This window comes from Chryseobacterium potabilaquae, assembly GCF_902728265.1.
Lineage (GTDB): Bacteria > Bacteroidota > Bacteroidia > Flavobacteriales > Weeksellaceae > Chryseobacterium > Chryseobacterium potabilaquae.
In genome coordinates this window covers 57,672-106,115 of sequence record NZ_CACVBR010000009.1, presented here as the reverse complement: position 1 = coordinate 106,115, position 48,444 = coordinate 57,672, and the positions used below count along the sequence as shown (strand labels likewise).

The following is a 48,444-nucleotide window of genomic DNA, read 5'->3' as shown; positions in this document are numbered from 1 at the left end:
CGGCTTTTAGTATATCAAAGTGTTCTACCAAAAATTCTGGAAGTAATAATTTAAGAAGTTCCTGATCATTTATCATAAAGCAAAGATAATAGTATTAAAAGTTCCCCCCAACTTTTGCGCCTGAGCCTATAAATAATATTTACTGAGATTAATTTTAATGTTTGAACAATATCAGTTAACCAAACATTATTAAATGACCATGTAGCTGTTGCTAAACTTTCGACAGGACCTATTCCTTTTCTACTCATATTAATGCCCACTCTATCCTTAACAGCATTTTTTCCATAAAAATAGAAGGTGATGTATTTTATTGTTTTTTTACTGAAGTTTAATATTTTAAACTCTGCTCCAGTAAATGAATAATCTTCGGTTGGATATGCAGAGATTATAGCAATTCCATTTTTCTTTTTACTGAAAACCTTATCAGAAATTTCGTTTTCAAGGTTACGCATATAAACCTCGGATAATTCCTTTGACCAAGAATCAATACTATCTTTTTCTTCCAAAGTAAGATTCTTAAATTTAATTTTTAAATCAGCTAATTGCTTTTGTTCACCTTTTATAAAAAAACATTTTTATCTTCAGAATCATCTGTTATATAATATTTTTTCCCATCAAAATAAAAACCTATAATATCTTTTGTACTTGAATAACTCCTACATTCTGAAATATCTGTTACAAAAAGCATATCTTGAGATTGGTATTTCATACTATTATCTCCACTTCCATAGCAGGATGCGCTAACGGTAGGATAAATATGTGAATTCTTACTGTATAAAACTACTGTCGAATCGATCTTAAGCTGACAAGAAAAAAAATGCAAAGATAGAATTGCACCTAACAGTAATAAATTTTTCATGATCATAAGTTTTTACAAAAGTAATGAAAGTAATGAAAACAATACATCAAGTATAATTATTTTGACAATGACAAGAAATCTAAAATTGCACCCCTAACCTAAAACTTTCAAAACTTCGCCAAAAAGAGCATTAGTTTCCCAATATAAAGAAAGTATAAAGTTTATAAAAAAGATGCAATGATATAGAAACTACTTTCACTCAAATTCAAGTCCAAATAGTGGAAGCGCTGAAGAAACTTTTAACAACAGTATACAATATAACTTTACAATAAAGCACAACATCAACACAAAGTTTTGAGTTCAGGAAAATTTCAGAAACTCAGATACCATTGAAAGACAACAGTAACGGAATATAGTTTAACTTGGTAAAAATGTAATAAAAAAACAGAGCCTTGACCTTATGAGTCAGGGTTTATAGTTCATCTCTGTAAGCACAGATGAAAAGAGAAATTATAGATAAATCTACACCATAGTATCAATATATACTACAAATTTATTTCATAATTAATCACTCTCCCAACAATCCAGACACTTTAATCGGGATTTTTTTTTAGTGAGTCGCAACTTTACTACAATTTCAAAGATTTATAGAAAATATCGAATTTGGCATGGTGTTTTTATCTAAATTTGGTGATATAAAAACACAGATATACAATGAAAAAAAACACTTCAAATTCTGAGAAAATTTCCCAGAACCATATTACAGGTATTAACCGTGTGGTTAAGCTTGATATTGTGGTTAACGGAAAGTCTATCAGGCATTTTAAATACTTTCGTTTACAGCAAAGTGCCAGAACACATCATTATTTTGAACTGACTTTAACTCAGGATTCTTTGGGTGAAGTACAGAATCATAATTTAGAGCAGGCACATCAGTTCTTAGGGAAACGAATTACAGCAACATTCAAATATAAAGACTATGAAAACGAAAGCCCTGAACGGACATTTGTCGGTGTAATTACAAAAGTAGGATTTAGCCAGGAACAAATGAATTTTGGAAATATTGTTCTGAAAGGATATAGTCCAAGTATTTTGATGGATTCAGCTCCTCATACTCAAAGTTTCGGAGGAAATCAATCTGTAAACACATCTATTATTGCAGATAGTATTATTAAAGAGGCATTCGGAACAACTCAATTTGATTTCAGAGTAGAAACTCAAAACAAAAGTTACATCAATTACAGTTCACAGTATTGTGAAACACATTATAATTATCTTGTACGCTTAGCAGAAGCTTACGGTGAACAATTCTATTATGATGGGCATATTCTACATTTTGGAAAATTACCCCCATCTGAGAAACCCATACAACTCATTTATGGAAGCAATGTTACAGATATACAGATAGAATTAAAAGCAGTTCATACAAAACCAGAATACTTTGGTTATAATAGTAGCAGTCATGTAAAAATGCTAGGCTCCAATGATGGGGCCAAACACCTAGGGAATTTATCCACAAAAGCATATGAGTTGAATGATGATATTTTCAAAACAAGGTCACTGACCCCTGCCCCTATTAATGCTAATATGTTTTTGGATGTGGACGACTCCCAAAAGAGTGCAAGAGGGAGTAAAGCCGTAGAGGTTTTTACTGTTTCTGGAAATACAACTGTTCCTTTTCTATATGTGGGTTGTGTAGCAGATATAGATATGAGAAATCAGGATAGTAACCAAACGTCCCATTTTACTACATTAATGATGACAGAAGTAAACCACGAGGTTGATGCAAGAGGATATTATACTGGAAGTTTTGAAGCTATAGCAGAGGGAACAGGTTTTATGCCTAAACCTGATTTCGTAATACCAAAAGCAGAGCCACAGGTAGCAACAGTCATTTCCAATGTTGACCCTTTGAATCAAGGTAGAATACAGGTGCAATTTGATTGGCAATTAAATGATACAACTCATTTTATCAGAATGATGAGTCCTGATGCAGGAGGAACAGGAGCAATCACACAAAACCGAGGGTTTGTAGCTGTTCCAGAAATCGGAGACCAAGTAATGGTTGGTTTTGAATATCACAATCCTGATTTTCCTTTTGCAATGGGTGGAATGTTTCATGGGAAAGCGGGTTTAGGTGGCGGAATAGACAATCGTGTGAAATCAATACAAACACGCAGTGGACATCGTTTAGTTTTTACAGAAGATGAAAGTATTATATTAACCGATAAAAGCGGAAACGAATTAAGATTTGATACAGAAGGAAGTAATATTAATATTACAGCCCCCGAAACTATTACCATTAAATCTAAAAACCTAAAATTTGATATTGAAGAAAATATTGAAACCAAAGCAGGGAAAAATATGGATACCCAAATTGGAGAAAATATTAAGATTATTGCAAAGCATGAGATAAGCCAAGATAGTGGAAAAAAAACCATAATTTCAGCAGGAACAAATATTGAAATCACGGCAAAGGCTCATTTGGATTTGTATGGAAAAGAAAAATTCATAGGTTATACAGACGGTCAAACAGAATTTGGAGCAAAAGACAGAATGCATGTGTACGGAGCTAACTCATTATTAACTGCTAAAGATAAGATTGAGTATAAGGCTCCACAAATGAACAAAGTCCCTCAAAATGGAGAGTTTGATTACACAAAAGAGAAGCAAATAGCATCAATATACTGGGCTTATGAAGAGGAAAACACCTCATTGATGGAGGATTCTAAGTTCTTTGTAGATATGAATCTTATCGTTCAAACAAGAAACTATGAAGAAGGAGAAGGTGTTGATGTTACTATTAGATCTGATGATGGAGAACCTTTAGCAGAAGGACTTGATGAGTTGACTTTATCAGGAACAGTTGACAGAGAGGGAATAGTAATCTTTAAAGAACCTTTAAAACCCTATACTCTTGAACTTATGAAGAAAGAGGAAAGAGAAGCAGAAAATATATAGACACACTATCATGAATATTAATAACTTTATACCAATACTATTAGAACAACGAAGGAGCATCGTTGCTACAAGTGGAAATCAGCAAACAAGACCTGTACAAGTTTTAAGACCAAGTTGGAGAGATATGATTAAAAATTATCCTAATACATCCGTTGATGTCTCAACTTTATACACTGAAATTGGAAATGGTTTGTTAGATATGTTGAAACAAAATAGCGCTTGGGAAAATACATGTGCATTTAGAATGAGTAAAGGATTGAATTATAGTGGATTTAAGCTTCCTTTTGATAATTCTAAATATAAAGCAAAAGGAGCAGGTGGAGGAGTACATAAAGGTGATGATAAATTGAATTATTGGTACAGAGTACGAGAATTAGCTCCGTATTTATCTGAACACTTAGGAAAACCTGAAATTGATATAAAATTGGATAAAATTGAAATGCCAGTTAACCTGAGAAAGAAAAATAATCTTACGCAAGCAGAATGGACACAATTGTGGAATAGCAAAAAGAAGATTTCACAAGTCGAATGGTCAAAAATAAACATTACGAAAGGAATAATTACATTTGATGTTTCAGGCTGGTCTGACGCTTCAGGGCATTTTACTTTATGGGATGGAAATCACTTAATTTATCCTGGTGGAGCAGAACATGATGACCCTCAAAGCTCAAAGTATTATTTTCATATGCTTTATCCAACGAAGAAAAAGAATGGTGATTTAGATTTTGTACAAACAAATAGAATAAGAATATGGGAATTAAAGTAAAACAATTAGTAATTTTTAGTTTGATTTTTTTGGGTCATCTAATTTGTGGTCAGACAGTTGATAGTAAAATTAAGTATATGAAAAAATATGCTTATTGTAATTGTGTATATATTAACAATAATAAATTAGATGTTACTTATTTAAACGACAAGTTTCAATTAAGTGATAAATCTGAAAATCTATTTATTGATTTAGGCAAAATTTCTGATAAAGAAAGTATTAAAATTAGGGAATTTACCGAAAAGCAAACTAAGGATTTCACAGTTATTGAATCATCTTATTATTCTGAAACTGGTAAAACTAATACAATAACTGCGGATTGTATGAATTTTTATGAATCTAAGGAGCTAGATAGTTATATCAAAAAACTCGTTGGAGTAGCATCCAAAAAGAAAACAAAAAAATAACAGTATGCCCCAACACATCACAGATACGACCCAGCTAAAATGTGATAAAGGAACAACTCCAACCACTATCACAGTAACCAGTCAATCCTTTATGAGGATTGATGGAAAACTACAAGCTACAGAGCAAGATAAGCAACCCAATATCAATATACAACCTTTTGGTATATGTATTATTTTAAGGTCATCCTGTATACCATCACCTCTTAAATGGGAAAACACCTCTAATTTTGAAATTGAGGGTAAAAAAGAGCTGTTAAATACCTCAACTTGTAAGTGTTCTATCGGTGGGAAAATACTTATTGCCAAATCAACACAGAATTTCGTGGAAGAATAATATTGCAAAAAAATTGGAAAACACGAGACTGTCTCAAAAGTGAAATAATCTAGTTATGTATTGCCAAACTCTTTCAACCTTGTAATTTTTTAGATCAATACCAATCTTTTCAAGAAGTTGTGCTCTGAAATTTTTTAAACGAAAAAGGCAAGATTCAGATCATTTATTGATAAGTAAGCCATGAAAGTGATAAAATCGCGTATGAAAATTTATGCCTATGCGCCTGCTTAGAAAGAAATCGCATTCGTTGACTCAATTATTACACATCAGGAAGCAGTGAAAATAAAAAAACACAATCTTTCAAAAGAAACTCCTAAGTATTCCGTTTAATTCTTAAATTTGACTAATGCAAAAGTATCTTTATCTCATCATTATATCGTTTTTTCTTATCAGTTGCTATACTTACCAAGTAAAAAAACAAGTGGATACAACAACCGACAATAAGCAGGAATCAAAAAAGACTGCTGTATCTGCTAATGATAATTCTACGCAAACGAAAAGTGCAATAGCTGAACCTGCTATGCCGATTAATATTCAGGAGAAACTTGCACCTAACAAAAATTTTAAAATTAATGTTGACGGCAAAGCGTATAAAATAATAGTTGATAGATGGGAAAGCGACAGTTTGGTTGCACACTCTGTCCATAATCCTAAAAAAATTCTGAAATTCCATAAGAACCAAATCAATAGTGAGAAAATTGCAGAAAAACGCTTTTCACAACCCATAGCTGATATTATTACTGTTACCGCTTATGCCGGAATTGGCGTTTTAATCTGGTCTCTTCTCCGTTAATCATATAGGGAACAAAACAAACTCTTTTATTATTTGATTATTTTTAATAAGCAATTGAATTTCATGTTAGACTTATTGTTTAGAAAAATGTCGCCTGAGTATTTCTTGAGCTTCCATTGAAGTTGGTTTATTTAGTTTTTGAATTTGAAAGATAATAATGCCAAAGCATCATCGAAGCTACGGAACGAAAAGGTTTCCATTGCTCACTGATTTCAAGAAGTTCTTCTTTGGTGGTTTTTGGCGGAAGTTGTTTTAACCGTTTCAAAGCATTTACCGCAGCCAAATCTCCGATCGGGAAAATATCTGTTCGCTGCAGGGTAAACATAAGATATACATCCACCGTCCAGTTTCCGATTCCTTTTAATCTGACTAAGGTTTTTCTCGCTTCATCATTTGACATTTTCGAAAGTTCTGCTAGATTAATTTCGTCATTCATAATAGCATTTGCCAAACCTTTGATATAATTATTTTTCTGACGACTTACATAACATTCTCGCATTTCTTCATCATGCAATGTCAGAATATTTTCGGGGGTGACCTCCTTGAGTTTTTCTTTTAATTTGTTTAGGGTCGCCAACGCCGAAGCTAGAGAAACCTGCTGTTCTAAAATAATATGAACCAGTGTTTCAAAAGTATTTTCACGTGTCCACATCGGAGGATAGCCATGATTTTCTAGAATTAATTTTAAATCTGAATCCTGATTTGCCAAATGATAACACAATTCCTGAAAATTTTCAAGACTGAAAGTTTCAATTTCTTCGAGAATAATATTATTTATACTCTTTTTCATTCATCTAAATTTTAATTAAAATAAACTTGGCATCGTAAAGCCCTGTTCCAAATCAAGAAGAATCCATTTATTCTCCAAACCACCTGCAAAGCCCACCAACTTTCCCGATGCACCAACCACCCTGTGACAAGGAACGATAATGGAAATTGGATTTTTATTTAAGGCCCCTCCCACAGCTCGAACGGCTTTTATATCGCCAAGAATTTTTGCCAACTCGCCGTAAGTTTTTGTGACACCGTAAGGAATTTTCAACAAAGCTTTCCACACTTTGACCTGAAATTCAGTTCCTTTAAAATCCAGTGGAACATCGAAAGTTGTTCTTCTATGTTCAAAATATTCGTTCAACTGTTGTTCGGCCTGTAAAAGTATTGGATGTTCATTATCTCTCGCAGGTTCAGAAAGTTGGGTTCTTTTGTAATTTTCACCTTCCCAAATTATCGCCACAAGGCCTTGATCAGAAGTAATCACCCTAATTAATCCAACTGGCGACGCAACATCTTTATATATCAACTGTTTCCGGTTTTCCATTTTGTTCTGAGATTTCTTTTGTGACTTCGGTTACAGCTTTTGTACCTGGAAGCAATTGCAACATCAATCCTACCATGACAACGCAAATTAATAAACACATAATTCCAAAATGATAAGCCATTTGCCAACCCTCTTTTGAGAAGTAGAAAAATACTCCGCCAATGATACTCACACCCAACGCAGAAGCCGTTTGCTGAAAGGTTGAGTAAATCCCCGCTGCTGCACCTGCATATTGAGAAGGAACGTTTTTCAAGGCTATATTTAATAATGAAGGAAGTACCAACCCGTTTCCAAATCCCCAAGTTCCCATCAATCCTATGATGAGCCAAGTGTTGATTCCCGGTTTCCAAAGTGTCATTTGAAGGTAAAATGCAATTAATAAAATCACAACTCCCACCTGTAATACTCTTTTTCCCAATTTTACAATTAGTCGGGAAGCCATCACAGAAGACACAATAAATAAAATCCCCGGAATGATAAAATATAATCCTGAATCCAACGCCGAAACCCCTAATCCGTTTTGCAGATAAACTGCACTCAGCAACAGATAAGCTGTATGTAACATAAAATGAAATAATACGGCAACCAAACCAATATTAAAATCTTTTATTTTAAATAATCTGACATTAATTAATGGATTTCCATTATTGGAAAGTTTAATTTTTTGATTATAAATAAAAAATACAAAAAGTAAAACAGACAAAATAAGCAATCCAAAACTCCACAACGGCCAACCCGCTTCACGTCCCTGAATTAGAGGATAAATTAACGAAAATAAAGCCAATGTTAAAATTAAAATTCCCGTGTAATCGAATTTTGTGTTTTGATGTTTTGCCGTTTCTGTAACGTATTTATGGGTTGCCCAAAGTGTTATGATTCCAATGGGTAAATTAATGAAGAAAACCAATCTCCAACCTTCTATAAACCAATGCATATCTGACAAATAACCACCCAAAACTTGTCCAATTACAGCGGCAGTTCCAAGAGTAATACCGTACAATCCGAATGCTTTTGCACGTTCTTTAGTATCCGTAAATAAAACCTGAATAAACGCAATCGTCTGCGGAACCATAAATGAGGCACTTAATCCTTGAAAAAATCTCGTAACATTAAGTTGTAAAGCCGTTTGTGATAATCCACATAAACAAGAAGCCACCGTAAAAGCAAACATTCCCCAAAAGAAAACTTTTTTTCTGCCGAAATGATCTCCTGCTCTACCTCCCGTTATCAGAAACGCGGCATATCCCAATAAATATCCTGCAATGACAAGCTGTATTTCGCCATCGGTTGCATGAACTCCTTTTTTAATGGTTGGAATCGCAACATTAATGATGAAAACATCAATAACAGACAATAATGGCGCCGATAATACAATGATGAGTTCGAGCCATTTATTTTTAATCTCTTTCATTTCAAATAAGTTTTTCAATAATTTTTTTTGCAGATTGAATTTCGTCCGCTCTTTTGAAAACGGAAGCCGTCACAATCGAACCTTCCAACATTACATAAATAGTTTCCACCAATTCTTCATCAGACAATATCTTTTTATGTCCTGATTTTTCAACCAATGTTTTGATGAATTCTTTACTATGAATTTTCGTGGCTTGAATTTCAGCCAAAAAACGTGGGTCATCTGTTCCAGCTTCATCATTAGCTTTGATAAAAGGGCAACCTCCAAATTGCCGGATTTCCTGTCGCTGAATATGATGGTCAAAAATTGCCAGCACTTTTTCTTTAGGATCAGAAACCTTATTTACAGCTGTTTCCAATCTCGTAAACCAAAGCTGATGTGTCCGCTGAACATATGCGACCAGCAAATCGGCTTTTGTTTCGAAGTGTTTATATAAAGATGCTTTTGCAATATCAGCTTCATCAATAATCTGATTAATCCCCGTATTGCTGTAGCCTTGCGAATAAAATAACCGGTCGGCCGTGTCTAGTATTTTATCGATTACAACTTGTCCTCTCTGTTTCATAAAACAAAGGTAAAGAAATAAATAGACAGAACTGTCTATTTATTTCTTTTTTTCTATATAGGTTTAAAAACATCCCTCATTATATTATAATTATCCATTCCTATCGAACCATTAAAATTTCAACTACGACCACATTTGGTTGGAACAATTGGCCTCACGCGGGACCTCGCACTGCCCCATCTTATAGAAAAGCTAAATTGGGAAGCCAGAAAAATAATAGCTCCACAATGTAATGACCAAGTTATAAAAACAGCAATATAGCCTATAGAAAATCATCGCAAAAAACACTGAAAAAAATAATAATGAAAAAAGAGCAGTCTCTTGATCCTAAACAATGTTTAACTATCTGAGCTTTAAAAAAGAGCTCAAAAAAGAGGTTTCAGTTTAGCTCATCGATCTTATCTTACTCATTGATATAAACATCACATAATATTACCCTACCTATTCAACTTAACACATCTATATATCCTTTCATTGAAGGAAAACAAAACCAAAATACAATATGATTAAAATATAATAAAATTGATACGTTTCTATATTAATCACATTTTCACTCAAATTATAAAAAGTCTATATTAATATTTAACATCAATAAAAAACTGTTTAAATATTTTTGTTATATTTGTAACAATAATTTAAAATAGCACACTGATGAGAAAGAATTTAATTTACACATTACCGTATCTACTACAAAAACCCGCAAAACGACAATCTTTTATTTTAAGATCTTTAATGCAAATTATATGATTTTGATATTTGAAATTAAATAATAAATAGTCATTCCCAAGTATAGCGTTTAATTTTTTTAATACGTTATTTAGCTTTTTTTAAGATTTCGAGTCAGGTTGGTATTCGTCATTTTGGCTCTCATAAGAACTTCACGAACTAGCACGGAATGCATAACAACGATTTTCTTCTATTTATAAATATAAAAAAAAAATGTTACTTTTGCTTATGGATATTGGAAATTTATTTAATGATTTTAATTCCCTTTTAATAAATTACACCAAATTTATATAACATCAAAATTCATTCAAATGAGAAAAATAATTCTACTAGTTACTTGTATGTTCGGTATTTCAGTTTTCTCACAAATAAAAGTGTTGAAAAATGAAACATTAGTGGAAATAGGTAAAGATAACTCTGTTGGTTTATATAAAAAAGAGGATAGATTTACTATCTATTATCAAGATCTTAATACTGCTAATTTAAATACTTTCAGATCTTTTTCTTTTCAAAATATGGAAGGAGATGTATCTGGTTTATATCAATTGATTACAGGAGGTTTTACTACTATGCCAGAAGAAAATGTTATTTTGGAACTCCCCAATGATATTATCGAACTTCATTATGAAAAAAATTACGGTCAAACGACTGTTCAATTTATTCAATACATTAATAAGAACAAAAAATACATTGGGAAATCGCAATTTCTGACAAGAAAACAAGTTGATAGAATCTTTGGAAAAACCAATGGCAAAGCAACTCTGTATGAAAGATCAGGAATGATAAATAAAACAAGTAATCAAGATACAACTTCTACAGCTACTCCTTCTTCCCTCTAATGATAAGGTCAAAAGCTAGAAAATAAATATATTTAAACTCATTCTACTTGGATGAGTTTTTTATTTCTATTTTTGTAAAAAAGATCATTATATACAGTATGTCTCTTCAAATAATTAATTTAACCAAAACCTTTGGTGAACAAATAGCTCTTAATAAGGTCAATATCTCGATTGAGAAGAATGAGATCATCGGTTTACTAGGACCTAACGGAGCCGGGAAATCAACTTTAATGAAATCAATTGTAGGGGCTCTAAAAATAGATGAGGGTGAAATCATTTTTAATAAAAAAAACATTTCAGAATATCCCATCGAAAGCAAAAAAAACATGGGCTTTTTACCAGAAAATAATCCTTTATATTTAGAAATGTATGTAAAGGAATATCTTCAGTTTGTAGCTAATATTCACAAAATTTCATCATTTAAAATAGATGAAGTTATTGAACTTGTAGGTATTACTCCCGAAAAATCTAAGAAAATCGGGCAACTTTCAAAAGGATATAAGCAAAGAGTCGGACTTGCTCAGGCCATTATCCACCAACCTGATTTATTAATATTAGATGAGCCGACAAATGGATTGGATCCCAATCAAATTATTGAGATACGAAATGTAATAAAAGAAATTGGCCAACAAAAAACCGTTCTCCTCTCTACTCATATTATGCAAGAAGTAGAAGCATTATGTTCACGAGTGATTCTTATTCACAAAGGAAATATACTTCAAGATTGTCCAATTGATGAATTTAAAGGGAAGTTTGACACTCTCGAACAAGCATTTGCCCATTATACTCAAGCTGAAATTCTTTATTAAACCAATTTTCAAGACTTACAATACCATTTTATATTTAATTTTTTAGCATCAATTTCTTATATTGCTGTTACTGATCCAATACACAAAAATAAACATGACATTTACAATACAATCCAACTTAATTGATATTGTTTCTAGAGAAACTTATCCTGCTGAAATTATAGTAGATAATGGTAAAATTAGTTCGATTAAAAGAATTAATGAAGTACTTGACACCTATATTTTACCTGGTTTTATTGATTCTCATGTTCATATAGAAAGTAGTATGCTTGTTCCTTCTGAGTTTGCTCGAATTGCAGTACAACATGGAAGTGTGGGAACTATTTCGGATCCTCACGAAATTGCCAATGTATTGGGCGTTTCAGGAGTTGAGTATATGATTGAAAATGCTAAAAAAGTCCCTTTTCATTTTTATTTTGGAGCTCCATCTTGTGTTCCGGCTACCGATTTTGAAACCGCAGGCGCTGTCATCGACGCTCATGATATAGAAAAGCTTCTGAATCGTGAAGAAATTGTTTACCTCGCCGAAATGATGAATTTTCCCGGAGTTATTTATCAAGATACAAATGTTCTCAAAAAACTCTCACTCGCCAAACAATATAAAAAACCTATTGATGGGCACGCTCCCGGTCTTATGGGGGAAGATATGCAGCGTTATTTTTCAGCCGGCATCACCACAGATCATGAATGTTTTGGTTATACTGAAGCCTTAGAAAAATTGAAATATGGTGTTAACATCATGATCAGGGAAGGAAGTGCTGCTAAAAATTTCGAAACCCTTATTCCATTATTAAAAGAGTTTCCTGATCAAATAATGTTTTGCTGTGATGATAAACATCCAGACGATTTAATTGAATCCCATATCAATTATCATGTAAAACGAGCACTTGAATATGGTCATGATCTGTATGATGTATTAAGAGCCTCTTCTTATAATGTCATAAAGCATTACCATCTTCCGATAGGTTTATTACAACCTGGTGACAATGCCGACTTTATTATAATTGATAATTTGGAAAATTTCACAATTTTAAAAACCTATATAAACGGTATTCTTGTGGCAGAAAATGGCCATTCATATATTCAATCTGTAGAAGCAGCTGTAGTCAATAAATTTCATTGTAATCCAAAGCAACCTTACGATTTTAAGATTAAAACTAAAAGTGAGAAAATTCGGGTAATCGAAGTCTTAGACAGACAACTTATTACTCATGAGCTTCACATGAATACATTAGATATAGAAGGCTATGCTGAATCTAATATTGAAGAAGATATTTTAAAAATTGCTGTTGTTAATCGCTATCATGATGCTCCGGTTTCCGTTGCATTTATAAAAAATGTTGGCCTCAAAACAGGAGCAATCGCATCTTGTGTAGCTCATGATTCTCACAACATCGTAGTGGTTGGAACTAATGATGAAGATATGTGTAAAGCAGTCAATGCTATCATTAGAGCTAAAGGAGGTATCTCACTAGCTACCGAAACTGAAGAATTGGTTTTAGAATTGCCTATCGCTGGTATTATGACCAACTGTTCCGCTGAAAAAGTAGCTGCGGACTACATTACATTAGATTTGCATGCAAAGAAATTAGGTAGTACCTTAAAAGCTCCTTATATGAGCCTATCTTTCATGGCATTATTAGTCATTCCAGAATTAAAACTTAGTGATAAAGGTCTTTTTAATGGAAAAGAATTTCAATTTGCTGATGTTTTTATAACGTAGTCTTTAGAAAATTTACTTTCTGCAAAACTATCTGCAGCGGCATTATATCCTATATTAAAAATTTGATTTAATCGATCTTTCTTTCGTTCAAAGGTTCCAAAAGTGGACAACTCTTGTGAAGAAATAAACCAATCGCAATAATCAAACTTTACTTTCTCTATTCGATAAGAAAGAAGATCGTAAGAGCGGGCTACAATTGCTTTTATCGATTTTAAATCGTGTATATTAATATCGTGAGGTGGTGATACAAAAACCCCAATGAGTTTATTACATTCTTCTCGGATAATATCCGCAGGAAAGTTATTCAGTACTCCTCCATCACAATACATTTCATCATCAATGATATAAGGTGTTGTAATCCCCGGAATAGAACATGAAGCAATGATTGCATCTACTACCTTAAAGTTATTATCAAATATTTTCTGCGTTCCCCCCACAAGCTCAGTAGCCACAATTTTCACTTCTTTCTTCAAATCTCCTAATTTCATATCATGAAAAATAGGGTTTAAATAATTTCTAAAAATTACGGATGATACAAATCCCGGCTGATTGAAGGTAAAGTGTTTCCAATTAAAAAAATACACAGAATTAAAAAACTCTACAATCTCTTCTGGTGTTTTACCTACTGCATAAAGGCACCCTACAATAGAGCCGGCACTACAACATGATATAATATCTATATCTATATTTTTCTCTTTCAGGAATTTTAAAACCCCTGCATGTGCAATCCCTTTTGTGCCGCCTCCTGACAAAACAAGTCCTACTTTCTCCATGTTCATAAAATAAAGTTATGAAAACAACATGATAAAATCAGATTATTTTTTTGAAATATATCAATTTTAAGGTTATTTTAAATAAAAAAATTATATTAAGAAAATATTCAAAGGAATTTCAAGATATTTTATCACTTCTTTCGATCGTAAAGCCTAAGTATTTTCAATAAATCAGTATCTACTACCATCGAATCCACCATTGAGGTTAAATCCGGATATATCGAAAATATTTCTTTCAGTTGATCCCTCACTCCCGGTGACATAAAACCTATTTCTGTAACAGTCTTATTCTTATGATTTAATAAAAAATCTCTTTTAGATATTTTCGCTGTATAGATTGGCCCTTTGTAATAATTATTTCTATACCATGAAATTTTACCTTTGTACATGATTTCAAGTAATCCTATGTCTTTAGAAAGAATAGAAGCTGAGGATATAAATCTCCTTTTTACATTTTTAAGATCGGTAATTTGCATATATTGTATGGTGTCTTCAGCAATCTTTATTTTGTCTCCTGAAGAATTTAAAACATACATATTATGAATATAGGTAATAGGAGAAAATTCCTTATTTGATTCTATACCTACATTTTGCACCTTTGTTTTTACAGTATCTTTTGACTTTTTTAAAATGTATTTTATAGGAAAATAGTTTTCTGTATACTTATTAGACTTCTCTTGGGAAAAAAGAAAGGTAAAACAGAAAAATAGGAATAAAAAAGTATTTTTTTTCATATTGTGATTGAGGTTAAAAAAGCCCAGAGGTTATCTGAGCTTTTTATATTTAGTTTTTACTTTGTATGAATTAGATATGGATTACTTCCCCGTACGCTGCCGCTGCCGCTTCCATAATAGCCTCAGAAACAGTTGGGTGAGGATGTATTGATTTAATAATTTCATGACCAGTGGTCTCCAGCTTTCTTGCTACTACTGCTTCCGCCACCATATCAGTTACTCCTTCTCCAATCATATGACAACCTAGCCATTCTCCATATTTAGCATCAAAAATCACTTTAATAAATCCATCTGTATTTCCATTGGCTGTTGCTTTTCCACTTGCTGAAAGAGGGAATTTTCCAACTTTAATTTCATATCCCTTCTCTTTAGCTTGCTTTTCAGTAAGACCAACAGATGCTACTTCCGGATGACAGTAAGTACATCCCGGGATATTGCCGTAATCAATTTTCTCTACATGCATTCCTTTGATTTTCTCTACACAAGTAATTCCTTCTGCGGAAGCAACGTGTGCTAACGCCTGAGTTGGAATAATATCTCCGATCGCATAGTAACCTGGCACTGAAGTTTCATACCATTCATTGACTAAAACTCTTCCTTTATCTGTCTGTATACCTACTTCCTCCAGACCAATATTTTCAATATTAGCAGCAATACCTACAGCTGACAATAAAATATCGGCTTCAAGGGTTATATTTCCTTTTGCCGTTTTAACGTTTGCTTTTACTCCTTCTCCGCTGGTATCAACACTTTCTACAGACGCATTTGTCATAATTTCAATTCCTGATTTTTTCAGAGACTTTTCTAAATGTTTAGAAATTTCCTCATCCTCTACCGGAACAATGTTTGGCATAAATTCTACAACAGTTACTTTAGTTCCCATTGTATTATAAAAATCGGCAAACTCTACTCCAATAGCTCCAGAACCTACAACAATCATAGATTTAGGTTGCTCAGGAAGAGATAATGCCTGTCTATATCCTATTACTTTTTTACCATCTTGTGGTAAATTAGGTAGTTCTCTTGAACGAGCACCTGTCGCTATGATGATATGGTTGGCTGAATATTCAGTAACTTTACCATCGTTATCCGTAACAGAAACTTTTTTACCTTTTTGAACTTTTGCAGTCCCAAGAATGACATCAATCTTATTCTTCTTCATCAAAAATTCAATCCCTTTGCTCATTTTATTAGCCACTCCACGACTTCTTTGAATAACATTCGGAAACTCAAAGCTTCCTTCCATTTTATTCAAACCATAGTCCTCTGCATGATTGATATAATGAAATACTTGAGCCGATTTCAATAAAGCTTTAGTCGGAATACATCCCCAGTTAAGGCAAATTCCTCCTAAATTTTCTTTCTCGATAATTGCAGTTTTGAAACCCAATTGAGCAGCTCTAATTGCTGTAACATATCCACCAGGACCACTTCCGATGACAATAATATCGTAGTTCATTAGTATAAAAATTTTTATGCGAATTTAAGGAAAAATATTGGATGTATCATATTTTCCACCATCCATTCTACGTCGTAGAATTAATGATATTTCAGAATTAAAAAAACAAAAAACAAGACATAAAATTCTCTATTTCCCATTAAATTATCTATAAAATTTAAAAATCAACAAAATTAAAATTATAGAATTCATCTATTCAAATTTCAATATTTTCTTTTAAAAAGGATTTTTTTGAAGAATTTCGAACTCTAAGATCCTTGATTCCCACTAAAAGACAAGTTTCTCATACGCTTTTAGTTTTACTATTTTAAATCATAATTGATCACTTCTAAAATTTTAATTTTTTAATAAGTTTAGGAAAGTGCACTCAATATCCGAAAAAGAAAATAAGAATCCATTTTTCATCAATTTCTCAGGGTACACATTTCTACTTTTTAATAATAATTCCGTTTCTGTTTGTAAAAAAACGGAGGCAATTTCCAGCTGCCACACCTTTGCATTTAATCCCAACGGAACTTTCATGGCATTCCTTAGTTTTAGCATGAAATCATTATTAGATAAAGGATTGGGTGCAGTTATATTAATGACTCCTGAAATATTTTTATTATAAATGATATATTCAACCGCTCTACAAAAATCGTCAATATGAATCCAGCTTACTTTTTGATCCCCTCGACCTTGCTTTCCTCCTAACAATAACTGGGTGATTAATTTTAATTTGGGAAAAGCTCCTCCTTTATTTCCCAAAACAATTGAAGTTCTCAAGGCAACTTTACGAAGATTTTCATCTTTTAATCTGAAAAACTCATTTTCCCAACTTTTACAAATATTCATAGAAAAGTCATCTCCAATAATTCCATTTTCTTCTGTATTCAAATGTTTTTCAGAATGAGTATAAATAGTTGCTGAACTGGCATTTAACCAAACTTTCGGTTTATTTATACTCTTGTCTACAGCTTGTTGGAGTATGCCTGTACTTTCCATTCGGGAAGCGTAAATTTCTCTTTTGTTTTTCTCTGTATATCTGCAATCTACGGACTTTCCCGTGAGATTAATTAAAACATCTGCATTTTCAAGTATATTTTTCCATTCACCTAAGGTTTGAGCATCCCATCGAATCTCATTTTCACGTTGGGGATTTCGGGTTAAAATATATACCTGATTTCCTTTTTCTGTAAAATATTTCTCTAGATTTTCACCCAAAAATCCGGTTCCGCCTGCTATGATGATTTTCATTTGTCTTGGCTTCATAATAAACTCTTTCATCCTAGATATTTTTTTGTTTTCACTTCAATTTCAGATCCCTCGGCTAGCATTATAGATATGGGTTGTTGATTATTTAATCCTATAAAATCATTACCGTAGATTTTTTGAAAGTCAATATCTAATTGATAATCTTTTACTGAATAATGATCCCATTTTGGATGACACACTTCATATTCTGAAGTTTTATCTTCTTTTTTCGTGAAGCCAAAATAATGCTCGGTAATAAATTCAAATTCAGAATCGGGTTCCATGGGTAATGGAGTATTTTCTGCTGTGATTTCCATAAAATGCCAACTTTTGTCTTGCCAAGAATATTTGATCAAAAGTTCCCCTTCTTTTTCCTGCATTATACTTCTCATAGGCATCGTTACATAATTTTCTTTATATATTGAATTGGCTACAAAACTTAAGGCAGGTTTAGGAACAATTTCTTTGATAAAAACAACACCTCTTTTCCATTCATTACCTTCTTTTTTCTTGACATAAAACCTGAGATTCACTTCTTCAAAATTTCGATGAAAGGGAACGGGAAGACCTAATAATCTAGTATTCAAAAACATGAAACCAACTAAACTAACGTAACATTTACCTCTATAAAAATCTAATTCCGTTCCTTTAGGTACGTATTTTAATATAATATTGGGATCAATTTCATAATTGATAATAATTAATTTACGCCATTCTGCTTTTAAAAAATTCATTGTGTTTTTTATTTTAGGGGATTATAATTATTTACTGTAACAGCCTTAAAACTAACTATTTTTCAGCTGTAGACTTTATTAATTTATTTCGTTCCAATAAGAAGTTTTTAAGATAATTTTTCAAAAAAATACGATTGAATACCTTTCCAATCATCCCAAACGGAGATTCAAATTCAAAAATATCTATCATTAAAGTCTTTCCTTCAGATGGTTTAAAAATATGCTGATGTCTCATTGATTTGAAAGCGCCTTCCAACATCATATCAGTAAATTGAAAAGGCTTTTGCATATGGATAATTTTTGAGGTTAGAGTTTGATATACTCCCAAATGTTTTGCTTTCCAAGTCACCGTTTCTCCTTCTTCAATTAATCCGGTTATCCTTCCAGAAATTGCCTTTTCATTAGTCTTTTGAGTAGATTTTTGATGTAAATCAATATCCCTTGCCAAATCAAAAACTTTATGGATATCTGCCTTAATGATCGTTTCTAAATAAATTCTAGACATAATAATATATTAGTATCAATAAAACCAACACTCTATACGCTATCCACGTTATGGTAGGTAAGAAATTCAATCGTAAAATAGTACATCTTCTTATATGTTCCAAAACCATTATTAAAACAACAATCCCGAAATAGATAATAGTGAAAATAGGACTTATACTAAGGTATAAAGCCGGAATTAAGAGTAAAGTCCCAATTAATGAAACTGTCATCATATTTCCTATATAATTCCATGTTTTATCCTTTAGATATGACTTTAATAAAAGTACCTGCCAAACAATTTGTCCTATACAAATGCTAAATTCTCTCCAAAAGTTTTGAGATAAGCCCAAACCCATTTTTACGGAAAGCTGACTTAAAATATAGCCTGAAAAAATAACAACAAAACTTATGTATGCTACTCTGTATTTCAAATTAAAGTCGGGAATACAGGCTTGCTCGGTATCATTCTTGGAGGGAATAATTTGTTTTCTATTATAAGAAACAAATGAATATAACTTCTTAAAAAACCAATAAAAAGGAGATATCCTCGCCACTTTTTCTAATAAGGGAAATGAATTTCCAATAATCAAGAGTAAACTATCTAATCCATACATTACTTTGTGTGTATTTTGGTCAATTAAAGCAATCTCATTTTTTGCTCGAGTGTAATCCACAAGATTTTTGTGCTCCAATGAAATTTCCGTAAAAGCTTCTCTTCCATTTTCATCCAGCATTCCTGAATGGATGAATCCTTTTGAATAGATTGCACACATAGGGCATTCATTATCATAAATAAGAACATGATTTTTAAGTGTTTTCATCTTTGTATATTTTATAGGTTTAGAAAATCGGCTTTTGTTCTTTTTGAACTTTTAAAAAGAAAGTACATTACTATTTTAAATACTATATTTTTCATTTTAAAATTTTAATAATTATTATCAATATTGTATTTTCAGAAATTTTTGAAAGTTAAATCGAAATAAAAAAGGATGTTGAAGTCCTTCTTATTTTAATAAGTTGGTAATCTTACCCACCAGCCAATGGTCATCACTTTTTATGGCAAGATCCATTATATTATTAATTTTCCCCGTTACTGAACTAAAGTCATCCATAAGCTGTATAAACTCTTTCGCTTCTGAAGAGTCTTTATCTTCAATATTTTTAAGCTCTTCTAAAAATGAAATAACAGGTTCAATTTCTCTTTTCCTACGTTCTTTTGTAATTTGTTTGAATAAATACCAAACATCTTTTTCTGCCACAAAATATTCTTTCCTATCACCTTTTACAAACTCTTTTCTCACAATTCCCCAATCCATTAGTGCTCTCAAATTCATATTGGCATTGCCTCTCGAAATTTCAAGTTGTTCCATCACTTCATCGGTAGAAAGAGGTTTCTCACTTGCCAAAAGTAAAGCATGTACTTGTGCCATTGTACGATTGATTCCCCAGTTGGTAGCAAATGTTCCCCAAGTCTGAATGTACTTTTCTTTCGCTTCTGCCAGTTTCATTGGATTGTAATTTTAATTTCTAATACAAATATAATTATAATTTTCGAACTTTCAATAATTTTTGAAAATTAATTTTATTAGTATCTTACTTCCTGTTCACTTACTAATGTAGTATTATTTCTAAAAAAACGGCTATTTTGAAAATATAAGAACATAAATCATGCTTTTTTATATCTGCAAACACATTTAAATTAATAATTTTGCGCTTAACTTTATAATAGTTTTTAAATTGTACATATATTATTGTAACAAATTTATAATATGTACGACTAGTAAAATAAATAATCTTTGTATAGTAATGAAAAATAACAAAATTGCCTCATTACTTTTTGTTTTGTCTGCAGGAAGTATGATGTTCGCTCAAGATGACTTAATCAATAAGTTAAAAAACAATCAATCACAAAATGCTAATTTTCAGTTTACTACTTTAAAGGATGTCGGTGCGACTTCTGTTAAAAATCAAGGATCATCGGGAACCTGTTGGAGCTATTCAGGGAACTCTTTCCTTGAATCTGAAATGCAAAGAATGGGCAAAAAACCTGTAGATTTAGCAGAAATTTTTACGGCTAGAAATTCTTATCATGATAAAGCTAAACTATATGTATTGAATAGTGGTGCGATCAGTTGGGGTGATGGAGGTGAATTACATGACGTAATTAATATGTATAAAAAATATGGGGCTGTACCTCAGGACGTCTATACAGGCTTAAAATCCGGGCAAACACTTAACAACTTTAAGGAAATGCAAGGAAAATTGAAACCTGTTTTAGACAGTTTAGTTCAAACCGCCTCTAAAGGAAAACTTACCGATAACTGGATGAATTCAGTAGATAATATTTTAGATGAATATCTTGGAAAAGTTCCGACCAACTTTACCTATCAAGGAAAAAACTATACTCCAAAAACCTTTGCTAAAGAAGTAGTTGGAATAATTCCTGAAGATTATGTAGAAATCTCTTCTTATAAAGATTATCCTTATTACCAAAAATTTGTAGTTCCAATTCCTGATAACTGGAGCCATGATTCTGATTGGAATGTTCCTATGAAAGATTTCACGGCTATTATTGACAATGCCATCAACAAAGGATATTCTGTAGGTTGGGCTACTGATGTGTCCGAGCCTTACTTTTCATATAAAAATGGAGTGGCGTATGTTCCGGATATGGACCTAGATCAAATCACCGCAGAAAATAAACAAACTTTATTTTCCGAACCTAAGAAAGATAAAGTAATCACTGAAGATATGCGTCAGAAAGCTCTTAATAATCTTTCTACAACGGATGATCATGGAATGCATATCGTAGGATTAGCAAAAGATCAAACCGGGAAAGAGTATTATATGGTGAAAAATTCTTGGGGTGTAACGAATGATTTTGAAGGCTATCTTTATGCAACAAGACCTTATATTGAGTATAAGTCAACAGCTATTCTTGTTCACAAAAATGCAATTCCAAAAAATATTCTAAAACAATTAAAACCTACTAAAAATATTGGTTTATAATAAAGCGATTGCTTGTATGGATATGTTAGATATTTAAAGTTAAACCGCTTTCGGAAATCCGAAAGCGGTTTAACTTTAAATAAATAGGTGAAATTGAATATAAAATTGAATAATTAATCAAAAAGTATAAAGGGAGTATTTTATTACCGATAGCCATACATTCAAAACTATCTTAATATAAAATTCCCATGCTTTCTGCAGAAAAATTCGAAAGCTCTTCGGTTTTACCTTCTTTTATTTTTTCTACCCATTGAGGATCTTGCAATAATGCTCGTCCTACTGCAACAAGGTCAAAATCCCCTCTATCTAATCTTCTCGTCAATTCAGAAAAATCTGTTTTTTTTATCCGTTCCTTCGCCTGCAAAAGCCTTCATAAAATCTCCTTCAAGGCCCACAGAACCTACTGTAATTGTTGGTTGCCCAGTGATTTTTTTAGCCCATCCTGCAAAATTAAGATCTGAACCTTCAAATTCGGCTTCCCAGAAACGACGTTGTGAACAATGAAAAATATCAACACCCGCTTCTTTTAATGGCAATAACCACTCCTCCATTTCTTCAGGTGTTTTTACTAGCTTAGCAGAATAATCTTGTTGTTTCCATTGAGAAAGGCGGATAATAATGGTAAAATCTTTTCCTACAGCCTCTCTTATAGCTTTAACGACATCCACTGCGAATTTGCTTCTTTCTTTCAAAGTTTTACCTCCATATTCATCCGTTCTGGTATTGGTAACTTCCCAGAAAAATTGATCGATTAAATATCCATGCGCTCCATGAATTTCCAACACATCAAAGCCGAGATCTTTAGCCGATTTTGCAGAAGCTGCAAATTGAGTAATCGTATCCTGAATATCTTCCAATGTCATGGTAGAAGCCTTTTCCATCTCAACTAATGGATAATCTTGTAACATTCTTGTATCTCCAACATGCCAAATTTGAGGTCCCATTTTTCCTCCACTTTCATGAACACTATCAATTACGTTTTTCCAACCATTTAATGCTTCAGCTCCGTAAAAGTCAGGAATATTTTGCATATTTTTTGATCCTGGCCTGTTGATTACGGTCCCTTCAGAAAGGATCAATCCTACTTCTGAAGCCGCTCTTCTTGCATAATAATCTGCAATTTGCTGAGTCGGAACTCCATTATTAGATTGTGCCCTTGTCATTGGAGCCATTACTATTCTATTTTTAAGTTCTAAATTCTTGTATATAAAAGGTTTAAATAATGATTCTGTACTCATTTTTACTAATTTTAAAATTACTTTTTTATAATTGTTACACAAAGTAACTAATAATAGTTCATATTTGTATCTTTTGAAAGAAAAAAAGTGGTAACTTTGTAGTAACTTACATTAGTAACGTAAAAGTAACGTATGAAAAAGAACGAATTAATGGAATACAACTGCCCTCTTGGTAAAGCAATGTCTGCCTTGGGAAGCAAATGGAAACCGATTATAGTATTGGTTATCAAAGACCGAAAATTACGTTTTGGAGAACTCGCTGTACGCATTAATGTGATTTCCAGAAAAGTTTTGACCGACCAATTAAGGGAAATGGAAGCCGATGGATTGGTGATTCGTGAAGAGTTTAAAGAAATTCCTCCAAGAGTTGAATACTCACTGACAGAAAAGGGATTGGCTTTGTTGCCTATTTTATATTTATTGGAAGAATGGGAAGCTAAATATCAGATTAAAGGACCAAAATCTAAAAACGATTGCACTCTATTAGATCATAAAATAGGTTAAAATATAAAACCGCTTCCCAAAAGAAAGCGGTTTTGTTTATCTAAAATACCAATTAAAATATCGCAGGATATTTTTGAGGATTTATTTCATTAAATAAAGCATAAATCTTTTCTACCATGTCATCCGCAGATGGCTTACTGAAATAATCCCCATCGCTTGCATATGCCGGTCTGTGATCATTTGCCACAATCGTCAATGGATCTGAATCTAAATACCTGAATGCTTTTTGCTTTTCTAAAATCTGCTGTAAAATAAACGCAGAGGTTCCTCCTTCCACATCTTCATCGATAACAGCCAATCTATTAGTTTTCTTAACACTTTCAGCTATTTCATGAGATAAATCAAAAGGAATTAAGGATTGAGCATCAATAACTTCAGCAGAAATTCCCAATTTTTCTAATTCATTGGCCGCTTCCATAACAATTCTCCAAGTCGATCCGTAGGTAACCAAAGTAATATCTTTTCCTTCTTTTGTTATTTCAATTTTTCCTACAGGAACGGTAAACTCTCCTAAATTATCCGGTTGTTTTTCTTTTAATCTATATCCATTCAAACATTCCACAATTACAGCAGGTTCATCCGCCTGAAGCATCGTATTATAAAATCCGGCAGCTTTTGTTAAGTTTCTTGGAACTAATACTAAAATACCTTTTGAAAGATTAATAATCCCAGCCATAGGCGAACCGGAATGCCAAATTCCTTCCAATCTATGACCTCTAGTTCTGATAATTACAGGTGCTTTTTGACCTCCTTTTGTTCTATAATGGACAGTTGCTAAATCATCACTCATTCCCTGCAAACAATACAGGATATAATCCAAATACTGGATTTCTGCAATTGGCCTTAATCCTCTCATTGCTAATCCAATACCTTGACCAAGGATCGTAGCTTCACGGATTCCTGTATCAGCAATACGAACTTCACCATACTTTTCCTGCATTCCTTCCAATCCTTGATTCACATCTCCAATATTTCCGGCATCTTCACCAAAAACTAATGTTTCAGGGTATTTCTCGAAAATTTTATCAAAGTTATTTCTTACAACTACTCTTCCATCAACCTCTTCTGAATTTTCTGAAAAAATAGGTTTTATTTCTTTTACATGAGTAGCTTTCCACTCAGATTCAGAATAAAGATGAGAAGAATAGTGGTCTTTTTCTATTTCAAATACTTCGTTATATTTTTGTAACAATTGATTTCTTTCGTTTGAATGAATCCCTCTCGTAACCAATAAAGTCTTTCTTATCAAATGAAAAATATCTTTTTTAGCCTTAGAAACTAACTTATTGAATTGGCTGATATAAGTTTCAATTTCTGTATTTTGCCCTTTCATATTTTCAATCAAAGGCATAATGGACTTCGTTAAATCAGTAATTGTTTTTTGATAGTCTTCCCAAGCCTCCTTTTGTCCAGCTTTTACCACTTTTTTAGCTTCTTCTTCTATACTATCCAACTCTTCAACTGTTGCAATAATCTCTTCTTTACCTTCAATTTCGATAGCATAATCCAAAATCCATTCTCTGAATTTTATTAATCCGTCAAATTCTGCTTCCCAAGTAAGACGTTCTTCATTTTTATATCTTTCATGAGATCCGGAAGTAGAATGTCCTTGTGGCTGAGTTACTTCAACAACGTGAACAACTACCGGAATACTTTCAGTTCTAGCAAAATGTTCTGCTTTTGCATAAGCATCTAGTAATGAAGGATAGTCCCATGCTTTTACTTGAATGATTTCACAACCTTGATTTTCCTCTTCCTTTCTTTGAAAACCACTTAACATCTCAGCAATATCTGATTTTGCTCTCTGATTTTTCGTTGGTACTGAAATTCCATATCCATCATCCCAAATAGAAACAATCATGGGTACTTGAATGGCACATGCCGCATTCAATGTTTCCCAAAAATGACCTTCAGCTGTAGAAGCATCCCCAATGGTTCCAAACGCTATTTCATTACCTTTATTTGAGAATTTTTCAGAACCTTCGAACTGTACTGATTTATATATTTTTGAAGCTTGAGCCAATCCTAATAATCTAGGCATTTGCCCTGCGGTAGGAGAAATATCTGAAGATATATTCTTTTGAGCCATCAAATTCTTCCAACTTCCATCTTCATTCAAACTTCTTGTGGCAAAGTGCCCGTTCATTTGTCTTCCGGCGGAAGCCGGCTCCCTTTCAACACTGGTATCTGCATACAATTGAGCAAAGAAACTTTTAATTGTCAGAGCATTAACCGCTAATGCAAAAGTTTGATCTCTATAATACCCTGAACGAAAATCACCATTTCTAAAAACTTTAGCCATTGCCAATTGTGGCAATTCTTTTCCGTCCCCAAAAATTCCAAATTTAGCTTTTCCTGTCAGTACTTCCCTTCTTCCCAAATAAGACATTTCACGTGAGATTCTCCCCAGTTTATAATCTTCAAGTATTTGATTTTTAAAGTCTTGAAAAGAAATCTGCTGGGTTTCAATGTAGGTTGTTTGCATAGCCAAAATATAATTTTTTTAATTCTCGAAGTATTTTGCTAATATACACTTTTTAAATTAATTTTAATTTTCAATAATCTTTTTTAAAAATTTGATAATAGAAAATAGTGTAATTTATTTTGAGTAAATTTGTATATGATGGAAAAAAAATCATCTCATATTCTGAATGCCTCTAGCAATCTTTTAGGATTTTCATTAGTAATCATCACTTCTTTGAAAATCTCTAAAATTAGTCATAGTACTCATTTAGATGAATTTGCAGGAATTGCGTGTATCTTTTTTGCTTTTAGTTGCTTTTTTTCTTTTTTATCTATCAGAGCAAAAAGTGAAGAACGCAGAAATAGATTTGAGGATATTGCAGATTATTCATTTTTAATTGCATTATTTTGCATTGTACTGGCAGTAATCATCGTAACAATGAATATAATTTAGTTTAAAATTTTCTTTCTATTACATAATCCAACATAATATGTAACGATTTTTTAGCGTCTGAGTCAGGAAATTCATCCAGAATGTCTTTTGCTTTTTGTTGAAAATCTTTCATTACACTAATAGCATAATCAAGACCTCCGGAATTTTTCACAAAAGTAATGAGTTCTTTTACTCTACTTTTATCATTGTTATACCTTTTAATTGTATTAAAATAGTATTTCCTATCCGATTCACTAGCGGTTTTTAATGTATAAATCAAAGGCAATGTCATTTTTTGTTCTTTGATATCAATCCCCACAGGTTTTCCAATAACGTTTGAACTCAAATAATCAAATAAATCATCTTTAATCTGAAAAGCCATCCCTGTATAGGTTCCAAAATTCTGCATTTTTTTAGCGAGGTTTTCATCAGCCCCATTCGATAACACCCCAATCTCACAACAAGCAGCAATTAAAGTAGCCGTTTTTTGTCGAATAATTTCATAATAAACATCTTCAGTAATATCTAATTTTCTTGCTTTTTCCAATTGGAGAAGCTCTCCTTCGGACATTTCCCTAATAGTTCTTGAAATTACTCCCAGTAAATCATAATCTTTATAATCAGTAGACAATAACACTGACTTTGATAAAAGGTAATCACCTACCAAAACAGCAATTTTATTTTTCCATAAAGCATTTATCGAAAAAAAGTTACGTCTTTTAAAACTTTCATCTACCACATCATCATGTACCAAAGTTGCCGTATGAATCAGCTCGATCATTGAGGCTCCTCGATAGGTCTTTTCATTTACATTTTCAACAAGTTTTGCACAGAGAAATACAAACATAGGACGCATCTGCTTACCTTTAGTAGTAACGATGAAACGAGTTACTTTATCTAATAAAGGAACTTTACTCTGCATAGATTCATAAAACTTTTGTTCAAAAAGTTTCATTTCCTCATTGATGGGTCGTTTTATTTCTTCTACAGTATTCGCCACAATCTTCGAATGATAGATAATTTATTAATTTCCACAAAGATAATTTTTTTCAATCAATTTTAAGATAAATTAATCTTTGAGTTTTTCTTTAGGTACAAAATAAAAACTGGGTTTCGTTCCTCCCAAAGGTGAATTAAACTTTTCGCCGGAAATATAAATCCCTACATTGCCAACAGCAATGCCCTCTATTTGGCCAATAGACAAAGCACTTCCTAAATAATAATGCCGGGGAGCTTTTGTAAAAAACATTCCCGGTTCCGTCTCATCAAAAATATCCAAAAACACTTCTGTTTTTTTTGTATATCCAATTAAATAAAGTTTTTTATCAAAATAAGCAGCATCTGTTACTACAAAATTGGTTTTAAAAGACTCTACTTTTTCGGCTTTTTGCTTTTCTTTTATTTCGGGATTTACGATATAGTGAGAAGTCGATTTTGATGCCCACTCTTTTGTAAAAATGTGCAATTTTTTATTCAAATAGATCATTGCTTCTGCATCAAAATCGTTTTTGTAATATCGAGGAATAAACTCTGTTTGTTCCGGATAATAAAACGAAATAAGAGTGATAGAATCGTTTTCTAATTTATCTTCTTTAAAAGGAATTTTATAAATCTCTAAATCTTTTCTTGCACCTCCATTATTTCCAAAGTCTCCTATATAAAAATGCTCACCATCATTCGTTAAAGCCTCCCAATCCTTATTTTTAGCATTAATTTCTAATGTATTAATAATCTTTCCTGTTGTTTTATCAAGTTCAAAAAGTTGAGGCTTATTTCCACTATCATTAAAAGTAAATAGTTTTCCATTAAAAATACTGAGACCAGAAGTTTCTTGAATGCTATCACTTAAATAGCTGACCCTATATTTTTTAATTTTGAGAAAATCAGTCTGCTGGGAAAATACTAAATGAGACATCCCCAAACAGAAAATAAGAAATAATTTTTTCATGAAATAAAAATAACTAAAATTCTTTACCCACAATCAATTGTTCTATATGCTATCTTTTGAACAATCTCATTCTAGGTTCCTTCTACTTACAAAAAAAGACAGGCATTCACCTGTCCAACTATTTTATAGATTTTTATTGAAATCATAATTTCATGTGCTTATTTTGAATTTAAGCCGTTTTTCTTTTGTTTTGTTCTTTTTTCATTAATTTTTTAGACCAGTATTCTTTTTGATATTGTCTTACTGTTTTTCCAGTTCCATCATGCCTCCATCCTGGTGAATTAAAAATATAATTGATCCGATCTGAAAACTTTAATCCTGGTTGTTTAATATCTTTCCAAATTTTCCTCCATTCATATAAAAGAACCGTATCCGGTTTATTATCAGGCATTTTAGGATAAATCCCATATTTAACAGGAACGTTTGGATCTTCTTTTTCAAAAGTTCCAAATATTTTGTCCCAAATAATAAGACACATTCCCATATTTCTATCTAAATATTTGATATTACAAGCATGATGAACACGGTGATGAGAAGGTGTCACTAAAATATATTCTAAAAAGCCCATACTTTTCACCGTTTGTGTATGAACCCACGTTCCATATACCTGTCCAATTGCATACACCACCATAATATGCCAAGGATTAAAGCCTAAAAAAGCTAATGGCGAAAAATATAAATATCTATATAATGGTTGCAAAACAGGGCTTCTAAAACCTGTTGTTAAATTAAAATATTCAGAATTATGATGGGTAATATGAACGGCCCAAAATGCTCTAGAATGATGATCTACATAATGTAGTACATAATAAGCAAAATCAGTTATAATAAAGCAAATTAGCCAATACCAAATCGTGAAATCCCATGTAAATAACCGGTGAGAGTAAAAGAAAAACATAACTCCCATCGCGAATGCTTTCATCACAATATCCAATCCGAAGTTCATCAAAGCAAGATAAACACTCGTTGCAACATCTTTTCTATCGTACAGTTTAGCTTCAGAAACATGACTATAAATCATCTCTGCTAAAATAACAGTGGCGTGAATAGGAATAGACCATGAATAGACATTTTCTAATCCATCTTCGCCCAAAAAGTAATCCATCATTTGTTTACTTATTTAATGCAAATTTAAGATTTTAAGAAAACGTTAAGAATAATTTTTATGTTTTTTAATAAAATTTTAATCAGTTGCTTTATTAGCCAGCTGACCGCATGCAGCATCAATATCTCCTCCTCTACTCTTTCGGATCATCACAGTTACCCCTGAAGCCTCAAGCTGACGAACATAATTATCTTCTGCTTGTTTGTTACATTGATCGTACTTACCTTCTCCAATAGGGTTGTACTGTATTAAATTAACTTTGGAAGGAACTTGTTTGCAATATTTTATTAAAGCTTTAATATCTTCATCCTTATCATTAATATTTTTCCAGACACAGTATTCAAAAGTAATTACAGAACCTGTTTTTTTATACCAATACTGAAGAGCTTCCATAATGTCTGTTAAAGGAAACTTATCCGAGAAAGGCATAATTTCATTACGCTTTGACTCAATGGCAGAATGAAGGGATAATGCGAGTTTTACCCTTAAATCATCATCCGCAAGCATTTTGATCATTTTAGGAATTCCAGATGTAGATACTGTAATTCTTCGTGGAGACATGCCCAAGCCTTCCGGCTGCGTAATTTTTCTGATTGCTTCCACCACATTTTTATAATTCATCATGGGTTCTCCCATGCCCATAAATACAATATTGGAAAGGGGTCTCTCAAAATACATTCTACTCTGACTATCAATCAAAGCTACCTGATCCACAATTTCAGCCACTTCAAGATTTCTCATTCTTTTCAGTCGAGCTGTTGCACAAAATTCGCAGTTTAATGAGCATCCTACTTGTGAAGAAACACATGCTGTAGTTCTGGTCTCGGTTGGAATTAATACAGATTCCACCATTAAACCATCATGAAGTTTTACTCCATTTTTAATTGTTCCATCTGTACTTTTTTGAAGTTGATCAACAGAAACAGGATTGATTGTATACTCTTCAGCGATTCTTTCACGAAGAGGTTTTGAAAGATTTGTCATTTCATCAATCGAATGGAGATTTTTGCTCCATAACCAGTCATAAACCTGCTTCGCACGGAACGGTTTTTCTCCCAAAGAAACAAAATAATCTTTGAGCTGATCCAGTGATAAAGTTCTAATATCTTTCATTATGAATTATAGATTTCAGGCGGTAAGCTGCAAAAGCTATTGCTTTGCAGCTCTTTGCCTTAATATCTTTTATAAAATTAACATTGCATCTCCGTAAGAGTAGAATTTATACTTCTCTTTTACAGCCTCTTCATAAGCATGCATTATAAAATCCCTCCCTGCAAATGCTGCAATCATCATAATTAATGTAGATTTTGGAGTATGGAAATTCGTAATCATTGAATTGGCAACACCAAAGTCATGAGGTGGATAGATAAATTTATTAGTCCACCCATGAAAAGCAGAAATTTTCTTATTGGAAGATACTGAAGTTTCCAGTGCTCTCATCGTAGTTGTACCTACTGCACAAACTCTTCTATGAGCATCTACTGCATTATTAATAATCTCAGCATTTCTCTCATCGATCGTGATTTCTTCAGATTCCATTTTATGCTTAGAAAGGTCTTCAACTTCTATAGGATTAAAAGTACCTAATCCTACGTGAAGTGTAATTTCCGCGAAATCAATTCCTTTAATTTCTAATCTCTTCATTAAATGTTTAGAGAAGTGAAGTCCTGCTGTCGGAGCTGCTACAGCTCCTTCTACTTTTGCATAGATCGTTTGATATCTTTCAGCATCTTCAGGCTCAACTGCTCTTTTAATATATTTTGGAAGTGGAGTTTCTCCTAGTTCTTTCAATTTAGTTCGGAATTCATCATAAGAACCATCAAATAAGAATCTCAAAGTTCTCCCTCTTGAAGTCGTGTTATCGATAACCTCAGCCACCAAAGATTCATCTTCAGTAAAGAATAATTTATTACCAATTCTAATCTTTCTAGCCGGATCTACTAATACATCCCACACACGTGTTTCTTTATCAAGTTCTCTTAAAAGAAAAACTTCAATCTTTGCTCCTGTTTTTTCTTTATTTCCATAAAGACGTGCAGGAAATACTTTCGTATTATTAAAAATAAATAGATCTTTTTCGTCGAAATAATCTACCACATCTTTAAACAACTTGTGCTCAATGGTTTCTGTTTTTCTGTTTAAAACCATTAATCTCGCTTCGTCTCTGTGCTCTGATGGGTGTTCTGCTAATAATTCCGCAGGAAGATCAAAATTAAAATCGGATGTTTTCATTTTTTAAATTACGGTTTAAAAATTTAGTACAACTGTAAGCTGTAATTTTTTGAGGTGCAAATATACGACATTCATACCCCCTTTGTCAAGTATTATTTAAAATCATATAAAAACACTCGTATTTTCCATAAGTTTTGCTATATATTTTTTTATTTTAGCATTGAAAATATACACCTATGAGCAAATATTCATTAGAAGCATTCGTCAATGAGACCAAAGAAAATCCCCAAGAACGAGATTATTTTGAGCTGGAAAAACCTCAACTTTTAGAAATTAACCTCAACAATCAATTTGTTTGGACCAAAGCCGGAAGCATGATTGGCTATACAGGAAATATTAACTTCGAAAGGCAAGGAATGTTTTCCGCGGGACTTGGAAACCTCTTAAAAAAAGTAGTGAGTGGTGAAGGCTCTAAGCTTATGAAGGCTGAAGGTACAGGGAAGTTATATGTAGCAGATTCAGGTAAGAAAGTGCGTATTCTCTATCTGAATAACGAATCTATTTGTGTGAATGGAAATGATGTACTGGCTCATGATCAAAGTATAAAAAGTGATATTACCATGCTAAAAAGTATTGCCGGAATGATGTCCGGAGGATTGTTTCAGGTAAAACTATCAGGTACGGGGCATATTGCTATCACTACCCATGGAGATCCTTTAACGTTAATGGTTACTCCCAACAATCCTGTATATACGGACCCTAACGCTACTGTTGCATGGTCCGGAAACTTAAGTCCAGAACTAAAAACAAGTATTTCTTTTAAAAGTATTATGGGTAGAGGAAGTGGCGAGGAGTTTCAGATGAAGTTTTCAGGCCATGGATGGGTATTGATCCAACCTTATGAAGAAGTGTATACTATAGAATAATAATTTCGCCCAAGATAAATATCAAAAAATGACGACACGTAGAAATTTTATCAAAACGGCTGCAATGGCTAGTTTTGGAGCTTTGGTTTTACCTAATTCTTTATTTGCTTATTCCGAAAATTTTAAAATTGATAAAAAAATCAGGGTGGGTTTTATTGGAGTGGGACTTCGGGGACAAGAGCATATCAAGCTTTTGGCAAAGCGTAACGATGTAGATATTATAGCTTTTGCAGATCTTAATAAAGCAATGCTTTCGGCTTCTCAAAAAATTCTAAACACCCATAATAAACCTTCAGCTCAAGAGTTTTCTAATGGAGAATATGACTACAGAAATCTTTTAAGGCTAAAAAACATTGATGCCGTTGTCATCGCAACCCCTTGGGAATGGCATTTGACACAAGGAGTGGAAGCCATGCGGGCAAAAAAAATTGTAGGAATGGAAGTTTCAGGAGCTATAAAGCTTCAAGATTGTTGGGAATTTGTAAAAGCATATGAAGAAACAAAAGTTCCTATTTTTATGATGGAAAATGTTTGCTATAGGAGAGATGTTATGGCTATTTTACATATGGTCCGCAAAGGAATGTTTGGAGAGTTAGTTCATGGAAGAGGCGGTTATCAGCATGATCTCCGTGGTGTACTATTTAATGATGGTATTACTCCTTATAATTCAGGAACGGAATTTGGAGAAAAAGGATTCAGTGAAGCCAAATGGAGAACCGAACATTATATCAAACGAAATGGAGAGTTATACCCTACTCATGGATTAGGTCCCATTGCTATGACGATGAATATCAATCGTGGAAATAGACTCACAAGGCTTTCTTCTTTTTCATCAAAATCTGTTGGGTTGCATAAATATATTGTAGAACACGAAAAAGGAGGAGACAAACATCCTAACTCACAAATAAAATTCAACCAAGGAGATGTCGTTACCACACAAATTGCCTGTGAAAATGGTGAAACCATTCTGCTAACTCATGATACTAGTTTACAAAGACCTTATGATCTGGGATTCCGAGTACAAGGCACGGAAGGTCTGTGGCAGGATTTCGGATGGGGCGAATTTAACCAAGGGCATATTTATTTTGAGAAAAATATGAATCACACCCACAAATGGGAAAACACGGAAAAATGGTTAACTGAAAATGATCATCCTATGTGGAAGAGGTTTGAAAAAGATGCCAATGGAGCCGGCCACGGAGGAATGGACTTCTTTGTAATGAATACATTTATAGAATGTATTAAAAGAAATATAGAATTCCCAATGGATGTATATGATTTAGCAACTTGGTACTCCATCACTCCACTGAGCGAAGAATCTATTGCAAAGGGAAGTCAAATTGTAGAGATTCCTGATTTCACCAATGGACAATGGAAAAGTCGTAAACCTGTTTTTGGAATGACCGATGAATTCTAAAAAAACACTCCTCATATTAGCCGGAGGTCTTGGAACCCGATATAAAGGCCTAAAACAAATTGATGGAATGCTAGAAAATGGCTCTCCTATCCTGGAATATTCCCTGTATGATGCTTTGGAAGCTGGTTTTAATAAAGTTATTATAGTCATTAATCGAATGATTCCGGGAAGTTATATTGAAAGATTAGAACATATTTCAAAAATAAAAAAATTCGAGTTGAAATGGATTTTTCAGGATATGGAAAAGTTTGTAGCTTCTGATCGTATTATTTCAAGTCGGGAAAAACCCTGGGGAACAGGTCATGCTGTTCTTTGTGCAAAAGAGGTAATCGAGGAACCTTTTATTGTTATCAATGCGGATGACTTTTATGGAAAGGAAGCTTATCAACTTGCGGCAAAAGAAATACATTCGAAACATATTTCTTCTTCACAATTTGAACTGATTGCTTATCCCGTGGAATCAACTCTTAGCGAAAATGGAAGTGTTTCCAGAGGAATTTGCACATTGGATTCAAAGGGGTATTTATTAAATATTGAAGAACAAACTTCTATCAGGAAAGAAAAAGGGTCTATTATCTATACTGAAAATGAAAAAGATATAGAAATCAATTCACAGACATTGGTTTCAATGAATTTTTTTGTTTTTCATCCCAAAATCTTCCCTTATCTTGAGATTTATTTTAATGAGTTTATAGCTTCAAATCCATTACCTACGCAAGAGTTTTATATTCCTTCGGCTGTCCAAAAAATGATTCATGAAGAAAAAGTAAAAGTACGGGTAAAAGCTTCTCCCTCTCAATGGATAGGAATAACGTATGCAGATGATAAAATCTTACTTAAAAATTATCTTGAAAAACAAATTGAACAACATAGATATCCAAAAGATGTATGGAATTAGATACTATTGTCCGAAAATTTATTAATACAACCAATTATACGGTTAATCCTATTACAGATGGGCTCATTAATTCTACCTATATTTTAGAAAATAATGATACCAATAAAAAATATATTCTTCAAAATATTAATCAGCAAATTTTTAAAAATCCGACCATTATTATCACCAATCATTTGCTCATCAATTGTTTGTTGCAATCTCATCGTTATGAGCTTATCATTATTGATCCTATTGCGTCCTCCACTCAGGAGTTCTTAGTTCACGATGAAAATGAGCAATCCTGGCGATTACAAAACTACATTGAAGATAGCAAAACATTTCTCAAAGTCCCTTCTTCTGAAATAGCCTATAGGGCAGCAAAAGCATTTAGCCATTTTTTGGATACAGTTAATACTCCTGATTTGATAGAAATACAGGAAACATTACCTGGATTTATCAACTTTGAGAAGAGAATCAATGATTATAAAAAATCTTTAGAACATGCAAGTCCTATTTTACTTGAAAATGCCCAATCTGAAGTGAAATTAGCCAATGAACTTCTTTCCCTTCCTAATCAATGGATAGAAATGGTTAAGAAGAATCATCTTCCTAAAAGAATTATTCATGCCGATCCTAAAATAAGTAATATTCTTTTCAATAAGAATAATGAGCCTATTGCTGTAATAGACTTGGACACTGTAATTGTTTCGACCATCTTATATGATTTTGGGGATATGATTCGTTCTTATTGTAATATCACTAATGAAGATGATGGTAGTAATCCTATTAATAATTTTAATCCTAGTATTTTTAAAGCTGTAAAGGAAGGTTTTTTATTTCATTTGGAAGAAAAACTGACTTCTGAAGAATATAATAATCTAGAATATGCAGCACAAGTTGTAATTTATATTCAAGCGATCCGTTTTTTAACGGATTATTTGAATGAAAATATTTATTATTCAATTCAATATCCGGAACATAATTTGGATCGAGTAAGAAATCAATTTCGCCTTTTAGAAGGCTTAACTCAATATTTAAAAGCTTAATTTATTTTTTTGATATATCCGGATACCATATCCTGCATTTGTGAAAAATAAATCATAAATAATTCAAAATCAATTTCCAACTTTCAAATTTTCTTTCAAAAGAAATAGTATGAAGTGGACTTGTAGAGGGTAGTAAATAAAAGGGAGTTTTAAAATTATTCCCTATTATTTTCTGCAAATTTTTATATGATTTCCCACCGTTACAAAATATTGTTTTAACATTTGGATATTTTTCTAAGAGCTCAATAATTTGATTGGCCTCCTCATTTCTGATCTCAGAATCTAAACTGCCTTTTCTTTCGCAAGAATCTATGACATCCCAAAGTGCAATCTGTTTCTTTTTTAACATATTTATTTTTTCCGTGTAATCCATCGTCAATTCTTCTCCAAACAATTCAAATATAATTTTCCAAAATTTGTTCTGTGGATGTGCATAGTATTCTTGTTTTTCTAATGACTTAATCCCCGGAATTGAGCCTAAAATTAAAATCCGAGAATGATCATCAATGATCGGAGGGAAAGAAAAAATTCGATTTTGCATGGTTCAAATATAGATATTTTTATCTCCTCTATTAGATATTTGAACCACAAAAAAACGGGCTAAAGCCCGTTCGTTACTATTATTTTTTATAATGTTTCTTTTAACCATTCAAAAAACTCTCTTTGCCATACTAATCCATTTTGTGGATGAAGTACCCAATGGTTTTCATTTGGAAAATAGACTAGTTTTGTATTTAAACCTCTTAATTTAGCAGCTTGGAAAGCTTCCTGACCTTGTTCATAAGGAACTCTATAATCTATTCCTCCTTGTACAATCATAATAGGTTTATTCCATTTTTCAACATAATTACTTGGGTTAAATTCTGTATATGCTTTTGGCAATGGGTTTTCCCATGGAGATCCTAAGTCCCAATTGGCAAACCATAGTTCTTCTGTAGTAAGATACCAAGATTTCATATCAAATAATCCGTCATGAGCAATGAACGTTTTGAATCTATTCTCATGGATACCTGCCAACATAAATACGCTGTAGCCTCCATAGCTTGCTCCTACAGCAGCTACTCTATCTCCATCCACATAAGGTAATGTTTTTGCATAATCTGTTGCTGCAAGATAATCTCTCATAGGCTGTCCTCCCCAATCTTTGGAGATTTCCTCATTCCATTTTGTCCCCCATCCCGGCATTCCTCGTCGATTAGGTGCTACTACGATATATCCATTGGCAGCCATCAGTGCAAAGTTCCATCGTGTACTGAAAAACTGAGTTAGGGCAGACTGTGGTCCTCCTTGACAATATACTAATGTAGGATATCTTTTATTGGGATTAAAATTGGGCGGATAATGAAACCATACTCCCATTTCTTTACCATCTGAAGTTTTCACCATTTTAAGTTCAGATTTCCCTTGTGCAAGTTTATCATAAGTTGCTTTATTAACTTCCGTTACCTGCTTCATTTCTCCGTTTTTGGTATTGACAGAGAATAGGTCAGTGGCATGATTTATATCTGTTCTTCCTACTAATAATGAATTTTTCTGATCTGCAAAAATTTCATTTACATCATAGTTCCCTTTTGTTATTTGTTGAGTTTTAGAAGTTTTCGGATCTATAGAAAAAAGTTGTTTTGTTCCTCTGAAAGCTGCTGTAAAATAGATAGTTTTTGCATCCCCGCTCCAAAATACATCTCCAGAAACACTTTCATCCCAATCTTTTGTCAGATTTGACACTTTCCCAGATTCCCAATCCATGATCTTAATGTCATTTTTATCTGCTTCATACCCATCTCTTTCCATACTTTGCCAAATCAACGATTTTCCATCAGGACTAAATTTTGGGTTTACATCATATCCCTTATTAGACTCTGTTAAATTCTTTATAGATCCTGAAGCTAAATTGTACACAAATATATCTGTATTCGTACTAGTGGCATATTCTTTTCCACTTTTAGGCTTTGTTACATATACCAATTGTAGGGAATCCGGAGTCCATATAAAATCTTCCGCCCCACCAAAGGGCCTTTGCGGTGAATCCCAAGGCTTTCCTTCCAACAAATCTTTTGCCGTATCTACCTTATCCGAAACTTCAACCACAAAAACATGATTATATTTTCCTTCATTAAAATAGTCCCAATGTCTATGGTTTAAATCCCTGTATATGTAAGCTGTAGTTTTAGGAGTGTCGTTATACTTATCTTTCCCCATAACGTTTTCTACTAACACCTGCTTACTGAAAGCTATCTTTTTCCCATCTGGAGAAATGACAATATTATCAACTTCACCTATCGTATAGAATTCTGTCCAAGTTTGTCCATTATCTTTAGAAAGAAAAATTTTATCTAGTTCTTGGGCATATATCCCATTTTTATCCCATTGAATTAAAGTTTTTTTACCCAAATCTAGCTTGGTTGCCTGATTGTTTAAAACATTTAAAAAATAGTTTTCATTTTTTGTTTTTTCAGTTCTTAGATCAACTTGTCCCACTTTATAAATAAGGGAAGATTGATCAGGCGAAACGACCTGTACTCCAACTTTCTTCAAAGTCCAAAGAGTTTCGGGCGTCATTAATTGTTGTGCATTCATTAGAAGTGGGGCTACCAGAGTCAGCAGACTGTGCTTAAGTTTCATAAATTATTATTTAATTCAAAGATTGCCAAAGTTAATATTTAAAATAAAAGGAACGAAAAAATTAACATTTAAGTTTACTCTACCATAATCCTGTCTTATTTCTTTCTCATCTATTATTTAAAATAAAAAATCCGTCAGCTATTATCTGACGGATTATATATTGGTTCAAATTTACTTTTAATCGCCATCCGAAAACATAGAATTGGCCAAGGAAGTAATAATAGAAAGGAGAATACTAAAAATAAGTGCCCACCAAAATCCATCTACCACCATATTATCTATAAAATAGTCTGCTATAAGAATAATTAAAGCATTAATCACTAAAGCAAACAACCCTAATGTAATAATGGTAAGAGGAAGTCCCAAAAGACTTAAAAAAGGTTTCACTATTAGATTTAAAATACCTAATACAATAGCAAAGATGATAGCTGTAGAAAAGCCCTCAAAATGTACTCCCGGTAAAATTTTCGTGAGAAGATACGCAACTACTGCCGTTACGAGCAATCGGATAATTAAGTTCATAGTATTATTTTTTTATGTTGTCACTATTATATTACAAAAGCCATTCCATACTGCCTATAAAACTTCTTTAAAAAGTCCCTTAATTCAATGTTGATGCTCTATAAATAAGTTCTGCATCCATCACAATTGTTTCATTTGGTGAAGAAATTTCTTTTATCTTTTTGAGAATCAATCGTGCAGCTGTTTCTCCCATTTTTATGAGAGGTTGTTGTACACTGGTCAACTGAGGATGTACAATAGTGGATAATTCCGTTCCTGAAAAGCTCGCTAATGAAACCTGTTGTGGAATTTTGATGTTGTGTTCTAAAAGGTAATTCATTGCTCCAATAGCTAACGTATCTGAAAATGCAAAAATGCTATCAAATTCAAGATTTTTTACTATTAATTGTTGTACGGCTTTTGCACCATCTTCAAACATCATTCCGTCAGTTTGAACTATCAGATTAGGATCGAATATTCCATGCTTTTCTAAAATCCTTTGATATCCACGAGCTCTTTCTATCACATTTCGTATCGTAGAAGGTCCCATAATATAGGCAATTCTCTTCTTTCCTGTATTAATCAAATGTTCTACGACTAAAGAAGCTTTAATATGATCATCTAATATTACTTTCGGAACATCTAACGATTTGGAAGGAATTCTATCAAAAAAGACCAATGCTGTTCCTTTTTCAATCATTTTCCTATATATTTTTTCGTTATAGGTTTCATGACATGCATTAATAATGATCCCATCTACATTAAAATCTTCTAGTAATTCAAGATTTTTCCTTTCTACCAAAGGACTTTCATTCGATTGTGTAATAATGACTTTATATCCTAACGGTTCCAAAACCTCTTGTATACCCTGCAGGATTTTTGATGAAAATGGAGTCACCATTTCCGGCACAACAAGTCCAATATTTTTAGATTTCCCATATTTGAGATTAAGAGCTGTAGAATTGGGTTTATACCCTAGTTTCTCAGCTTCATTCAAAACCCTTTTTTGAGTTTCTGAATTAATATTTTTGTCATTCAAAAGAGCCCTTGATATAGTAGAGGTAGATAATGACAAAGATTTTGACAAATCTTTAATCGTAATTCGTTTCATTTTGTGATTTTTTTATATTTGTTTTTTGCCAAAAATAACAAAAAAATAGATAACCGGGAACGTTCCCATCATTTTGGGAACGTTCCCATAAAAAATTATCAATAAAAAAGTGTTATTAATGAAGAAACTGCTGTAAGTTTGACAAAAAAACACAAACATTTATCATGAATATGCAGAAACGTTATTACGATTACAACATCACTAAACATGGAATTATAAATTTCACTAGTAAAAATCCATTTATAATTGTATTCAATACAACACTAAAAATCTAAAAAACTTAGAGATTTATTGAATAGGAGAAATTAAAATATAATAAATTAAAATTTTCAGAATTTAATCAAAATCACATTATAATTATAAAATATGAAATCTTGAAATGAAAGGACATTCCATCTTTCTTTTATGATCTTTTTTAATTGTACATTCATCATATTCTGAAATATTATTTTATCTATTTATAAGACAATAAGGAGCTTTTCATTTGTGATTTTGTCTTCTATTTCAATAGGGATGATATAAATAATATATCAAACTTTATTCGTGCAACTGGGAACACACCATTTTCCAACTAAATATTTTTTTCATTCTTGTATTGGACATTCTATTATCCGGCGTATATGCCGGATATGGGATGTTCCCAATTAAATTCCAAAAAAAGATTATGTTTACCTCAAAAATTTCAATAATACTTTCTATTCTTGCAGGAACCTCCTTATTTTTCACCCAACAACTGCACTCCGCTTTACAACTTAGAAACAGTAACCTTTGGAGAGGGGTTGAAATCTCTTCCGGTTTGATTTACACAGGCTATGTTAGTTTGAGTAATGAAAATTTCTATGGAGGATTTTGGGCCGGAGGAAATACAGATGGTTCTTATAAAGAATTTGATAACTATCTAGGATACAAAAACAAACATATATTAATAGAACTATGGGACGTGTACAACTTTTCTCCTAATGCAGATTATAATAACAAAGAATTTTTCAATTATAATGCTCGTGAAACAGGTCGACTGTGGGATTTAAGAGCATTTTATACGATTAGTAATAAAATTCCATTAATATTGGGTTGGAGCACAGTTGTTTTTGGTAGAGATAGAAATCAAGAAAATACATCTAATAAATATTCTTCTTTTGTGTCAGCAGAATATCCTTTGTATAAAAATGAAGATGAAGATCTACAAGTCAACGGTAGGGTTGGATATGGCTTTGCATTAAATAATACCAATGGCGAAAAAAGTCATTTGCTTGCGAAAAAAGCGGGTTTTAATGAAATCAGTCTAGTTATATCTAAAAAAATTAGTCTTTGGGATTACAAACTTCCTATCGGTATTTGGGGGATGTGGAATCCTGTCGGTAATAATGCTTACTTGCAGTTTTCCGTTCAAATATATTCATTTTAAAATGGGCAGAAAATTTCTACCCATTTTATTTAATCTTCATCATCGTTACTAATGAAGTCGCCACGTGACTTTCCGATTCTTTATTTTCTTCAATGGTATAAATTTCTGTTCTGACTACACTTATTTTTGCCCCTCCTTTTATAACATAAGATTTTGAAACTAAAGCATCTCCGATTGCTGGTCGCAAATAGTTCACTTTAAGTTCAACTGTCACTACATAACAATCTTCTTCATAATGACTCACTGCAGCATATCCCGAAGAAACATCTACTAAAGAGGCAATCATTGCTCCATTAAACATTCCCGCTTTTCTTGTCATTATTTCCATTTTCGGAACTTTTATAGAAACAAAGTCTGTATCTACATCTAATAATTCTGCTTTATAAAACTGCAATGTTTCTGAACGATTAAAGCTATCTGTAATGAGTTTCTTTTTTTCTGATGTCATTATTTTAATTTAAAAGATAAAGGTAAGTACAAATTCATACAAAAAAATTCAAAATTCATCACACGATGATTATATCAGAAGTATATTAAACTCCTCTCCTAATGTCAAAATTCCTTCTGTCAAGTTCTGAGGATGCGCATTGAATCCTTTCAACTTGGACGTTTTACCTTTTAGCATCAAATCTAAAAGTTGTTTATCTGAAAGTTTCTTACCAAATATTTCAAAAGTCACTTTAAAACCGCAATTTTTAAAATCAGAACAACCTACCGCTGTTTTTCCTTTTATCAAATGATGTTCTTTACACTTGGGACATTTTGTTTCTTCCCAAGATTGGAGTTCTTTTTTTGCTGCCGGTTCTCTTTTCTTTTTTTCTTTGATTTCTTCTTTCTCTTCTTGCAAAGTAATCATCTTACCTTTTCCATCCGCAACTTTTTTGGTAAGCTCTGTCACCATCTGGATCAGCTCTTCTTTAAATTGATTGGCTTCATATTGCCCACTTTCAATTTTACGGAGCTTAAGCTCCCATTCCCCTGTTAATTCAGGACTTTTGAGCAATTCATCTTCTATGGTATCAATTAATTGAATTCCAGTTTGAGTAGCAATTAAATTCTTTCTTTTCTTCTCAATATATTTTCTTTTGAAAAGAGTTTCAATAATATTAGCCCGCGTAGAAGGTCTGCCAATCCCGTTATTTTTCAATAATTCTCGAAGCTCTTCATCTTCTACTTGCTTGCCAGCTGTTTCCATCGCTCTTAAAAGCGTTGCTTCTGTGTAAGGTTTTGGTGGTGAGGTTTTTCCTTGGTGAATGAATGGATTATGAGGTCCTGTCTCCCCTACCGTAAATTCAGGGATGGTTTGTTCTTCTTCTTTTTCTTTTTCCGTTAATTCTTCCTTGGATTCTTTAGCATACACTATCCTCCAACCCGGTTCTAAAATTTGTTTTCCACTCGTTTTAAAAGGTATAGTCCCCACCTTTCCTTCCACCAAAGTATTTGAAATTTTACATTCAGGATAGAAAACAGAAATAAAACGCTTGGCAATTAAATCATAGACTAATTTTTCTTCCTTAGTTAGGTATTGAGAGGGAGGAACTTCAGTTGGGATAATTGCATGGTGATCTGTCACTTTTGCATCATCAAAAACCGCTTTAGTCTTTGGAATCGGTTCTTGTAATAAGGGAGCTATAAGCTCTTGATAAAAAGTCATTTTTCTCAGAATTCCTTCTATTTTAGGATAAAGGCTTTCCGATAAGTAGGTTGTATCAACACGCGGATAAGTCACATGTTTTTTCTCATAAAGACTTTGAATATAATTCAATGTATTCTCTGCTGAGTAACCATATTTTTTATTAGCTTCTACCTGAAGTCCTGTCAAATCAAAAAGCCGTGGATTTTTTTCTTTCCCTTCTTTAATTTCAAACGAAACAATTTCAAACGGATTTACTTTTAAATATTCTAATCCTTTTTCTGCACGATCTGGTGTTTTTAAACGATCAATTGCAGCATTAAAAATGACATCACGATATTTCGTTTTGAGTTCCCAATATTCTTCAATGGTAAAAGCATCAATCTCTTTCTGACGTTGCACCAACATTGCTAAGGTAGGTGTTTGGACTCTTCCAATGGAAAGAACAGCTTTATTACCTCCGAATTTTTTGGTAAAAAGTCGAGTGGCATTGATTCCTAATAGCCAGTCCCCCACTGCTCTTGCATTTCCTGCTAAATAAAGGTTTTTATAGTCTTCTGCAGGTTTTAAGCTCGCAAAACCTTCCTTAATTGCCTCTTCTGTAAGGGACGAAATCCATAAACGTTGAATAGGTTTATTACACTTTGCTTTCTGTAATACCCATCTCTGGATCAACTCTCCTTCTTGCCCCGCATCCCCACAATTAATCACTTCTTCACATTCCTCAACTAATTTTTCAATTATTTTAAATTGATTTTCAACTCCTTTATTAGGAATGAGTTTGATTCCGAAACTCTTTGGAATAATGGGTAAGAATATTAAATTCCATGACTTAAGCTCAGGGCTATAATCATGGGGTTCTTTCAAGGTACAAAGATGTCCAAAAGTCCATGTTACCCAATACCCATTTCCTTCCATATATCCTTGCTTTGGTGTGGTAGCACCCAATACTTTTGCGATATCTCTGGCAACACTTGGTTTTTCGGCAATACAAAGTTTCATGAATTTCGGAATTATTGAAGGGATGCAAAATTCGGGATTTTTTTTGACTTTCCCAATTTAGTTGCTCATTATCCCGGAATCATTGATCATTTAAATACCTACTTCAAATATTGTTTTTTTTATAATTCTTCTTTCAACCAAACATCGTTATATTCTTCCGGATGACGTTTAAATTGGGCATGTACATATGGGCACAACGCTACAATTTTCAATTCATTTTCTCTTGCATAGGAAACCAACTTTTCCAATAATAATTTGGCAAACCCTTTCCCTTCATACTCAGGATCTACTTCTGTATGATAAACAGTTAATTTTTTTCCCATTACGGAAATATCCATTTTGCCTGCTTTATTATCGTTTGAAAAAAGCTGGATTTCTCCTTTTACATTTCCTAAAAAAACTTCTGTTCTTTCCATTATATTAATTTTTATGATCACTACAATTATTACTCTTTAAAATTATTGATCTAAAGTTAAGGCCTTTGTGAAAAATATCTAATGATCTATGATAATTTTAGCCAAATACTTCTGCATTTTATAAATATCTATTTATTTTTTTATTTCCCGGTTACTTTTTTGAATTAACAATACAAATAAAGCCCTGAAAACGAATTAATTAAAACTTAACTTTCAAAAAAGTCTACTTTTTTAATGGACTATTGGAAATTTATGCTTTATATTTGCAAACACAAAGCATAGCATAGAATAAAAATGAGGACTACTTCAAAATATAATCAGAATAGCAAACAGATCATCAATATGATGATGTACTGCTGTGTGTCTGTATTTCAATATTATGGTGGCTGACCTTACTTTTATATGATATATTTCAAGGCCTTACCACATTGTAGTAAGGCCTTTTTATTTAATTAAAATAGTACTAAGAATGATAGAGATAAAGAATGTTACAAAAATATTTTCCCCACAAAAAGAACCTTTTAAAGCTTTAGACAATGTAAGTATGAATATAAAACAAGGTGATATTGTTGGAGTTATAGGATTTTCAGGTGCCGGAAAAAGCACTTTGATTCGAACTGTCAATCTTCTTGAAAGACCAGATAGCGGGGAAATCCATATTAACGGAAAAGATTTCACAAAATTAAATTCTAAGCAATTAGCTAACGAACGAAAAAAAATTGGGATGATTTTTCAACATTTTAATCTTCTTTCTTCAAGAACTGTTTTTGAAAATATAGCATTACCATTAGAATTAGGGAATGAGAAAAAAGAAAATATCAACAAAAAAGTCAATGAGTTATTAAAAATTGTCGGATTGGAAGACAAAGCCAATGACTATCCCAAGAGTCTTTCCGGAGGTCAAAAACAAAGAGTAGCTATCGCAAGAGCTCTTGCTAATGATCCCTATATTCTTCTCTGTGATGAAGCAACCAGTGCCCTTGATCCAGCTACTACAAAAGCGATTTTACAATTATTAAAAGATATTAATCAAAAATTGGGTATTACTATTTTATTAATTACTCATGAAATGGAAGCCATCAAAGCCATTTGCCATGAAGTTGCCGTGATTGATAAAGGAAAACTATTAGCTAAGGGAACTTTACAGGAAATTATTTCAAATAAAGAAAACCCAATTATTAAAGAATTTTTAAATACTGACATTATGACTATCCCTCGTACACTCCATGAGAAAATACAAAAAAATCCTCAAGATGGCCTATTTCCTCTTGTAGAGATAGAACTTAACGAAAATATATCTGTGGAAGAACTTCTTTCTACCATTCATGATCAATATAAAGTTCCATATAAGCTCCTTAAAGCTGATTTAGAATATCTTGGAGAATCCAATTTTGGGAAATTACTTTTGCACCTCCAGGGAGAAGAAGAGCAAAACCAAAAAGCTATTTATTATTTCAATCAAAATAGAATTCAAAATACAGTAAGAGGATATGCTTAATGATTCAATGATTTCACTTTTGTCACAGGGTATTTGGGAAACTGTTTTTATGACAGGGATTTCAGGTTTTTTGGGATTTGTTTTAGGACTCCCTTTAGGAATTCTTTTATTTCTGACCAGAAAAGATCAACTGCTAGAGAATCCTATATATCATCGAATTTTATCCATTGGTGTTAATATTTTTCGGGCTATTCCCTTTATTATTTTAATTGTTTGGATGATTCCATTTACAAGAATGGTTGTGGGAACATCAATTGGAGCTAATGCTGCCTTAGTCCCGTTAAGTATTGGTGTAGCTCCTTTTATTGCAAGATTGGTTGAGAATAGTTTTTTGGAAATTCCTCATGGCCTGACTGAAACAGCGAAAGCTTTGGGAGCTACCCCCTTTCAAATTATTACAAAAGTATTATTACCTGAAGCCCTTCCTTCATTAATCAATAATGCAACGATTACTTTAATTACATTAGTTGGATATTCTGCTATGGGAGGAGCAGTGGGTGCTGGTGGATTGGGACAGATTGGATATCAATACGGATACATTGGATATGATGCTCTTATTATGAACTTGGTTTTAGGGTTGCTCGTCATCATTGTATTTATTATTCAATTCTCCGGTGATAAGCTTTCCAAACGATTTGATCATCGTTAATTATAACAATTTATAAGTGTTGATTTGAAATAGTATCGTGGCTTTGAAATCTAAGCCACCTCTTGGTAAAAAAGGCGAATATCCTGAAAGGTACTCATCCTATATCAACCATTCAGCTGTTTTGTAATTTCGCCTTTTTACCATTTTAACATAAAAAAATTTATCATGATAAAAATAAAATCTTTCATTCTCTTAATTATTAGTGTAGTAGTATTAGCTGCTTGTCAATCCTCTAAAAAAGATGATCCTCATTATATTAAAGTAGGCATCACATCCGGACCGGAACAAGAAATTGCCGAAACAGCAAAAAAAGTAGCCAAAGAAAAATATAATCTTGATGTAGAGCTCATTACCTTCAATGATTATGTAGTTCCTAATGAAGCCTTAAATAACGGAGATATTGATGCCAATGCTTTCCAACATATTCCTTATCTCAATGAACAGTCCAAACAAAGAGGATATAAATTAGCTGTAGTAGGTAATACTTTTGTGTATCCTATTGTCGCCTATTCTAAAAAAATAAAAAACATTAATGACCTGAGCAATGGAAGTACAATTGTTATTCCTAATGATCCTACCAATGGTGGACGCTCATTACTCCTTTTACAGAAAGCTAATCTATTAAAACTAAAGGAAGGAATAGGATTATTACCTAAAGTAACGGACATCGTAGATAATCCTAAGCAATTAAAAATCATCGAAATTGAAGCACCTCAAATTCCAAGAGTATTAGATGATAAGGATGTGATGTTAGCTATTATTAATAATAATTTTGCTGCACAAGCGGGATTAGATCCTCAAACCCAAGGAATTCTGAAAGAAGGCAAAGACTCTCCTTATGTCAATGTTATTGTAGCCAGATACGACAATCAACATTCCGAAAAAGTTCAAAATTTTGTAAAAGCTTATGAATCTAATGAGGTGGTACAAAAAGCCGAAGAAATCTTTAAAGGAGGGGCTATTAAGGGATGGGATTAAGTTAGGTTTACTACGTTTCCAGATAGAAAAAAGAATTTTTTTATAGTATGAAAGAGGATGGCTAAAAAGGTAATCATCCATAAAAGCTCGTACCAGTTAAAGAAAAAATAAAGTAATCAGGGAAGGCGAGATTTCTTCCTACGACAAAGAAGTAATGAAGCGCATTGAGGACATCGACAAGCTAGATTACCGATACTAAGAAATATCTGTTCTTCCTTGTTGACAATATCATCCAAAACTTTAAAACCAAACAGGCTTTTAGATAACACAAAGAAACCGTCTCACAACTGAGGCGGTTTTTTTTATTTTCAATAGAACGAACTACAAGCTTGCGCCAGCGGAGGAAAATAGTTCAAGTTTTTTAGCAAGTATAAAATCAGAATCATCCTCTGATTTTTCGTTATCACCATCATCAGGATCAAAGCTTATATAAATCTGATCATTAATATGTAACAATTTTAAATTTTCAATATTATAAAAATTATAAATATTACTATAATAGAACTTAAACTCTATAATTTCACTAAATAATAAATTAATTTTTAAATATTTACTTTTCTTTGAGAAACCACTTATTGTAATTTGTATTTTTAGTTCTCCAAATTCATCATTATTAAGTTT

Annotated in this window: 47 protein-coding genes and 1 pseudogene (1 of these 48 cut by a window edge); 19 read left to right on the top strand and 29 right to left on the bottom strand. The window is 32.6% G+C overall.

Features of this window, described 5'->3' with window-relative positions; translation table 11 throughout:
• Window positions 1-65: 65 nt before the first annotated feature.
• A complete protein-coding gene (locus CHRY9293_RS07445; RefSeq protein WP_162032429.1) occupies window positions 66-506 on the bottom strand; it encodes a hypothetical protein in 441 nt (146 codons plus the stop codon).
• A 53-nt stretch (window positions 507-559) separates the two neighbouring features.
• On the bottom strand, window positions 560-859 hold the full coding sequence (locus CHRY9293_RS07440; protein ID WP_162032428.1) for a hypothetical protein: 300 nt from the start codon (window positions 857-859) through the stop codon (window positions 560-562).
• Window positions 860-1,513: 654 nt separating this feature from the next.
• Here CHRY9293_RS07440 and CHRY9293_RS07435 point away from each other — a divergent pair.
• The 5 genes from CHRY9293_RS07435 (at window position 1,514) to CHRY9293_RS07415 (ending at window position 6,060) form a co-directional block, all read left to right on the top strand.
• A complete protein-coding gene (locus tag CHRY9293_RS07435) occupies window positions 1,514-3,760 on the top strand; it encodes a type VI secretion system Vgr family protein (RefSeq protein WP_162032427.1) in 2,247 nt (748 codons plus the stop codon).
• A 10-nt stretch (window positions 3,761-3,770) separates the two neighbouring features.
• Window positions 3,771-4,526 (top strand): T6SS effector amidase Tae4 family protein, encoded by a 756-nt coding sequence (locus CHRY9293_RS07430; RefSeq protein ID WP_162032426.1) that lies wholly within the window; start codon window positions 3,771-3,773, stop codon window positions 4,524-4,526.
• A complete protein-coding gene (locus tag CHRY9293_RS07425; protein WP_162032425.1) occupies window positions 4,511-4,933 on the top strand; it encodes a hypothetical protein in 423 nt (140 codons plus the stop codon). The genes CHRY9293_RS07430 and CHRY9293_RS07425 overlap by 16 nt, the downstream gene beginning before the upstream one ends.
• Window positions 4,934-4,937: 4 nt before the next feature.
• Window positions 4,938-5,267 (top strand): DUF4280 domain-containing protein, encoded by a 330-nt coding sequence (locus CHRY9293_RS07420; RefSeq protein ID WP_162032424.1) that lies wholly within the window; start codon window positions 4,938-4,940, stop codon window positions 5,265-5,267.
• Between the two features lie 346 nt (window positions 5,268-5,613).
• Window positions 5,614-6,060 (top strand): hypothetical protein, encoded by a 447-nt coding sequence (locus tag CHRY9293_RS07415; RefSeq protein ID WP_162032423.1) that lies wholly within the window; start codon window positions 5,614-5,616, stop codon window positions 6,058-6,060.
• A gap of 127 nt (window positions 6,061-6,187) precedes the next feature.
• Here the strand turns inward: CHRY9293_RS07415 and CHRY9293_RS07410 are convergent, their stop codons facing one another.
• The 4 genes from CHRY9293_RS07410 to CHRY9293_RS07395 are packed head-to-tail and all read right to left on the bottom strand — an operon-like array spanning window position 6,188 to window position 9,354.
• Window positions 6,188-6,850 (bottom strand): DNA-3-methyladenine glycosylase family protein, encoded by a 663-nt coding sequence (locus CHRY9293_RS07410; RefSeq protein ID WP_162032422.1) that lies wholly within the window; start codon window positions 6,848-6,850, stop codon window positions 6,188-6,190.
• A 15-nt stretch (window positions 6,851-6,865) separates the two neighbouring features.
• A complete protein-coding gene (locus CHRY9293_RS07405) occupies window positions 6,866-7,294 on the bottom strand; it encodes a methylated-DNA--[protein]-cysteine S-methyltransferase (protein ID WP_317173905.1) in 429 nt (142 codons plus the stop codon).
• A gap of 55 nt (window positions 7,295-7,349) precedes the next feature.
• On the bottom strand, window positions 7,350-8,789 hold the full coding sequence (locus tag CHRY9293_RS07400) for an MFS transporter (protein WP_162032420.1): 1,440 nt from the start codon (window positions 8,787-8,789) through the stop codon (window positions 7,350-7,352).
• Window position 8,790: 1 nt separating this feature from the next.
• Window positions 8,791-9,354: a TetR/AcrR family transcriptional regulator gene (locus CHRY9293_RS07395; RefSeq protein ID WP_162032419.1), complete on the bottom strand. Its 564-nt coding sequence runs from the start codon at window positions 9,352-9,354 to the stop codon at window positions 8,791-8,793.
• A gap of 1,037 nt (window positions 9,355-10,391) precedes the next feature.
• On the opposite strand from CHRY9293_RS07395, the gene CHRY9293_RS07390 reads away from it, so the two are divergent.
• From CHRY9293_RS07390 to ade, 3 genes are all read left to right on the top strand, one after another.
• A complete protein-coding gene (locus CHRY9293_RS07390) occupies window positions 10,392-10,919 on the top strand; it encodes a hypothetical protein (protein WP_162032418.1) in 528 nt (175 codons plus the stop codon).
• Window positions 10,920-11,017: 98 nt separating this feature from the next.
• Window positions 11,018-11,728, top strand: a complete 711-nt coding sequence (locus CHRY9293_RS07385) for an ABC transporter ATP-binding protein (RefSeq protein WP_162032432.1) — start codon at window positions 11,018-11,020, stop codon at window positions 11,726-11,728.
• A 94-nt stretch (window positions 11,729-11,822) separates the two neighbouring features.
• A complete protein-coding gene (gene ade / locus CHRY9293_RS07380; RefSeq protein WP_162032417.1) occupies window positions 11,823-13,451 on the top strand; it encodes an adenine deaminase in 1,629 nt (542 codons plus the stop codon).
• On the opposite strand, the gene CHRY9293_RS07375 is transcribed toward ade, so the two are convergent.
• The 8 genes from CHRY9293_RS07375 to CHRY9293_RS07340 form a co-directional block, all read right to left on the bottom strand.
• Complete coding sequence (locus tag CHRY9293_RS07375) at window positions 13,424-14,230, bottom strand: patatin-like phospholipase family protein (RefSeq protein ID WP_162032416.1); 807 nt, start codon at window positions 14,228-14,230, stop codon at window positions 13,424-13,426. The two genes, ade and CHRY9293_RS07375, sit on opposite strands and share 28 nt — an antisense overlap.
• Before the next feature lie 125 nt (window positions 14,231-14,355).
• Window positions 14,356-14,958 carry a hypothetical protein gene (locus CHRY9293_RS07370; RefSeq protein ID WP_162032415.1) on the bottom strand — a complete coding sequence of 201 codons (603 nt, stop codon included), beginning with the start codon at window positions 14,956-14,958 and terminating at the stop codon, window positions 14,356-14,358.
• 70 nt (window positions 14,959-15,028) lie between these two features.
• The gene (lpdA, locus tag CHRY9293_RS07365) at window positions 15,029-16,417 is read right to left on the bottom strand and encodes a dihydrolipoyl dehydrogenase (RefSeq protein WP_162032414.1); all 1,389 of its coding nucleotides are present in this window, start codon (window positions 16,415-16,417) and stop codon (window positions 15,029-15,031) included.
• Between the two features lie 336 nt (window positions 16,418-16,753).
• A complete protein-coding gene (locus tag CHRY9293_RS07360; RefSeq protein WP_228455490.1) occupies window positions 16,754-17,683 on the bottom strand; it encodes a TIGR01777 family oxidoreductase in 930 nt (309 codons plus the stop codon).
• Complete coding sequence (locus CHRY9293_RS07355; protein WP_162032413.1) at window positions 17,680-18,384, bottom strand: YqjF family protein; 705 nt, start codon at window positions 18,382-18,384, stop codon at window positions 17,680-17,682. Before CHRY9293_RS07355 ends, CHRY9293_RS07360 begins: the two co-directional genes overlap by 4 nt.
• Window positions 18,385-18,439: 55 nt before the next feature.
• Window positions 18,440-18,889: an SRPBCC family protein gene (locus CHRY9293_RS07350; RefSeq protein WP_162032412.1), complete on the bottom strand. Its 450-nt coding sequence runs from the start codon at window positions 18,887-18,889 to the stop codon at window positions 18,440-18,442.
• Window positions 18,882-19,691 (bottom strand): DCC1-like thiol-disulfide oxidoreductase family protein, encoded by an 810-nt coding sequence (locus tag CHRY9293_RS07345; RefSeq protein ID WP_162032411.1) that lies wholly within the window; start codon window positions 19,689-19,691, stop codon window positions 18,882-18,884. The genes CHRY9293_RS07350 and CHRY9293_RS07345 overlap by 8 nt, the downstream gene beginning before the upstream one ends.
• Before the next feature lie 183 nt (window positions 19,692-19,874).
• Window positions 19,875-20,378 carry a GbsR/MarR family transcriptional regulator gene (locus tag CHRY9293_RS07340; protein ID WP_122546778.1) on the bottom strand — a complete coding sequence of 168 codons (504 nt, stop codon included), beginning with the start codon at window positions 20,376-20,378 and terminating at the stop codon, window positions 19,875-19,877.
• Between the two features lie 298 nt (window positions 20,379-20,676).
• Here CHRY9293_RS07340 and CHRY9293_RS07335 point away from each other — a divergent pair, with 298 nt between their 5' ends.
• A complete protein-coding gene (locus CHRY9293_RS07335) occupies window positions 20,677-21,879 on the top strand; it encodes a C1 family peptidase (RefSeq protein ID WP_162032410.1) in 1,203 nt (400 codons plus the stop codon).
• A 172-nt stretch (window positions 21,880-22,051) separates the two neighbouring features.
• On the opposite strand, the pseudogene CHRY9293_RS07330 reads toward CHRY9293_RS07335, so the two are convergent.
• Window positions 22,052-23,117 (bottom strand): annotated as a pseudogene (locus CHRY9293_RS07330) (NADH:flavin oxidoreductase).
• A 132-nt stretch (window positions 23,118-23,249) separates the two neighbouring features.
• Between CHRY9293_RS07330 and CHRY9293_RS07325 the strand changes: the two are divergent.
• Window positions 23,250-23,621, top strand: coding sequence for a winged helix-turn-helix transcriptional regulator (locus tag CHRY9293_RS07325; protein WP_162032409.1), 372 nt, complete (start codon window positions 23,250-23,252; stop codon window positions 23,619-23,621).
• Between the two features lie 52 nt (window positions 23,622-23,673).
• Here the strand turns inward: CHRY9293_RS07325 and CHRY9293_RS07320 are convergent, their stop codons facing one another.
• Window positions 23,674-26,106 carry an alpha-ketoacid dehydrogenase subunit alpha/beta gene (locus CHRY9293_RS07320; protein ID WP_162032408.1) on the bottom strand — a complete coding sequence of 811 codons (2,433 nt, stop codon included), beginning with the start codon at window positions 26,104-26,106 and terminating at the stop codon, window positions 23,674-23,676.
• A 138-nt stretch (window positions 26,107-26,244) separates the two neighbouring features.
• Here CHRY9293_RS07320 and CHRY9293_RS07315 point away from each other — a divergent pair, with 138 nt between their 5' ends.
• Window positions 26,245-26,538 (top strand): hypothetical protein, encoded by a 294-nt coding sequence (locus CHRY9293_RS07315; protein WP_122547335.1) that lies wholly within the window; start codon window positions 26,245-26,247, stop codon window positions 26,536-26,538.
• Between the two features lies 1 nt (window position 26,539).
• Here the strand turns inward: CHRY9293_RS07315 and CHRY9293_RS07310 are convergent, their stop codons facing one another.
• The 5 genes from CHRY9293_RS07310 to queA form a co-directional block, all read right to left on the bottom strand.
• Window positions 26,540-27,517 carry a polyprenyl synthetase family protein gene (locus CHRY9293_RS07310; RefSeq protein WP_122546773.1) on the bottom strand — a complete coding sequence of 326 codons (978 nt, stop codon included), beginning with the start codon at window positions 27,515-27,517 and terminating at the stop codon, window positions 26,540-26,542.
• A 69-nt stretch (window positions 27,518-27,586) separates the two neighbouring features.
• On the bottom strand, window positions 27,587-28,465 hold the full coding sequence (locus CHRY9293_RS07305; protein WP_162032407.1) for a hypothetical protein: 879 nt from the start codon (window positions 28,463-28,465) through the stop codon (window positions 27,587-27,589).
• Window positions 28,466-28,634: 169 nt separating this feature from the next.
• A complete protein-coding gene (locus CHRY9293_RS07300) occupies window positions 28,635-29,573 on the bottom strand; it encodes a sterol desaturase family protein (RefSeq protein ID WP_162032406.1) in 939 nt (312 codons plus the stop codon).
• Between the two features lie 75 nt (window positions 29,574-29,648).
• Complete coding sequence (rlmN, locus tag CHRY9293_RS07295; protein ID WP_162032405.1) at window positions 29,649-30,683, bottom strand: 23S rRNA (adenine(2503)-C(2))-methyltransferase RlmN; 1,035 nt, start codon at window positions 30,681-30,683, stop codon at window positions 29,649-29,651.
• Between the two features lie 69 nt (window positions 30,684-30,752).
• Complete coding sequence (queA, locus tag CHRY9293_RS07290; protein WP_122636116.1) at window positions 30,753-31,802, bottom strand: tRNA preQ1(34) S-adenosylmethionine ribosyltransferase-isomerase QueA; 1,050 nt, start codon at window positions 31,800-31,802, stop codon at window positions 30,753-30,755.
• A 176-nt stretch (window positions 31,803-31,978) separates the two neighbouring features.
• Here queA and CHRY9293_RS07285 point away from each other — a divergent pair, with 176 nt between their 5' ends.
• The 4 genes from CHRY9293_RS07285 to CHRY9293_RS07270 are packed head-to-tail and all read left to right on the top strand — an operon-like array spanning window position 31,979 to window position 36,008.
• A complete protein-coding gene (locus CHRY9293_RS07285; protein ID WP_162032404.1) occupies window positions 31,979-32,668 on the top strand; it encodes an AIM24 family protein in 690 nt (229 codons plus the stop codon).
• Between the two features lie 28 nt (window positions 32,669-32,696).
• Complete coding sequence (locus tag CHRY9293_RS07280) at window positions 32,697-34,085, top strand: Gfo/Idh/MocA family protein (RefSeq protein ID WP_162032403.1); 1,389 nt, start codon at window positions 32,697-32,699, stop codon at window positions 34,083-34,085.
• Window positions 34,075-34,983 (top strand): nucleotidyltransferase family protein, encoded by a 909-nt coding sequence (locus CHRY9293_RS07275; RefSeq protein WP_162032402.1) that lies wholly within the window; start codon window positions 34,075-34,077, stop codon window positions 34,981-34,983. Before CHRY9293_RS07280 ends, CHRY9293_RS07275 begins: the two co-directional genes overlap by 11 nt.
• On the top strand, window positions 34,974-36,008 hold the full coding sequence (locus tag CHRY9293_RS07270) for a phosphotransferase enzyme family protein (RefSeq protein ID WP_162032401.1): 1,035 nt from the start codon (window positions 34,974-34,976) through the stop codon (window positions 36,006-36,008). Before CHRY9293_RS07275 ends, CHRY9293_RS07270 begins: the two co-directional genes overlap by 10 nt.
• 52 nt (window positions 36,009-36,060) lie before the next feature.
• On the opposite strand, the gene CHRY9293_RS07265 is transcribed toward CHRY9293_RS07270, so the two are convergent.
• From CHRY9293_RS07265 to CHRY9293_RS07250, 4 genes are all read right to left on the bottom strand, one after another.
• Window positions 36,061-36,549, bottom strand: coding sequence for a DNA-deoxyinosine glycosylase (locus CHRY9293_RS07265; protein WP_162032400.1), 489 nt, complete (start codon window positions 36,547-36,549; stop codon window positions 36,061-36,063).
• An 86-nt stretch (window positions 36,550-36,635) separates the two neighbouring features.
• Complete coding sequence (locus CHRY9293_RS07260; protein ID WP_162032399.1) at window positions 36,636-38,630, bottom strand: S9 family peptidase; 1,995 nt, start codon at window positions 38,628-38,630, stop codon at window positions 36,636-36,638.
• A 177-nt stretch (window positions 38,631-38,807) separates the two neighbouring features.
• Window positions 38,808-39,152, bottom strand: a complete 345-nt coding sequence (locus CHRY9293_RS07255) for a phage holin family protein (RefSeq protein ID WP_122546762.1) — start codon at window positions 39,150-39,152, stop codon at window positions 38,808-38,810.
• A gap of 79 nt (window positions 39,153-39,231) precedes the next feature.
• The gene (locus CHRY9293_RS07250) at window positions 39,232-40,242 is read right to left on the bottom strand and encodes a LacI family DNA-binding transcriptional regulator (protein WP_162032398.1); all 1,011 of its coding nucleotides are present in this window, start codon (window positions 40,240-40,242) and stop codon (window positions 39,232-39,234) included.
• Window positions 40,243-40,906: 664 nt separating this feature from the next.
• Here CHRY9293_RS07250 and CHRY9293_RS07245 point away from each other — a divergent pair.
• A complete protein-coding gene (locus CHRY9293_RS07245) occupies window positions 40,907-41,647 on the top strand; it encodes a hypothetical protein (protein WP_162032397.1) in 741 nt (246 codons plus the stop codon).
• Between the two features lie 25 nt (window positions 41,648-41,672).
• Here the strand turns inward: CHRY9293_RS07245 and CHRY9293_RS07240 are convergent, their stop codons facing one another.
• The 3 genes from CHRY9293_RS07240 to CHRY9293_RS07230 all read right to left on the bottom strand — a co-directional run bounded on the left by CHRY9293_RS07240 (window position 41,673) and on the right by CHRY9293_RS07230 (window position 44,698).
• Window positions 41,673-42,095, bottom strand: a complete 423-nt coding sequence (locus CHRY9293_RS07240) for a PaaI family thioesterase (protein ID WP_162032396.1) — start codon at window positions 42,093-42,095, stop codon at window positions 41,673-41,675.
• A 69-nt stretch (window positions 42,096-42,164) separates the two neighbouring features.
• On the bottom strand, window positions 42,165-44,282 hold the full coding sequence (locus CHRY9293_RS07235) for a type IA DNA topoisomerase (protein WP_162032395.1): 2,118 nt from the start codon (window positions 44,280-44,282) through the stop codon (window positions 42,165-42,167).
• 119 nt (window positions 44,283-44,401) lie between these two features.
• A complete protein-coding gene (locus CHRY9293_RS07230) occupies window positions 44,402-44,698 on the bottom strand; it encodes a GNAT family N-acetyltransferase (protein WP_162032394.1) in 297 nt (98 codons plus the stop codon).
• A 469-nt stretch (window positions 44,699-45,167) separates the two neighbouring features.
• Here CHRY9293_RS07230 and CHRY9293_RS07225 point away from each other — a divergent pair, with 469 nt between their 5' ends.
• The 3 genes from CHRY9293_RS07225 to metQ all read left to right on the top strand — a co-directional run bounded on the left by CHRY9293_RS07225 (window position 45,168) and on the right by metQ (window position 47,823).
• Window positions 45,168-46,196 carry a methionine ABC transporter ATP-binding protein gene (locus CHRY9293_RS07225; protein WP_162032393.1) on the top strand — a complete coding sequence of 343 codons (1,029 nt, stop codon included), beginning with the start codon at window positions 45,168-45,170 and terminating at the stop codon, window positions 46,194-46,196.
• Window positions 46,189-46,845 (top strand): methionine ABC transporter permease MetI, encoded by a 657-nt coding sequence (gene metI, locus CHRY9293_RS07220; RefSeq protein ID WP_162032392.1) that lies wholly within the window; start codon window positions 46,189-46,191, stop codon window positions 46,843-46,845. Before CHRY9293_RS07225 ends, metI begins: the two co-directional genes overlap by 8 nt.
• Window positions 46,846-47,010: 165 nt before the next feature.
• Window positions 47,011-47,823 carry a methionine ABC transporter substrate-binding lipoprotein MetQ gene (gene metQ, locus CHRY9293_RS07215; protein ID WP_162032391.1) on the top strand — a complete coding sequence of 271 codons (813 nt, stop codon included), beginning with the start codon at window positions 47,011-47,013 and terminating at the stop codon, window positions 47,821-47,823.
• Window positions 47,824-48,144: 321 nt separating this feature from the next.
• Here the strand turns inward: metQ and CHRY9293_RS07210 are convergent, their stop codons facing one another.
• A protein-coding gene (locus CHRY9293_RS07210) for a hypothetical protein (RefSeq protein ID WP_162032390.1) crosses the window boundary here: on the bottom strand, window positions 48,145-48,444 show its 3' portion. Its footprint extends 75 nt past the window's final position; only the last 300 of its 375 coding nucleotides appear in the window; its start codon lies beyond the right edge, outside the window — the gene reads right to left on this strand; it ends in the stop codon at window positions 48,145-48,147.

What these genes read in the sequence shown, in the direction of transcription:
- CHRY9293_RS07440 (WP_162032428.1), bottom strand. Translation starts at nt 859, where the DNA reads ATGAAAAATTTATTACTGTTAGGTGCAATTCTATCTTTGCATTTTTTT.
- CHRY9293_RS07435 (WP_162032427.1), top strand. Translation starts at nt 1,514, where the DNA reads ATGAAAAAAAACACTTCAAATTCTGAGAAAATTTCCCAGAACCATATT.
- CHRY9293_RS07430 (WP_162032426.1), top strand. Translation starts at nt 3,771, where the DNA reads ATGAATATTAATAACTTTATACCAATACTATTAGAACAACGAAGGAGC.
- CHRY9293_RS07425 (WP_162032425.1), top strand. Translation starts at nt 4,511, where the DNA reads ATGGGAATTAAAGTAAAACAATTAGTAATTTTTAGTTTGATTTTTTTG.
- CHRY9293_RS07420 (WP_162032424.1), top strand. Translation starts at nt 4,938, where the DNA reads ATGCCCCAACACATCACAGATACGACCCAGCTAAAATGTGATAAAGGA.
- CHRY9293_RS07415 (WP_162032423.1), top strand. Translation starts at nt 5,614, where the DNA reads ATGCAAAAGTATCTTTATCTCATCATTATATCGTTTTTTCTTATCAGT.
- CHRY9293_RS07410 (WP_162032422.1), bottom strand. Translation starts at nt 6,850, where the DNA reads ATGAAAAAGAGTATAAATAATATTATTCTCGAAGAAATTGAAACTTTC.
- CHRY9293_RS07400 (WP_162032420.1), bottom strand. Translation starts at nt 8,789, where the DNA reads ATGAAAGAGATTAAAAATAAATGGCTCGAACTCATCATTGTATTATCG.
- CHRY9293_RS07395 (WP_162032419.1), bottom strand. Translation starts at nt 9,354, where the DNA reads ATGAAACAGAGAGGACAAGTTGTAATCGATAAAATACTAGACACGGCC.
- CHRY9293_RS07390 (WP_162032418.1), top strand. Translation starts at nt 10,392, where the DNA reads ATGAGAAAAATAATTCTACTAGTTACTTGTATGTTCGGTATTTCAGTT.
- CHRY9293_RS07385 (WP_162032432.1), top strand. Translation starts at nt 11,018, where the DNA reads ATGTCTCTTCAAATAATTAATTTAACCAAAACCTTTGGTGAACAAATA.
- ade (WP_162032417.1), top strand. Translation starts at nt 11,823, where the DNA reads ATGACATTTACAATACAATCCAACTTAATTGATATTGTTTCTAGAGAA.
- CHRY9293_RS07375 (WP_162032416.1), bottom strand. Translation starts at nt 14,230, where the DNA reads ATGAACATGGAGAAAGTAGGACTTGTTTTGTCAGGAGGCGGCACAAAA.
- CHRY9293_RS07370 (WP_162032415.1), bottom strand. Translation starts at nt 14,958, where the DNA reads ATGAAAAAAAATACTTTTTTATTCCTATTTTTCTGTTTTACCTTTCTT.
- lpdA (WP_162032414.1), bottom strand. Translation starts at nt 16,417, where the DNA reads ATGAACTACGATATTATTGTCATCGGAAGTGGTCCTGGTGGATATGTT.
- CHRY9293_RS07360 (WP_228455490.1), bottom strand. Translation starts at nt 17,683, where the DNA reads ATGAAAGAGTTTATTATGAAGCCAAGACAAATGAAAATCATCATAGCA.
- CHRY9293_RS07355 (WP_162032413.1), bottom strand. Translation starts at nt 18,384, where the DNA reads ATGAATTTTTTAAAAGCAGAATGGCGTAAATTAATTATTATCAATTAT.
- CHRY9293_RS07350 (WP_162032412.1), bottom strand. Translation starts at nt 18,889, where the DNA reads ATGTCTAGAATTTATTTAGAAACGATCATTAAGGCAGATATCCATAAA.
- CHRY9293_RS07345 (WP_162032411.1), bottom strand. Translation starts at nt 19,691, where the DNA reads ATGAAAACACTTAAAAATCATGTTCTTATTTATGATAATGAATGCCCT.
- CHRY9293_RS07340 (WP_122546778.1), bottom strand. Translation starts at nt 20,378, where the DNA reads ATGAAACTGGCAGAAGCGAAAGAAAAGTACATTCAGACTTGGGGAACA.
- CHRY9293_RS07335 (WP_162032410.1), top strand. Translation starts at nt 20,677, where the DNA reads ATGAAAAATAACAAAATTGCCTCATTACTTTTTGTTTTGTCTGCAGGA.
- CHRY9293_RS07325 (WP_162032409.1), top strand. Translation starts at nt 23,250, where the DNA reads ATGAAAAAGAACGAATTAATGGAATACAACTGCCCTCTTGGTAAAGCA.
- CHRY9293_RS07320 (WP_162032408.1), bottom strand. Translation starts at nt 26,106, where the DNA reads ATGCAAACAACCTACATTGAAACCCAGCAGATTTCTTTTCAAGACTTT.
- CHRY9293_RS07315 (WP_122547335.1), top strand. Translation starts at nt 26,245, where the DNA reads ATGGAAAAAAAATCATCTCATATTCTGAATGCCTCTAGCAATCTTTTA.
- CHRY9293_RS07305 (WP_162032407.1), bottom strand. Translation starts at nt 28,465, where the DNA reads ATGAAAAAATTATTTCTTATTTTCTGTTTGGGGATGTCTCATTTAGTA.
- CHRY9293_RS07300 (WP_162032406.1), bottom strand. Translation starts at nt 29,573, where the DNA reads ATGATGGATTACTTTTTGGGCGAAGATGGATTAGAAAATGTCTATTCA.
- rlmN (WP_162032405.1), bottom strand. Translation starts at nt 30,683, where the DNA reads ATGAAAGATATTAGAACTTTATCACTGGATCAGCTCAAAGATTATTTT.
- queA (WP_122636116.1), bottom strand. Translation starts at nt 31,802, where the DNA reads ATGAAAACATCCGATTTTAATTTTGATCTTCCTGCGGAATTATTAGCA.
- CHRY9293_RS07285 (WP_162032404.1), top strand. Translation starts at nt 31,979, where the DNA reads ATGAGCAAATATTCATTAGAAGCATTCGTCAATGAGACCAAAGAAAAT.
- CHRY9293_RS07280 (WP_162032403.1), top strand. Translation starts at nt 32,697, where the DNA reads ATGACGACACGTAGAAATTTTATCAAAACGGCTGCAATGGCTAGTTTT.
- CHRY9293_RS07275 (WP_162032402.1), top strand. Translation starts at nt 34,075, where the DNA reads ATGAATTCTAAAAAAACACTCCTCATATTAGCCGGAGGTCTTGGAACC.
- CHRY9293_RS07270 (WP_162032401.1), top strand. Translation starts at nt 34,974, where the DNA reads ATGGAATTAGATACTATTGTCCGAAAATTTATTAATACAACCAATTAT.
- CHRY9293_RS07265 (WP_162032400.1), bottom strand. Translation starts at nt 36,549, where the DNA reads ATGCAAAATCGAATTTTTTCTTTCCCTCCGATCATTGATGATCATTCT.
- CHRY9293_RS07260 (WP_162032399.1), bottom strand. Translation starts at nt 38,630, where the DNA reads ATGAAACTTAAGCACAGTCTGCTGACTCTGGTAGCCCCACTTCTAATG.
- CHRY9293_RS07255 (WP_122546762.1), bottom strand. Translation starts at nt 39,152, where the DNA reads ATGAACTTAATTATCCGATTGCTCGTAACGGCAGTAGTTGCGTATCTT.
- CHRY9293_RS07250 (WP_162032398.1), bottom strand. Translation starts at nt 40,242, where the DNA reads ATGAAACGAATTACGATTAAAGATTTGTCAAAATCTTTGTCATTATCT.
- CHRY9293_RS07245 (WP_162032397.1), top strand. Translation starts at nt 40,907, where the DNA reads ATGTTTACCTCAAAAATTTCAATAATACTTTCTATTCTTGCAGGAACC.
- CHRY9293_RS07240 (WP_162032396.1), bottom strand. Translation starts at nt 42,095, where the DNA reads ATGACATCAGAAAAAAAGAAACTCATTACAGATAGCTTTAATCGTTCA.
- CHRY9293_RS07235 (WP_162032395.1), bottom strand. Translation starts at nt 44,282, where the DNA reads ATGAAACTTTGTATTGCCGAAAAACCAAGTGTTGCCAGAGATATCGCA.
- CHRY9293_RS07230 (WP_162032394.1), bottom strand. Translation starts at nt 44,698, where the DNA reads ATGGAAAGAACAGAAGTTTTTTTAGGAAATGTAAAAGGAGAAATCCAG.
- CHRY9293_RS07225 (WP_162032393.1), top strand. Translation starts at nt 45,168, where the DNA reads ATGATAGAGATAAAGAATGTTACAAAAATATTTTCCCCACAAAAAGAA.
- metI (WP_162032392.1), top strand. Translation starts at nt 46,189, where the DNA reads ATGCTTAATGATTCAATGATTTCACTTTTGTCACAGGGTATTTGGGAA.
- metQ (WP_162032391.1), top strand. Translation starts at nt 47,011, where the DNA reads ATGATAAAAATAAAATCTTTCATTCTCTTAATTATTAGTGTAGTAGTA.